At 65.7% G+C, this 57,671-nt stretch carries 53 protein-coding genes and 3 pseudogenes (1 of these 56 only partly in view); 16 read left to right on the forward strand and 40 right to left on the reverse strand.

From position 1 onward, the window contains the following. A protein-coding gene (locus tag caldi_RS06980; protein WP_264844389.1) for a methyl-accepting chemotaxis protein crosses the window boundary here: on the reverse strand, nt 1-110 show its beginning. 1,774 nt of this gene lie to the left of the window's left edge; 110 of the gene's 1,884 nt are visible here — the first part of the coding sequence; its start codon is at nt 108-110; its stop codon lies beyond the left edge, outside the window. A gap of 1,176 nt (nt 111-1,286) precedes the next feature. Continuing rightward, nucleotides 1,287-2,111, reverse strand: coding sequence for a LexA family protein (locus caldi_RS06985; protein ID WP_264844390.1), 825 nt, complete (start codon nt 2,109-2,111; stop codon nt 1,287-1,289). Between the two features lie 148 nt (nt 2,112-2,259). Between caldi_RS06985 and caldi_RS17750 the strand changes: the two genes are divergently transcribed. The 4 genes from caldi_RS17750 (at nt 2,260) to caldi_RS07000 (ending at nt 5,617) form a co-directional block, all read left to right on the forward strand. Next, nucleotides 2,260-2,538 carry a helix-turn-helix domain-containing protein gene (locus caldi_RS17750; RefSeq protein ID WP_406568103.1) on the forward strand — a complete coding sequence of 93 codons (279 nt, stop codon included), beginning with the start codon at nt 2,260-2,262 and terminating at the stop codon, nt 2,536-2,538. A gap of 143 nt (nt 2,539-2,681) precedes the next feature. Then, nucleotides 2,682-3,344, forward strand: a complete 663-nt coding sequence (locus tag caldi_RS06990; protein WP_264844391.1) for a hypothetical protein — start codon at nt 2,682-2,684, stop codon at nt 3,342-3,344. Between the two features lie 706 nt (nt 3,345-4,050). Further along, nucleotides 4,051-4,665 carry a DUF6431 domain-containing protein gene (locus caldi_RS06995; RefSeq protein ID WP_264842460.1) on the forward strand — a complete coding sequence of 205 codons (615 nt, stop codon included), beginning with the start codon at nt 4,051-4,053 and terminating at the stop codon, nt 4,663-4,665. Between the two features lie 97 nt (nt 4,666-4,762). Next, nucleotides 4,763-5,617, forward strand: coding sequence for a DDE-type integrase/transposase/recombinase (locus tag caldi_RS07000; protein ID WP_264844392.1), 855 nt, complete (start codon nt 4,763-4,765; stop codon nt 5,615-5,617). A gap of 77 nt (nt 5,618-5,694) precedes the next feature. On the opposite strand, the gene caldi_RS07005 is transcribed toward caldi_RS07000, so the two are convergent. The 5 genes and pseudogenes from caldi_RS07005 to caldi_RS07025 all read right to left on the reverse strand — a co-directional run bounded on the left by caldi_RS07005 (nt 5,695) and on the right by caldi_RS07025 (nt 8,929). Further along, complete coding sequence (locus caldi_RS07005) at nt 5,695-6,018, reverse strand: hypothetical protein (RefSeq protein ID WP_264841554.1); 324 nt, start codon at nt 6,016-6,018, stop codon at nt 5,695-5,697. Then, complete coding sequence (locus caldi_RS07010; protein WP_264841555.1) at nt 6,015-6,821, reverse strand: ExeA family protein; 807 nt, start codon at nt 6,819-6,821, stop codon at nt 6,015-6,017. Before caldi_RS07010 ends, caldi_RS07005 begins: the two co-directional genes overlap by 4 nt. Nucleotides 6,822-6,844: 23 nt before the next feature. Beyond that, nucleotides 6,845-7,312 carry a Mu transposase C-terminal domain-containing protein gene (locus caldi_RS07015; RefSeq protein WP_264843881.1) on the reverse strand — a complete coding sequence of 156 codons (468 nt, stop codon included), beginning with the start codon at nt 7,310-7,312 and terminating at the stop codon, nt 6,845-6,847. Between the two features lie 182 nt (nt 7,313-7,494). Then, nucleotides 7,495-8,217 (reverse strand): annotated as a pseudogene (locus tag caldi_RS07020) (helix-turn-helix domain-containing protein); the annotation flags it as partial. Nucleotides 8,218-8,314: 97 nt separating this feature from the next. Further along, the gene (locus tag caldi_RS07025; RefSeq protein WP_264842460.1) at nt 8,315-8,929 is read right to left on the reverse strand and encodes a DUF6431 domain-containing protein; all 615 of its coding nucleotides are present in this window, start codon (nt 8,927-8,929) and stop codon (nt 8,315-8,317) included. 331 nt (nt 8,930-9,260) lie between these two features. Here caldi_RS07025 and caldi_RS07030 point away from each other — a divergent pair, with 331 nt between their 5' ends. From caldi_RS07030 to caldi_RS07040, 3 genes are read left to right on the forward strand one after another with little or no spacing between them, the layout of a single operon-like run. Then, nucleotides 9,261-9,728, forward strand: coding sequence for a Mu transposase C-terminal domain-containing protein (locus tag caldi_RS07030; RefSeq protein WP_264843881.1), 468 nt, complete (start codon nt 9,261-9,263; stop codon nt 9,726-9,728). Nucleotides 9,729-9,751: 23 nt separating this feature from the next. Then, the gene (locus caldi_RS07035; RefSeq protein WP_264841555.1) at nt 9,752-10,558 is read left to right on the forward strand and encodes an ExeA family protein; all 807 of its coding nucleotides are present in this window, start codon (nt 9,752-9,754) and stop codon (nt 10,556-10,558) included. Next, nucleotides 10,555-10,878: a hypothetical protein gene (locus caldi_RS07040; RefSeq protein WP_264841554.1), complete on the forward strand. Its 324-nt coding sequence runs from the start codon at nt 10,555-10,557 to the stop codon at nt 10,876-10,878. Before caldi_RS07035 ends, caldi_RS07040 begins: the two co-directional genes overlap by 4 nt. Nucleotides 10,879-10,962: 84 nt before the next feature. Here the strand turns inward: caldi_RS07040 and caldi_RS07045 are convergent, their stop codons facing one another. From caldi_RS07045 to caldi_RS07060, 4 genes are all read right to left on the reverse strand, one after another. After that, nucleotides 10,963-11,970, reverse strand: a complete 1,008-nt coding sequence (locus caldi_RS07045) for a thiolase family protein (protein WP_264844393.1) — start codon at nt 11,968-11,970, stop codon at nt 10,963-10,965. 22 nt (nt 11,971-11,992) lie between these two features. Next, nucleotides 11,993-12,571: a biotin transporter BioY gene (locus tag caldi_RS07050; protein ID WP_264844394.1), complete on the reverse strand. Its 579-nt coding sequence runs from the start codon at nt 12,569-12,571 to the stop codon at nt 11,993-11,995. Between the two features lie 191 nt (nt 12,572-12,762). Further along, nucleotides 12,763-13,314 (reverse strand): Uma2 family endonuclease, encoded by a 552-nt coding sequence (locus tag caldi_RS07055; RefSeq protein WP_264844395.1) that lies wholly within the window; start codon nt 13,312-13,314, stop codon nt 12,763-12,765. A gap of 522 nt (nt 13,315-13,836) precedes the next feature. Further along, nucleotides 13,837-15,087, reverse strand: a complete 1,251-nt coding sequence (locus caldi_RS07060; protein ID WP_264844396.1) for a ComEC/Rec2 family competence protein — start codon at nt 15,085-15,087, stop codon at nt 13,837-13,839. A 1,998-nt stretch (nt 15,088-17,085) separates the two neighbouring features. On the opposite strand from caldi_RS07060, the gene caldi_RS07065 reads away from it, so the two are divergent. Continuing rightward, on the forward strand, nt 17,086-18,156 hold the full coding sequence (locus tag caldi_RS07065) for a mannose-1-phosphate guanylyltransferase (RefSeq protein WP_264844397.1): 1,071 nt from the start codon (nt 17,086-17,088) through the stop codon (nt 18,154-18,156). A gap of 93 nt (nt 18,157-18,249) precedes the next feature. Here the strand turns inward: caldi_RS07065 and caldi_RS17755 are convergent, their stop codons facing one another. The 15 genes from caldi_RS17755 to caldi_RS07110 all read right to left on the reverse strand — a co-directional run bounded on the left by caldi_RS17755 (nt 18,250) and on the right by caldi_RS07110 (nt 36,450). Then, a complete protein-coding gene (locus caldi_RS17755; protein ID WP_406568104.1) occupies nt 18,250-19,299 on the reverse strand; it encodes a class I SAM-dependent methyltransferase in 1,050 nt (349 codons plus the stop codon). Further along, on the reverse strand, nt 19,296-20,822 hold the full coding sequence (locus tag caldi_RS07070) for a flippase (protein ID WP_264844398.1): 1,527 nt from the start codon (nt 20,820-20,822) through the stop codon (nt 19,296-19,298). Before caldi_RS07070 ends, caldi_RS17755 begins: the two co-directional genes overlap by 4 nt. A gap of 51 nt (nt 20,823-20,873) precedes the next feature. Then, nucleotides 20,874-21,944, reverse strand: a complete 1,071-nt coding sequence (rfbB, locus tag caldi_RS07075) for a dTDP-glucose 4,6-dehydratase (RefSeq protein ID WP_264844399.1) — start codon at nt 21,942-21,944, stop codon at nt 20,874-20,876. A 13-nt stretch (nt 21,945-21,957) separates the two neighbouring features. Further along, nucleotides 21,958-22,464: a dTDP-4-dehydrorhamnose 3,5-epimerase family protein gene (locus tag caldi_RS07080; RefSeq protein ID WP_264842354.1), complete on the reverse strand. Its 507-nt coding sequence runs from the start codon at nt 22,462-22,464 to the stop codon at nt 21,958-21,960. Between the two features lie 37 nt (nt 22,465-22,501). Continuing rightward, on the reverse strand, nt 22,502-23,563 hold the full coding sequence (locus caldi_RS07085; RefSeq protein WP_264844400.1) for a glucose-1-phosphate thymidylyltransferase: 1,062 nt from the start codon (nt 23,561-23,563) through the stop codon (nt 22,502-22,504). A 96-nt stretch (nt 23,564-23,659) separates the two neighbouring features. After that, entirely contained in the window at nt 23,660-24,790 is a 1,131-nt protein-coding gene (locus caldi_RS17760) for a glycosyltransferase family 4 protein (protein ID WP_406568105.1), read from the reverse strand. 95 nt (nt 24,791-24,885) lie between these two features. Next, nucleotides 24,886-25,695, reverse strand: coding sequence for a glycosyltransferase (locus caldi_RS17765; RefSeq protein ID WP_406568106.1), 810 nt, complete (start codon nt 25,693-25,695; stop codon nt 24,886-24,888). Next, the gene (locus caldi_RS17770; protein WP_406568107.1) at nt 25,692-26,978 is read right to left on the reverse strand and encodes an O-antigen ligase family protein; all 1,287 of its coding nucleotides are present in this window, start codon (nt 26,976-26,978) and stop codon (nt 25,692-25,694) included. The genes caldi_RS17765 and caldi_RS17770 overlap by 4 nt, the downstream gene beginning before the upstream one ends. Then, complete coding sequence (locus caldi_RS17775; protein WP_406568108.1) at nt 26,953-27,861, reverse strand: glycosyltransferase family 2 protein; 909 nt, start codon at nt 27,859-27,861, stop codon at nt 26,953-26,955. Before caldi_RS17775 ends, caldi_RS17770 begins: the two co-directional genes overlap by 26 nt. Before the next feature lie 11 nt (nt 27,862-27,872). Then, a complete protein-coding gene (locus caldi_RS17780; protein WP_406568109.1) occupies nt 27,873-28,484 on the reverse strand; it encodes a glycosyltransferase family 4 protein in 612 nt (203 codons plus the stop codon). Between the two features lie 495 nt (nt 28,485-28,979). After that, nucleotides 28,980-30,134, reverse strand: coding sequence for a DegT/DnrJ/EryC1/StrS family aminotransferase (locus caldi_RS07090; protein ID WP_264844401.1), 1,155 nt, complete (start codon nt 30,132-30,134; stop codon nt 28,980-28,982). 35 nt (nt 30,135-30,169) lie between these two features. Beyond that, nucleotides 30,170-31,186 carry a glycosyltransferase family 4 protein gene (locus caldi_RS07095; RefSeq protein WP_264844402.1) on the reverse strand — a complete coding sequence of 339 codons (1,017 nt, stop codon included), beginning with the start codon at nt 31,184-31,186 and terminating at the stop codon, nt 30,170-30,172. Nucleotides 31,187-31,399: 213 nt separating this feature from the next. Then, entirely contained in the window at nt 31,400-32,443 is a 1,044-nt protein-coding gene (locus caldi_RS07100) for a glycosyltransferase family 2 protein (RefSeq protein ID WP_264844403.1), read from the reverse strand. A 108-nt stretch (nt 32,444-32,551) separates the two neighbouring features. Then, on the reverse strand, nt 32,552-33,925 hold the full coding sequence (locus caldi_RS07105) for a nucleotide sugar dehydrogenase (protein ID WP_264844404.1): 1,374 nt from the start codon (nt 33,923-33,925) through the stop codon (nt 32,552-32,554). Nucleotides 33,926-34,599: 674 nt separating this feature from the next. Continuing rightward, nucleotides 34,600-36,450, reverse strand: coding sequence for a nucleoside-diphosphate sugar epimerase/dehydratase (locus caldi_RS07110; RefSeq protein ID WP_264844405.1), 1,851 nt, complete (start codon nt 36,448-36,450; stop codon nt 34,600-34,602). A 499-nt stretch (nt 36,451-36,949) separates the two neighbouring features. Here caldi_RS07110 and caldi_RS07115 point away from each other — a divergent pair, with 499 nt between their 5' ends. Next, entirely contained in the window at nt 36,950-37,420 is a 471-nt protein-coding gene (locus caldi_RS07115; protein WP_264844406.1) for a stalk domain-containing protein, read from the forward strand. A gap of 413 nt (nt 37,421-37,833) precedes the next feature. On the opposite strand, the pseudogene caldi_RS07120 reads toward caldi_RS07115, so the two are convergent. Continuing rightward, nucleotides 37,834-38,142: pseudogene (locus caldi_RS07120) on the reverse strand (VOC family protein); the annotation flags it as partial. A gap of 429 nt (nt 38,143-38,571) precedes the next feature. On the opposite strand from caldi_RS07120, the gene caldi_RS07125 reads away from it, so the two are divergent. Together caldi_RS07125 and caldi_RS07130 are read left to right on the forward strand one after the other, a co-directional pair. Next, nucleotides 38,572-38,730: a hypothetical protein gene (locus tag caldi_RS07125; RefSeq protein ID WP_264844407.1), complete on the forward strand. Its 159-nt coding sequence runs from the start codon at nt 38,572-38,574 to the stop codon at nt 38,728-38,730. A gap of 195 nt (nt 38,731-38,925) precedes the next feature. Continuing rightward, complete coding sequence (locus caldi_RS07130; RefSeq protein WP_264844408.1) at nt 38,926-40,335, forward strand: methyl-accepting chemotaxis protein; 1,410 nt, start codon at nt 38,926-38,928, stop codon at nt 40,333-40,335. A gap of 158 nt (nt 40,336-40,493) precedes the next feature. Here the strand turns inward: caldi_RS07130 and caldi_RS07135 are convergent, their stop codons facing one another. Genes caldi_RS07135 through caldi_RS07145 form a run of 3 tightly spaced genes read right to left on the reverse strand, consistent with a single transcriptional unit; the run spans nt 40,494 to nt 41,539 of the window. Then, complete coding sequence (locus tag caldi_RS07135; protein WP_264844409.1) at nt 40,494-40,877, reverse strand: PIN domain-containing protein; 384 nt, start codon at nt 40,875-40,877, stop codon at nt 40,494-40,496. Between the two features lie 33 nt (nt 40,878-40,910). Continuing rightward, on the reverse strand, nt 40,911-41,309 hold the full coding sequence (locus caldi_RS07140) for a type II toxin-antitoxin system VapC family toxin (protein ID WP_264844410.1): 399 nt from the start codon (nt 41,307-41,309) through the stop codon (nt 40,911-40,913). Continuing rightward, a complete protein-coding gene (locus caldi_RS07145) occupies nt 41,300-41,539 on the reverse strand; it encodes a hypothetical protein (RefSeq protein ID WP_264844411.1) in 240 nt (79 codons plus the stop codon). The genes caldi_RS07140 and caldi_RS07145 overlap by 10 nt, the downstream gene beginning before the upstream one ends. Nucleotides 41,540-41,810: 271 nt before the next feature. Here caldi_RS07145 and caldi_RS07150 point away from each other — a divergent pair, with 271 nt between their 5' ends. Then, on the forward strand, nt 41,811-42,707 hold the full coding sequence (locus caldi_RS07150) for a copper amine oxidase N-terminal domain-containing protein (RefSeq protein WP_264844412.1): 897 nt from the start codon (nt 41,811-41,813) through the stop codon (nt 42,705-42,707). Nucleotides 42,708-42,870: 163 nt separating this feature from the next. Here caldi_RS07150 and caldi_RS07155 read toward each other — a convergent pair whose 3' ends face one another. The 6 genes and pseudogenes from caldi_RS07155 to caldi_RS07180 form a co-directional block, all read right to left on the reverse strand. Then, nucleotides 42,871-43,254 (reverse strand): type II toxin-antitoxin system VapC family toxin, encoded by a 384-nt coding sequence (locus tag caldi_RS07155; RefSeq protein ID WP_264844413.1) that lies wholly within the window; start codon nt 43,252-43,254, stop codon nt 42,871-42,873. Next, a complete protein-coding gene (locus tag caldi_RS07160) occupies nt 43,251-43,514 on the reverse strand; it encodes a ribbon-helix-helix domain-containing protein (protein ID WP_264844414.1) in 264 nt (87 codons plus the stop codon). Before caldi_RS07160 ends, caldi_RS07155 begins: the two co-directional genes overlap by 4 nt. 12 nt (nt 43,515-43,526) lie before the next feature. Next, nucleotides 43,527-44,006: a VOC family protein gene (locus caldi_RS07165; RefSeq protein WP_264844415.1), complete on the reverse strand. Its 480-nt coding sequence runs from the start codon at nt 44,004-44,006 to the stop codon at nt 43,527-43,529. Nucleotides 44,007-44,250: 244 nt separating this feature from the next. Continuing rightward, nucleotides 44,251-44,430 (reverse strand): annotated as a pseudogene (locus tag caldi_RS07170) (type II toxin-antitoxin system HicA family toxin); the annotation flags it as partial. Further along, a complete protein-coding gene (locus caldi_RS07175) occupies nt 44,427-44,642 on the reverse strand; it encodes a type II toxin-antitoxin system HicB family antitoxin (RefSeq protein WP_264844416.1) in 216 nt (71 codons plus the stop codon). The pseudogene caldi_RS07170 and the gene caldi_RS07175, both read right to left, overlap by 4 nt. Nucleotides 44,643-44,850: 208 nt before the next feature. Beyond that, nucleotides 44,851-45,237, reverse strand: coding sequence for a VOC family protein (locus tag caldi_RS07180; RefSeq protein ID WP_264844417.1), 387 nt, complete (start codon nt 45,235-45,237; stop codon nt 44,851-44,853). Nucleotides 45,238-45,866: 629 nt separating this feature from the next. Between caldi_RS07180 and caldi_RS07185 the strand changes: the two genes are divergently transcribed. Next, a complete protein-coding gene (locus caldi_RS07185) occupies nt 45,867-46,307 on the forward strand; it encodes a hypothetical protein (protein WP_264844418.1) in 441 nt (146 codons plus the stop codon). Between the two features lie 364 nt (nt 46,308-46,671). On the opposite strand, the gene caldi_RS07190 is transcribed toward caldi_RS07185, so the two are convergent. The 3 genes from caldi_RS07190 to caldi_RS07200 all read right to left on the reverse strand — a co-directional run bounded on the left by caldi_RS07190 (nt 46,672) and on the right by caldi_RS07200 (nt 48,983). Continuing rightward, on the reverse strand, nt 46,672-47,142 hold the full coding sequence (locus caldi_RS07190) for a type II toxin-antitoxin system VapC family toxin (RefSeq protein ID WP_264844419.1): 471 nt from the start codon (nt 47,140-47,142) through the stop codon (nt 46,672-46,674). Next, complete coding sequence (locus caldi_RS07195) at nt 47,127-47,342, reverse strand: ribbon-helix-helix domain-containing protein (protein WP_264844420.1); 216 nt, start codon at nt 47,340-47,342, stop codon at nt 47,127-47,129. Before caldi_RS07195 ends, caldi_RS07190 begins: the two co-directional genes overlap by 16 nt. Before the next feature lie 405 nt (nt 47,343-47,747). After that, nucleotides 47,748-48,983: an ATP-binding protein gene (locus caldi_RS07200; RefSeq protein WP_264844421.1), complete on the reverse strand. Its 1,236-nt coding sequence runs from the start codon at nt 48,981-48,983 to the stop codon at nt 47,748-47,750. 265 nt (nt 48,984-49,248) lie between these two features. Here caldi_RS07200 and caldi_RS07205 point away from each other — a divergent pair, with 265 nt between their 5' ends. Beyond that, nucleotides 49,249-51,168, forward strand: coding sequence for a tetratricopeptide repeat protein (locus caldi_RS07205; protein WP_264844422.1), 1,920 nt, complete (start codon nt 49,249-49,251; stop codon nt 51,166-51,168). A 113-nt stretch (nt 51,169-51,281) separates the two neighbouring features. Here caldi_RS07205 and caldi_RS07210 read toward each other — a convergent pair whose 3' ends face one another. Next, nucleotides 51,282-51,839 (reverse strand): Uma2 family endonuclease, encoded by a 558-nt coding sequence (locus caldi_RS07210; RefSeq protein WP_264844423.1) that lies wholly within the window; start codon nt 51,837-51,839, stop codon nt 51,282-51,284. A 161-nt stretch (nt 51,840-52,000) separates the two neighbouring features. On the opposite strand from caldi_RS07210, the gene caldi_RS07215 reads away from it, so the two are divergent. After that, nucleotides 52,001-55,027 carry a DEAD/DEAH box helicase gene (locus tag caldi_RS07215; protein ID WP_264844424.1) on the forward strand — a complete coding sequence of 1,009 codons (3,027 nt, stop codon included), beginning with the start codon at nt 52,001-52,003 and terminating at the stop codon, nt 55,025-55,027. A gap of 11 nt (nt 55,028-55,038) precedes the next feature. Next, nucleotides 55,039-57,261: a hypothetical protein gene (locus caldi_RS07220; RefSeq protein WP_264844425.1), complete on the forward strand. Its 2,223-nt coding sequence runs from the start codon at nt 55,039-55,041 to the stop codon at nt 57,259-57,261. Nucleotides 57,262-57,671: the final 410 nt, after the last annotated feature.

Below are 57,671 nucleotides of genomic sequence, written 5' to 3' on the forward strand. Positions count from 1 at the left end.
AACCGCTGGGCGGCCGCCGCGCGACGGCGCTGGTCGCGCTCCCTGCGCTGGTCCTGGCCCACCCCCTGCTTGGTTCCTACGCCGTTTACGGTGCGCACTTGGACTGCCATGCACCATACCTCCCTGGTACACGGTCGATTGATGAACGATCCGCCATTTCAACACGCTCAACTGCCGACACATGTACACGTGAACACATGTACATGCGGATTCATGGGGGTAGCGGCCGAGTCCTGACACGACTTCCGGCATCCCCCGGGTGATCTCGAATCCGGAATCCCATGAGGCGGGTAAGGCACGCGGGTACGAAGGCCCGAGCCGTACGACGCCGGGCTCGCACCTTCCCATCGGCACTGCGAACGGACCGAGATGAATTAAGTATCTTCAACTGGTTTCCGGCAGGCTTGCTCCATGACCTCGAGGTCACCAAGGCCTCGAAATCAAGGGCGGACGATGTGGAGCAAGTGTTCACGAAGAGCGGCAACCCTGCCCACACGTGTCTGCACGAAATGTAGAGGGTCACTTCCGAGCGGTCCGTGCGGTGCACCGCGCCATGGATCACGCCGGACATCGGCGACGCTCCCGTTGACCTGCCCCCGGCAACGAGTAGCCGGGCAGGATGAGAGGATGTCGCCCCCATTCACGTTCCCTCAAAAGTAGAGCGTGCTTTCTATCTATAAAACCGTAGCGACGGATCGGGAGCGAGCCGCCAGCGCCTAAATGCTGGTCGGAACCTGAGACCGCCGGTGAAACGGCAGATGGACCAAGTACATCGCAGAACGGTCAGAAAACGGGACAGCCGCACGTTCCGATCAAGGCGCTCCCCCTGGTTCTAATAGACAACACCAATGCTATACCGGTCAATCCATTGATATTATCAATAGGTAAAATCAATGGCATGGCCGGTTAGCCATTGGCTGTCTCTATTGTCCGCGGGCGCTTGATTAGATGTCACGAAGGTATTAACGCTACCCGCGTGACAAGCCCCCAAGCCCAAAGGGCAAGCCCTGGACCCGGGGGCGATGGTAAACCAATACGTATCCCGGTAGAACGTAAAGCCCAGCGGTTCCTAGTTACTACTCCGTCCACCACGGAGATCGAATTAAACTGGCGCGAAACTCCGGGACGCCGGAACATCCTTACACGTCCCGCTCATCGACAACCTGGTGCTCGGAACCGGAGGATAGTAGGTCAGCCTCCTCAGCGCGTGCTTGTAACTTACTCTTCGTCAATCCGATGCTCCGAAGGCTCCTCGGCGGCCAACAACCCTTCCGAGGGTCTCCTTTCTATGGCCTGTCCGTCCGCGCAGCAGTCGGCGTCCCGCCTCCGCGCTGCGCCTTCAGCGCGTCCAGAAGTGCCCGCAACGCCTTCGCATCCACTCCTTCCTCTGCTGCCAGTTGCTCCAACAGTGCACCGCGCCTCACCGCCGCTCCCGCTGCACCGGCCCCCGCCAACCCCCGACGAGTGAACAAGCCCACAAATACGCCTTGGATCCGACACTCGTCCGGTTCCACCTCGATTACCGAGTATTGAGGGTTGGCGGGCTCTAAGTAATAGCGGCCACTCCTGACCTGCAGGATCTTCAGCGTCGCCTCGTCGCCAATCAGGGCCACCACGATGTCCCCGGGCCGAACCTGCGCCCGATCCGCCCTCCGCATGAGCACCAAATCCCCGGGATAGATACCGGCTCCGACCATGCTGTCACCCGTGACCCGGAGGACGAAATCCGCCTGGTCGGCCATTTCTTTGGGCACAGGGAGCCACTCTTCGATGTTTTGCTCAGCGTAAATGGGTTGTCCCGCCCGAACCGCCCCCACGACGGGCAGCATCCTGATGCCCACAGCCAAGAGGCCGCGTAAGTCCCGCTCCCGCCGGTCAGCCCTTGCTTCCTCACGCAGCGGCTTTGGCTCATCAACTGCCCCGATCAGGTAATCCGCGCTGCAGTCAAAGAACTCTGCGATTCGTTTCAGCATTTCCGGATCTGGGCGGCTGCTGTTTCGCTCGTACGAACTGACAGTCGCTGGCTTTACCCCCAAAGCCCGCGCGACTGCCTCCTGGGTCAATTTGCGTTGCTCTCTTAAAGACCGAAGACGTTCTCCCAGCGACCCCATCCCACCACCCCAGCCCCATTATCAACTATCCATCGACTCGTTGACAGCATCTTCGAAGAGACTCACTTGACTTCGCCGAGACTTTGAGTTACTCTCCTAAAAGGATGTCGAAACGATCCGATGGATCTTTTCGCTGAGGTGACCCCGTGTGAAGCCCGCCACCCCGCTCAAGTACCGCCGTCTGACCGATCCCCGACAGCTTTCGGTCGATGAAGTCGCTAACTATCTCCGGATTCATCCGAAGTATTACACCGAAATCGAGAACGGTACGAGGCTACCCTCCCTACGGCTCCTGATTCAGATCGCACGCTTCTGGGACATGTCGCTTGACGATATTGTTTCCGGTTTCACCGCGAGCCTTCCCGCCCCCGACCTGTCTGGCGCAACAGCCCCGCCGTGTGCACCGGCTCCTGCTGCGAGCCCCTGAAGTCCCGCCACCCGGGAGAGGTGCTCGGCGTAAATGCACCCCAACCGAATCGGGATCCTCTCCAGCCCCGATCACTAATACCCTGTCAGGCCTAGCGCCGCCCCCAGCCTCAGCGCAGGGGCTACGTAACAGGAGGGACACTTGTGTCCATTCGCGTCCTCGATCCGCACGGACGCCCGCTGACCCCGGTACCACCGAAGAAAGCTGTTGGTAAGGTCGATCTTGGAGACGCCGTATGGCTGCACGTGGACGGAGTGGATCCCGACCCGCACCACGGAACAATCGTCCTAACCCACCCTGTGGATCGCCCGCCAGCACCTCGCCCCCTCGTGCAGCTCTTCAACGCGGACGGCCAGCTCCTCGGATGGGTAAGCCGCGAGGTGGCCCTTCACTACGTTCGCCGGGAAGCACTGCGCGTTGTCGGTCACCCTCCGCCCGGAGAACTCCACGCCGTGATACTACCCAGACCGGCGACCCCGGAAGCCCTCAAGGAGATCCGCCGGATCATCGCGCGCCGAGCGGCCGAGCGAACCCTCGACCGCCATACCATTCGAAACGAGATTCTCCGCATCCTTCGCGAGGGAGGCGCCTGGGCCGAAGTGGAGCAGGCCGTCGAGGCACTGGCGACAGAGCGTCTCGTCTCCTCAACCAGCGCGAGTGCAGCCGTAGAAGACCTCCGCAGATTCGCCCGCCAACTGGCCGCCCTCGACCTGGCAACCGCGTCGGACCTCGCTGTGGCCCGTACTCTTGCGCTCCAGGGCCGTAGCGATAGAGTTCAGGGCCCCGCCCGGCTTGATAGCTACTGACCAGCCCGCGCCGGCGGAGGCAAGAGCGCCGAAGGCGCCGCCGCAGGCGGCCGAAGCGTAGCGGAGGCCCTTGCCGGAGCCGGCGCAGGCTGTACCATCTACCCCGCCGGGCGGGGGCCGGGGGACCCGGGGGCGGCGCCCGCGGAAGTCCCCGCAGGAGCCGGAGGCGACTGCGAGGGCCCATAACGGCAGGATAAAGGGAAGAGGGCCCGCACGCCCGGCAAAGCTGGGCGGCATCGTCATTTGCGCAGGGGTCTCCACCGCCAGTCGAGGGGCCGACGGAGGGGCCGCGCTTTGCTCATCCCATAGCTTGGAGGGTGTGCTATCAAATGCCACCACCGCGTGAGCCCATGCACAGACTCCGCATCAGGATGCCTCGCGAGATGCACTCCGTTCTGCGTGAGGCTGCGGCTCGCCGGCACCTCCCGGTTGCCGAATTCGTCCGTCGAGCGATCCAGCACGAGCTGGCCCGGTCCGGAGCAGCCGACGTGCTTGACCAGTTCGCCCAAGCTGTTTTCGCCCACGCTATTTGTCGCCGCGTTGACCGGAGTGGTTGGCGCTGGAAGGGGACGAGGAGATGGGTGTGGAAGAGCCTGGGGAGGTCGAGCCTCCCCCTTTTCGCGCGGGGGGTGGAAATAAAGACACCTGCCCCGGGTCGAGTTTCGCAGCCAAGCCCCGGGGCAGGCTTCAGAGGAGTTACCTCTGCGTGTCCATCATACTGCCCCTTGCGGTCTCAGTCAAAGCGTACTTACGCCGGTACGGCCGTGACGGACCCGCACTGGCGCTTCGTTGTGCAGGCTGCGGCCGGCAGATGCGGGAGCATGGCGCCCACCATCGGTCAGTGGTTACCCGCCGGCGCATCTACCGCATCCCCATCTACCGCTGGTTCTGTCCCCGGTGCAAGCACACGTGCTCAGTCCTGCCGGACTTTCTGTGTCCGTACGCCCGCTTTGTCACGCTGCTGCGGGAAGTGGTCGTGCGCCGGCGCCTTCAGCAAGGGAGGTCGTGGAGGGATCTCGCCTGGGAAATCAGTTCACCGGCGGTCAGTGTGGTGTCGGAGCGAACGTTGCGCCGGTGGGTGCGTACGGTTCGCGGTATCGCGGGGACTTGGGGACAGTTCCTGACCGCCTGGCTGCTGGAACAGCGACCCGCCGTCGACGTCTTCACGCTGGTCCCCCGCCACGAGGGTCCCGACGCCGCCCTCCACTTTTTGCTCGCGCTGGGTGACTGGCTCCGGCGGCAGATGCCTGTGGACCCTGTCCGCCACCGTGGGCTGTTTGCGTTCCTGAACAGTTTTTGCGAGGCGCCGGCACCCCTGTGAGGTACGGCTATACCCCCCACCACAAACTTTGTCCCTCCCGGCTGGCTCGGCGTGCCGGCCATAATGGCGGCAACGACGCCAGCAGGGGAGGGATTCCATGGACGAGCAGCAGCGGGAAGAGATCGCCACCTTCCGCTGGAGCCTCATCGCCCCCGTACTGACCCAGAACCTGAGCCCGTCCGAGCGCCAGCGCCTGTTGCGGGAGATCGCCGGGCACCCGCACGAGATCCCTTCCAGTGACAAGACCCGAGTCGGGCTCAGGACGCTGCAGCGCTGGGTCCAGGCCTACCGGCAGCACGGGTTCGAGGGGCTCAAACCGCACACCCGGGCGGATGCGGACCAGGGACGGGCCGTTCCCCCGGAGGTCCTGGAAGCGGCGATCGCCTTGCGGCGGGCGGTGCCCGACCGCAGTGTGCAACAGATCATCGCCTTGCTCGAGCTGGACGGAAAGGTCGCACCCGGGCGTCTCAAACGCACCACCCTGGGCCGCTACCTGGCCCGGGCAGGCTGCACCCGCCAGGAGTTGCGCAGCAAAGCCGCCCGGAGTTTGCTCCGCCGGTTTGAGGCCCAACACCGCAACGACCTGTGGCAAGGAGACGTCCTGCACGCCCTGTCGCTGCCGGTGCCGGGACAACCCGGGAAGCGGCGCCAAGTCTACCTCATGGCTTTCCTCGACGACCATAGCCGAGTCGTTTACGGCCAGATGTATTTCGAGGAGAAGCTCCCCCGCCTGGAGGACTGCCTCAAACGCACCATCCTCCGCTACGGCCTGCCCCGCCAGATCTACGTGGACAACGGGGCGATCTACTCCACCCGCCACCTGGCCCGGATCTGCGCCAAGCTCGGGATCCGCCTCAGCCACTCCCGCCCCTACCGACCCCAGGTGTTGCTGCCCGCGCTATTTGTCGCTCCGGTGACCAGCGACGATGTCATGGCCGTTCATGAGATGTGACCGGTCCGCTGGCGCTGAAGGGGCGCAGCCCGTGGTAAGGATGCGCCCCAGAGTCCGAAATGCAGGGCCGGCAGCCACTAGAATCCACCAGGGCCGTACGGGTGGTTGACCCCGGGGCTGTGAACGAACTCCCGGTAGAGGCGCCACCACCAATGCTCGTAGTCCTCGATATACCGGAAGACGGGAAGGTCGAGCCGGCACGTGGGCCGGCTCTTCAGGTCCCGTAACCGGTGGAGCAGACGGTAGCCCAGGATGAACGCCGTGACCGCCTGGCCGCGCCGGACCCCATCTCCGGTCGTGGCCTGCCGGATGGCGGCCTCCAGCAGGTCGAGCAGGTCGGTGATCTCGTACCCGTAAAGCCGGAGTGAAACCCCGGCGTGTTGCAGGCGAAAGTCTGTCACCACGGGCTACCTCCTCTGGGGGCCTGGGTATCCTGCAGCTCCAGCAGCACCCGCTCGACGTGGGCCTCCTCCACTAGGCGCTGGTCATGGGCGCAAGCGTCCAGGAGGCAGCTCGTGCAGATCGTGTTGATGACCCGCGGGATGCCCCGGGACTCCGTGACGATCTTGCGCAGGGCCTGCTCGGAGAAGAGGGGCCGGTCGGCGCCGGCCAGGTGGAGATGGTGCTGGATGTAGGCCAGAGTCTCGGCCTCCCCGAGGCCGGTGAGGTGGAAGCGCACCTGAACCCGCTGGGCGATGGCCTCGAAGGTGCGAAGCCGGAGCAGCCCCCGGAGTTCGCTCTGGCCGGCGAGGATGAACGTCAGCGGCGAGATGGAGTCCATGTGGAAGTTCAGGAGGAAGCGGACCTCCTGGAGCATGGCGCCGCTGAGGAGGTGGGCCTCGTCGATGACGATCACTGGCTGACGGCCGTTGGTGGTGTAACCGTCCAGGATGGTGCGCTCGAAAAGCCGTTTCACCTCCCGCCCGTGGAACAGAGAAGGCGGGGCCACCCCAAGCTGGGTGAGCACGTCTCGGTAGAACGCGCTGGGGGTGAGACGGGAGTCGGCGATGTACACGAACAGGTGGCGGGTCCGGTCGAGCTGATCGTACAGGGCCCGGATGGCGGTGGACTTCCCGGCGCCGACCTCACCCGTGACGACCGCGAACGCGCGGTGGCGGATGGCGTACTGGAGGCGAGCAAGCAGTTCCTGGTGCTGGGGAGCGGGGAACAGCCGGTCGGTGGGAATCTCCCTGGCGAAGGGCACCGCTTTGAGGCCGAAGTACTCGGTCAGCGTGACGGCTCACCGTCCTTGTGGCCGACCAGGCGAGCGTAAGAGGTCTGACCCAGGCGGCGCTGCTTCTCGGCCTCGTGGTGCTTGCGGGCCAGGGTGAGGAAGTTCATCCCGTCGCTGGACGGGGGTTGGGCCGGGGCAGGGACGGCGTGGTGGTGAGTGCGGCGGAGCTGGAGGGGGGCAGCGTCCGGGAAACGCTTTCCCTCGTGCCAGACCTGGATCTGGCTGAGGTCGTAGGGGTCGTAGCGCAGGAGCACCCGGTGGCCGCTGAGGGCGGCGTCGACCTCGTAGCGGTTCCCATGCAGGGAGAAGCATCCGGTCTTGTCGACGACCCGCTGCTCCTCCCAGAGGAACACCTCCCGCAGGGCCGTAGGGTCGATGCGGCGCAAGGGCTCGGTGTCCGCCTCGAACCGCTGGCGGGGGGTCTGGTGGGTGCTGCCGTGGGGGCGACTGAGGTAGGCCACCTCGAGCCAGGCCCAGAAGAACTCGTTGAGTTCGTCCAGGGTGCGGAGCTGGCCGGCTTCGACCAGCGCGTGCGCTTCGGGCGGACGTACTGGAAAAACTTTTCAACCTTTCCCCGCCCCTGGGGTCGGTAGGGGCGGGAGTGGCTGAGGCGGATCCCGAGCTTGGCGCAGATCCGGGCCAGGTGGCGGGTGGAGTAGATCGCCCCGTTGTCCACGTAGATCTGGCGGGGCAGGCCGTAGCGGAGGATGGTGCGTTTGAGGCAGTCCTCCAGGCGGGGGAGCTTCTCCTCGAAATACATCTGGCCGTAAACGACTCGGCTATGGTCGTCGAGGAAAGCCATGAGGTAGACTTGGCGCCGCTTCCCGGGTTGTCCCGGCACCGGCAGCGACAGGGCGTGCAGGACGTCTCCTTGCCACAGGTCGTTGCGGTGTTGGGCCTCAAACCGGCGGAGCAAACTCCGGGCGGCTTTGCTGCGCAACTCCTGGCGGGTGCAGCCTGCCCGGGCCAGGTAGCGGCCCAGGGTGGTGCGTTTGAGACGCCCGGGTGCGACCTTTCCGTCCAGCTCGAGCAAGGCGATGATCTGTTGCACACTGCGGTCGGGCACCGCCCGCCGCAAGGCGATCGCCGCTTCCAGGACCTCCGGGGGAACGGCCCGTCCCTGGTCCGCATCCGCCCGGGTGTGCGGTTTGAGCCCCTCGAACCCGTGCTGCCGGTAGGCCTGGACCCAGCGCTGCAGCGTCCTGAGCCCGACTCGGGTCTTGTCACTGGAAGGGATCTCGTGCGGGTGCCCGGCGATCTCCCGCAACAGGCGCTGGCGCTCGGACGGGCTCAGGTTCTGGGTCAGTACGGGGGCGATGAGGCTCCAGCGGAAGGTGGCGATCTCTTCCCGCTGCTGCTCGTCCATGGAATCCCTCCCCTGCTGGCGTCGTTGCCGCCATTATGGCCGGCACGCCGAGCCAGCCGGGAGGGACAAAGTTTGTGGTGGGGGGTATAGCCGTACCTCACAGGGGTGCCGGCGCCTCGCAAAAACTGTTCAGGAACGCAAACAGCCCACGGTGGCGGACAGGGTCCACAGGCATCTGCCGCCGGAGCCAGTCACCCAGCGCGAGCAAAAAGTGGAGGGCGGCGTCGGGACCCTCGTGGCGGGGGACCAGCGTGAAGACGTCGACGGCGGGTCGCTGTTCCAGCAGCCAGGCGGTCAGGAACTGTCCCCAAGTCCCCGCGATACCGCGAACCGTACGCACCCACCGGCGCAACGTTCGCTCCGACACCACACTGACCGCCGGTGAACTGATTTCCCAGGCGAGATCCCTCCACGACCTCCCTTGCTGAAGGCGCCGGCGCACGACCACTTCCCGCAGCAGCGTGACAAAGCGGGCGTACGGACACAGAAAGTCCGGCAGGACTGAGCACGTGTGCTTGCACCGGGGACAGAACCAGCGGTAGATGGGGATGCGGTAGATGCGCCGGCGGGTAACCACTGACCGATGGTGGGCGCCATGCTCCCGCATCTGCCGGCCGCAGCCTGCACAACGAAGCGCCAGTGCGGGTCCGTCACGGCCGTACCGGCGTAAGTACGCTTTGACTGAGACCGCAAGGGGCAGTATGATGGACACGCAGAGGTAACTCCTCTGAAGCCTGCCCCGGGGCTTGGCTGCGAAACTCGACCCGGGGCAGGTGTCTTTATTTCCACCCCCCGCGCGAAAAGGGGGAGGCTCGACCTCCCCAGGCTCTTCCACACCCATCTCCTCGTCCCCTTCCAGCGCCAACCACTCCGGTCAACGCGGCGACAAATAGCGTGGGCGAAAACACCAGGGGCGGGGAAAGGTTGAAAAGTTTTTCCAGTACGTCCGCCGCAGCTTTGTACCCGAAGCGCACGCGCTGGTCGAAGCCGGCCAGCTCCGCACCCTGGACGAACTCAACGAGTTCTTCTGGGCCTGGCTCGAGGTGGCCTACCTCAGTCGCCCCCACGGCAGCACCCACCAGACCCCCCGCCAGCGGTTCGAGGCGGACACCGAGCCCTTGCGCCGCATCGACCCTACGGCCCTGCGGGAGGTGTTCCTCTGGGAGGAGCAGCGGGTCGTCGACAAGACCGGATGCTTCTCCCTGCATGGGAACCGCTACGAGGTCGACGCCGCCCTCAGCGGCCACCGGGTGCTCCTGCGCTACGACCCCTACGACCTCAGCCAGATCCAGGTCTGGCACGAGGGAAAGCGTTTCCCGGACGCTGCCCCCCTCCAGCTCCGCCGCACTCACCACCACGCCGTCCCTGCCCCGGCCCAACCCCCGTCCAGCGACGGGATGAACTTCCTCACCCTGGCCCGCAAGCACCACGAGGCCGAGAAGCAGCGCCGCCTGGGTCAGACCTCTTACGCTCGCCTGGTCGGCCACAAGGACGGTGAGCCGTCACGCTGACCGAGTACTTCGGCCTCAAAGCGGTGCCCTTCGCCAGGGAGATTCCCACCGACCGGCTGTTCCCCGCTCCCCAGCACCAGGAACTGCTTGCTCGCCTCCAGTACGCCATCCGCCACCGCGCGTTCGCGGTCGTCACGGGTGAGGTCGGCGCCGGGAAGTCCACCGCCATCCGGGCCCTGTACGATCAGCTCGACCGGACCCGCCACCTGTTCGTGTACATCGCCGACTCCCGTCTCACCCCCAGCGCGTTCTACCGAGACGTGCTCACCCAGCTTGGGGTGGCCCCGCCTTCTCTGTTCCACGGGCGGGAGGTGAAACGGCTTTTCGAGCGCACCATCCTGGACGGTTACACCACCAACGGCCGTCAGCCAGTGATCGTCATCGACGAGGCCCACCTCCTCAGCGGCGCCATGCTCCAGGAGGTCCGCTTCCTCCTGAACTTCCACATGGACTCCATCTCGCCGCTGACGTTCATCCTCGCCGGCCAGAGCGAACTCCGGGGGCTGCTCCGGCTTCGCACCTTCGAGGCCATCGCCCAGCGGGTTCAGGTGCGCTTCCACCTCACCGGCCTCGGGGAGGCCGAGACTCTGGCCTACATCCAGCACCATCTCCACCTGGCCGGCGCCGACCGGCCCCTCTTCTCCGAGCAGGCCCTGCGCAAGATCGTCACGGAGTCCCGGGGCATCCCGCGGGTCATCAACACGATCTGCACGAGCTGCCTCCTGGACGCTTGCGCCCATGACCAGCGCCTAGTGGAGGAGGCCCACGTCGAGCGGGTGCTGCTGGAGCTGCAGGATACCCAGGCCCCCAGAGGAGGTAGCCCGTGGTGACAGACTTTCGCCTGCAACACGCCGGGGTTTCACTCCGGCTTTACGGGTACGAGATCACCGACCTGCTCGACCTGCTGGAGGCCGCCATCCGGCAGGCCACGACCGGAGATGGGGTCCGGCGCGGCCAGGCGGTCACGGCGTTCATCCTGGGCTACCGTCTGCTCCACCGGTTACGGGACCTGAAGAGCCGGCCCACGTGCCGGCTCGACCTTCCCGTCTTCCGGTATATCGAGGACTACGAGCATTGGTGGTGGCGCCTCTACCGGGAGTTCGTTCACAGCCCCGGGGTCAACCACCCGTACGGCCCTGGTGGATTCTAGTGGCTGCCGGCCCTGCATTTCGGACTCTGGGGCGCATCCTTACCACGGGCTGCGCCCCTTCAGCGCCAGCGGACCGGTCACATCTCATGAACGGCCATGACATCGTCGCTGGTCACCGGAGCGACAAATAGCGCGGGCAGCAACAGCGGCGAAGGGCTCGTTGATCTCGTAGAGGTCGATCTCGCCGAGGTCCACCCCGGTGCAGGCGACCAGCTCCCGCAGCGCAGCCATCGGCCCCGTGCCCGGAAGGTCGGGAGGCACCCCGACGGCGACGACCTCGACCAGCCGGCCGAGGGCACGGGGAACGCCGCGCCAAGCCGGTTCCGGTCGCTCCAGGACCTCCGGACCGGCCAGGACCAGCGCGGCCGCCCCGTCGCTGTGGCGGCAGGCGTTGCCGGCCGTGACGGTGCCGTCGGGCCGGAAGGCGGGTGGGAGCCGCCGGAGCGCAGCCGGCGGCAGCGGGCGGCGCAGGGTCTCATCCCGGGCGACCACCCGAGGGGGCTCGTCCGGGCCCGGCACCGGGACCGGGACGATTTCCTCATCGAACAGCCCGGCGGCGGCCGCCGCCAGGAAGCGCTGCTGGCTTCGCCGGGCCCAGGCGTCCTGCGCCTCCCGCGGGATCCCGTACGCTCGGGCCACCGCCTCCGCCGCCTCACCCATGTCGGGATCGCCCAGCGACGGGGGCGTAAAGCGGGGACGCGCCAGGCGGGAGCCGTCCGGCGCAAGGCGCACCGGCTCCTGGCTGGTGCTCTCCACGCCGCCGGCCACGTAGCACCGGCCGGCCCCGCTCCGGATGAGGGCCGCGGCCAGCCGGACCGCCTCCAGTCCGCCGGCGCACTGCCGGTCGACCGTGAAGCCGGGCACCCAGACCGGCAGCCCGGCCTCCAGCAGCGCGAGCCGGGCGATGTTGCCGCCCGGCCCGACCGCATTCCCGAAGATCACCTCGTCGACCGCCTCCGGGCCGATCCCGGCCTGATCGATCGCCGCCCGGATCGCCGGCGCCGCCAGGTCCTCCGGCGGCAGAGACCGGAACCGGCCGTTTCGCTTGCCGACCGGGGTGCGCTTCGCACCCAGGATGAAGACGTCGCGCACGGCCCGAACCCGCCCGCCTCGCCTATGCGGCGCGATCCTCCGCCCGGCCAGGCGCGTAGCGGCGCCGGACCTGCACCGCCACCGCCGAGGCCACCAGGGCCTTCAGCAGGTCGCCGGGAACGAAGATCAGCGCCCCGCCCACCAGCGCCTCCTTGAACGTCCGGCCCGTGACCAGGGCCAGCACCGGGGCCCCGATCAGGTAGACGAGGAGAATCCCGCCCACCACGTTGGCCACGAGGTAGCCCCAGAATCGCCCCGGCGGCACCCGTTCGACCAGCCAGCCGATCGTGTAGGCCGCCAGCGGCCAGCTCAGGATGTATCCCCCGCTCGGCCCGAACAGGTACCCCGCGCCGCCGCGGCCACCGGCCAGGACGGGTACGCCGGCCACCAGCAGAACCAGGAAGACCAGGAGCGCCAGGCCGCCCGTGCGGCGCCCCAGCAGGGAACCGGCCAGCATCACCCCCAGCGTCTGCAGGGTGATGGGTACCGGGCTGATGGGGAGGGTGAGCGGCGGAACCATGCCCAGGGCCGCGACCACAGCGGCAAAAAGGCCGGCCAGGACCACCTGCCGTACCGTACGGCTGCTCTGTGCGCTGCTCACGTCCGGTCCCGCTTCCTTTCCTGCGACGGTTTGCCAGGGTCCAACGTATCCCAGGGCCGGCGAAATGTCAACCCAATATCCGACTAAGGTTGACAATCCGGCCCCACGTCGGGCGCTCAGGGGAACCGCGCGGCCTCGGATGGGGCCGTCACTGCGGCGCAGACGATGCGACGGCGCCGGAGCGCCGCGCGCTACTCCTCCCCGAAGAGATCCCGGAGCCGGCAGGTGAACCCTGGCAGAACGGGCTCCTCCACCACCGCCTCGCCCTCCCTCCAGGTTCGCGGCGGCTGTCCCGGCGCGTGGCGCATGAGCGTCCGGGCCTCCGGCTCCACGACCGACACGGCCCGCACGCCGTCCTCGAGGTACTGCCGGATTTTCCGGCTCAGGTCCGGCTCCGAGGGGTCATGGACCTCCACGGCAAGGTCCGGCGGAATGCTGGTGAAGCCGCTTGTGTCTCCAACGCGAGCCGTCCGTTCGGTCGAGTAAAAGGCCACGTCGGGAGCACGCAGTACGTCCGGCTCACGGCGGACGAAAAAGCCGGACTCGCCAGACAATACCTCGCCCAGCCGCTGCGGGTAGACGAACTGGCTGAGGACAAAAGCTACCCGGTTTGTAACCTTCCCGTGCCGCCACCCCGCCGGCGCCATGATGACCAGCTCCCCCTCGTCGATCTCGTAGCGCCACCCCTCGGGGAGCCGGTTCAGTTCCTCGGCGGTCCAGGGCTTCCTCGTGCCGACGCTCACCGGCGCGCCCCGAGTACTCTCTTCAGCTCAGTGCAATATGGCGACGTCGAATGGTGCACCCCACACCAGGACGCCCCCCTTCTCGACGAGGCCCTCGCCCCTGGTGGCGAAGCGGGCCGTAGCGAGATGGTCTCGGCTGGCAGGTCGCAGGCCGGGATGCGGTCGACGATCGCGTTAGTGTGGTTCGCGCCCACCCCGAGGTACAGGCACACAGAAAGCCGCGAGACGGCGCAGGTCGGGGTGGCGCACGTCGAGCACCGGCCGGTAGCGGAGGCGAGCCAAACGAGCATCGGCACCTGCACGGCGAGCTGGAGGGGCACGCCGGCCACCGCCGCGGGAAACCGCTGATCACTCCGAGGAAGCGGAAGGACGAACGCCGAATCGGCCGGTCTATTCCGGATATAGCGATTGACAGGGCGGGCCTAATCCCAGCTATCACAAGAGAAGTGTACGACGACACCATCGCGGTCGCTCTTGTCTTGCAGCGAACGGTAAGGTTAACCCTCTACCAACCAAGTAGACCTAGCCCTCATCTCGTACTCGCACAATATGCACGAACTCCGCTACGGGCGCGCCGTTCTTTCCAGTCACTTTCACATACAAATTATGACGTCCATGAAACGCGGTACGATTCTGATAAACCGTATCAAAACCCAGTTTGCCCAGATACCAGTCATGAATCCTGTGATCTCTACCAACACCATTATTCTGTACTTCCCATCGAACCTTCAGCGGCCTAAGGAAGTCCGGCACTCGCGACACCTCGAGGTTGAACGTGATGTCAACACCTCTTCTGTACGTTCCATCTGCATCAGGCCCAGGTTCGGGCCTTACTTTAGCTCTTGCGAGTATGAATCGACCGCTAAGGGCTTCCATGTGATATCTCGGCATGATCTCGTACGTACCGTCTTCGTATAGCCATGTGACAATGTGGCCGAGTTCATCTGTTCTCATAACCTGACCTTTGCTTCGCGCGTAATGATGGGTCCATTTACGGTAAAGTTCCATAGCCTTAGCGTGAGGGTGCCCGTAGTTGTTAAGACCCACCGAAACTATCGAAATGTCCGGTTCCATCATGCGCAAGTGATCTATATATGATTCGCTATCCTCGCTGTCAGCAAAGAAGGAAATTGAGCCGTGGTGACTGACGTGTAGAAAGGTTGTCGGAATCAATTCGGAATAAGATGGCACAATTGCTTCGCTCCATGCTCGCCAACTACTGTCACCCGTAAACATGATCGAATTCCCGCCGAATTCCAGTTTCAACACCAAACACTGTTCGTGAATTTGGTCTTCGGAAGGTCGTTCCTGTTCAGCATAGGCTCTCGACGGAGATAGGCAGTACCACTGAACTCTATCATCGAGACCTCCAGTAAAGCCCCTCCTATTAGCTCGCAAGACTTTTACTGTTCCCCCCTGTCTCTTGATACGCCGGATGAGATCTAGCATATCATAGTAATCCGTATATTCATCCTGTTTATCTCGTGGAATATAGAGTCGGTGTCCAGACTCCCAGATACTCTTAATCTTAGCCTTCTGTCCGAGCTTGCCTATTCCGCCAATATGATCCTCATGCGGGTGAGTGATGACCAAACAGTCCAGATAAGGCGTGCAGTTCTCATCTTTCGGGAGGCGCTCCAGTACATGATCCAAGACCGATTCAGACGGACCATTAAAGTGGCAATCTATCAAAACCATCTTTCCATTCGGTAGTTTAATCAGGGTACTGTCTCCTTGACCGACATCTAGGAATTCGACTTCCACATGTGCCATGCCGTTGTCTCCTCACCTAAGGTGTTGTCTTTTGGGCGAAACACATCTCGGAGATATAGGACAAGAACGAGTGATAGACTACACCGTCCGCTAACCGGCGAAAGAATCGCCCACGATCGGTCAACAAAACGAATGCCATCGCCGCCAGGGCCGAGAGGAGCCAATTCAGCCACGGCGTGGTCGGAGAGCGAGGTAAAACGCCTAGGCTCCAACCCGCATGCATCATGCTCGCGCGTATTGCAAACTCAGCACTAACGATTAGACTGAGAACTCCTAAAGCCCTATGGAGATCTGCTAACGCTGTGAAAAGCTTGTAGTTTTCCATTCTGTTCCAAACAGGAGAGTAGCATAGATCCTTCCTGTGCTTTCCGAGCGTTTCCTTGGAAAAAGCGACTCCGTACAACTCTTGCAGGAATGAGTCTATTACCTGCCTTAATTCTTCAGAGGCACTGTCCATGAAGCCTTTCGGTGGCCATAAGCGATCGACTTGGTTATAGACAATTCTACATACCATTTGGATAGTATGACCGGAGATAAAGCTGAAAGTTACAACAGCCCAGGGATTTAGCGAGTAAACCTGTAGAGAGGGCTGCCATAGGAGGGAGAGCGTTGCAGGAAGAACGAAGCCTGGCACCAACACGGCGACGGCATCATATAGGGCTACAGAGAGACGGAGAGCGTCCATCAGTCCAACCCCCGTGTGTGGGGTCAATAGAGCGGCTCAAGCGACGTCAAAGAAGGCCTTGTTAACTGCGGTGAGCCCATGCAGACTCTTCGCTTTCGCTAGCGGGCGTCACTCAGTCGTTTGCCACGTAACAGCTTGACGCAATCGTGTTCGTGGAGACTGGAATGATTCCCTGCTGGCCGTAAGGCAGTCGTAGCGCCGGTAGGGCTCCGGGAGATCTGGTTCCCACCCCCGTTGCGCAATGGAGGCAATCGCCTGGTTCCTATCAGCCACGTCCCCGTTCTCAAAGCCGACGGGCTACTCCACCGATGAACCTTCGTGCCGTCTTTCGTAGATCGAACGTTGGTCACCACGTGATTCGCGCCAATTACGGCTTTTCGCCCTACCAGCAGGAACTGCGGCCTCGGTCGCAAGCTTCCGGGCAGTTCATCCCCCGGGGGATCACTGCAATGCCGCCTCGCTCCCGACCCCAGCCGCGGCGGTTCGCCATCCCGGTCGGCCAGCAGGTCCTGCGGGTGGTTACCAAGCAACTTGGCTCCCTCTGGGTCATGCGGTCGTTCCTCGACCGGTGCTGCCTTGCCGAGATCATCGGTCGCCAGTGCCGGCGGGGTGCAGGGCCACCTTTTTCCACGACCAGGTCATCGCCACCCTGGTCACCAACCGCTTCACCGCCCCCGGCCCCTGTACCGGGTCCAGCACTGGCCACCACCTGGGCCGTGGAGAGCTCTTTGGCATCCAGCCCACCGGGCTCAGGCCACCCGCCGTTGCTGGCCATCACGGCCGAGGTCGGCGCGGGGAAGCCCACCGCCATCCGGGCTCTGGACGACCCACCCAACCGGACCCGCCACCTGTTCGCCTACATCCGCGACTCCCGTCTCACCCCTAGCGCCCCCTACCGCGGCGTCCGGACGCAACTGGGGGTGGCCCCGCCCTCGCTGTTCCATGGTGGGGAGGCGAAACCGCTTTTCGAGCGCACCCTGCTGGAGGGTTCCACGCTCGGCGGCTGGCAGCACGCGATCGTCAGGGACAGGGCCCACGTCCTCACCGACGCGCCGCTCCGGGAGGCCGCTTCCTCCTCCGCCTTCCCACGGACTCCGACCGCTGGGGCTCCTCCTCGCCGACCCGAGCCAGCTCCGGGAGCTGCGCCGGCGTCGCGCGTTCGGGGCCATCGGCGGGCGTGGCCGGCAGGTCGGTGCTAACACCGTTCGCCAAGTGGGCGGCGTACCGGTCCTTTCTTCGCTGCGGCGCCGGCAGGTCTTGGTCGTGGTGGCAGGGAATTCCCTCATCGACCTGTGCCCGAGGGGTGAGCCGCCATGTCTACACCCATCGTCCCCGTGATCCTCGCCGGCGGTCGGGGAGAGCGCTTCTGGCCGCTCTCACGCCAGAACCGGCCCAAGCAGTTCCTCGCCCTCGACGGCACCGGGCGGAGCCTCCTCCGGGCGACCGCCGAGCGCCTGCTCCCCCTGGCCGGCGACTGGGCGAACCTGCTGGTGGTGACGGCTGCCCCGTTGGTCTCGGGCGTCCGGAAGCATCTGCCCGAGCTCCCGGAGGACAACCTGCTGGTCGAGCCGGAGGGCCGCGACACGGGCCCCGCCGTGGCCCTGGCGGCGCTCTCCGCCCAGGCCCGGCGCGGGCCGGACTGCGTCCTCGGCGTATTCCCGGCCAACCACTGGATCGGCGAGGAGGCGGCCTTCCAACAGGCCGTCGTGCGCGCGGCCGCCGTGGCGCGCGCCCGGGACGTCCTCGTCACGTTCGGGGTGCAACCGACCTACCCAGCCACCGGCTATGGCTACATCGAGCGCGGCGAGGAACTGGGCGACCCGGACGGCGTGTCGATCCACCGGGTCGCCCAGTTCGTGGAGAAGCCCGACGCGGAGACCGCCGCCCGCTACCTCGCCTCCGGGCGCTTCCTCTGGAACTCCGGCATGTTCGTCTGGCGGGCCGGCGTGGTGCTCGCCGAGCTGCGCCGCCACGCCCCGCAGGTGGTAAAGCCCCTCGAGGAGGCGTTTCCCGACGCCGTCACGGCGGCCTACGGGGCGCTCCCGCGCATCAGCGTCGACTACGCGCTGCTGGAGAAGACCGACCGTGTTGTGGTCCTGCCGGCGAGCTTCGGGTGGGACGACCTGGGCGACTGGACGGCGCTGGAACGGCTGCTGCGGGGGCAGGGCGCCAACGTGGTCGTCGGCCGCCACGTGGGGTTCGACACTCGCGGCTCCATTCTCTACACCACGGGCGATGACCTCATCGTCACCATCGGGTTGGAGGACATGATCATCGTCCGTGACAGTAACGTCACCCTCATCGTGCGCAAGGATCGGATTCAGGAACTGAAACGTGTCCTGGCGCAACTGAACGCGGACCCACGGCTGGCGTGGTATACGTGAGCAGCTGCGCGATGTACCTTGCTCCGCTGGACGGCCGCCCCCTCGGCGCGGTTGAGTGTCGTGGCCCCCGGACCAACTGTGCACGTACGGCAATCATTCCGCCGCGTCTCGCTTGGTAGCGATCATGACGATCTCTTCACCGCAAGGACGTGAAGTACAGAGCGCATACTCTACTGCCCAGAAAAGCCAACCCTCCAGTCGAAGTCGCATGGGCACGTTCCGCGGAATACCACCGCGAAGGACCCCGTGTCGACGGAGAATCCGGCTCGCTTGCCATGTGTCCCGCGCGGCCCGAGAGACAGTCCATAGACGGACAACCTGCAAGCCTGCCCGTTGCGCAGCCTCCCCGAGATTCTGAGGCGATAGGAGGAACAGGTGTCGCGGCGGATCCCAGTGCAGCCAACCTTCGCCGAAAAATCGGGCTCCCAAGCCGGCGGGGTTAGGTGTAACGACCACTAGCAGGCCTCCCGGTTTAAGAACACGTCGACACGAGCGAAGTATGCCCACCGGATCAAGGACGTGCTCGATCACGTGGTTCAAAGTTACCGCGTCGAAAGTGCCCTCACGAAGATCGACTTCCTCCAGGGTTCCCTGAGATACCGTTAACCCAAAATGTTCTCGCGCCACCCGCACGGCTTCTCCGTCTGGTTCCACCCCAAGGACGTTCCATCCACGTGCGCGCATGTTAGCAAGGAATTGGCCGCTACCACAGCCCACATCGAGCAGCTCACCGCGGTACGCACCATTTAGCCACATCACGGAGCCACCCACCATTTCCCGGAGCGGCCCAACGCGAGCAAGGAATAATCCCAACATCTTCATCAACCCGTTACCCTCATAACCGAAGGCCGAGGCAAGAACGCTAGACTTTATGAAATTCCGTAGTCGCGCGCTCAAACCTGCCGGCTTGGATGGAGAACGATGGGTAAAGTAGGTCGTGTATAGCTTCCCGACATCGGATGGCAGAGGACGAGGGTTTAGCCAAATCAAACCACACGTGGGGCACTGCAGCAGACTCCAGGTGCCGGGTGCAGAAAAGAGGCGGTCCCTCAGGGCACTCTGTCGTAGTTGCCCCCTACTTCCACAGAGGTGGCAGGTGGGCGCTTCTTCGCTACGTACTCCCTCATTGTCGATTGGATTCATGAGCTACGGATCACCGCCTTGAGAAGTTGCAGAATCCGTTCTCGTTCGGAATCGGGAATGAAGAGCCGAATGCCAATTCCAGCAAACACAAGAAAGATGATAATTGTGCTTATGAGATGGGTCCACATCGGTAATGAATAAAGACTAAGGCCGTATCCGATAGCCGCTAAGATGAGCACCAAGGCCGTGGCTTGAGGAATCTTCTCGGTGAAAAACATCCTCGTGGACATCTGAAGTAGGCGGGCAGCCACTACAAAGAGTAGCAGGGCATCAAGAGTTACTCGCACAAGCCACGCTACCGCGGCCCCCGCGACACCCCATCTCGTGATTAGGGTCCATGCTAGAACGACGTAAATCGGAACTTCCAACAGGTGTAGCTTTGCGGTCAAGTCAGGGCGCCCGACGGCCTGGACGAGCGTGAAGGGCACCTGCGCGGCCGAATTTATCAGTACGGCAACAGCGAAGACCTGAAGTGTCGCGGAACTTTCCGTCGCGTACTCTGGACCGAGCCAGGCTCCCAACACGTTCCGCGCGTTGCTTACCAAGAGGATAGCGATCGATCCGACACCCAGCAACAAATACCTAACCGATTGGAAAAATACCCTCGTAATTCGCGTCCTTTCTTCTTGGCCTCGTGCGTCGAGGTTGCTGAAGGCTGGGAAAAGGGTAGCCACGAGGCTCCCGGGAATGATCCACAAGCGAGTGACCATTTCGTACGGAGCCGAGTAATAAGAGACAGCCGCTAAGCCTAAGAGCGAACCGATGAAGAATCGATCCGAGTAAACGAGGATCGGTCCCACGACACCCGAGACCGTTACCCAACCCCCAAACCGCAACAAGGTTCCTAAGAGAGATGCATCTGTCGTCGGTCCTCCTGTGGTCGAAGAAAAGGTACGATTAGCCAGCCACCATAGAGTTGTGAGGCCAAGGATTCGAATAATGACAAGGAGGAGAATGGTACCCGGCAGCCCCCACCGAAGTAGCACCGCCACGACTGGCATTAGGTAGTTGGCCAGACCAGAAGGGATGGCCACCGCGTTTACGAGGTCGAACCGTTGGGCGGCTTCAAGCGAACCACGATACGATCCGGATACAAGGACGACCGGTATCGCTACCGCCAGGATATAGAATGTTGCCTTCGCCTCACCCCACAGTGCATAGGGAATCTTGAGGGTTCTCTCCACCAGGTAGGGGGTAAAGCCAGCGAGAACCAGTCCGCCAACAATCCCTAGTCCGTACTGGGCCCTCACAACAGCACGGAGAATTGATGGTATGTTTTGGTTGTTCCCCCGCGATAATTCAGCAGCTATGAACTTCGTGGTTGCACGACCAAGTCCAAGATCGAAAACGGCAAAATAATTCAGGATGACCCAAGACAGAGCGATGACCCCAAAGCGGTCTGATCCCAGTGTTTTCGTGAGGAAAGGGATTGTGAAGAAAGCAACGAGAAGTGGGATCCCTTGGCCGAAAAGGTTGAGTATCGTGTTTCTGGCTAGATGCGAGCCACGCATGTGAGTTCTCATCGGCGCCTTAATAACATCCCCACGACCGTAACAAAGTCCTAATGAGCTCCTTTAGGCTGGCGAACTTGCAAGTAGCGGTTCCCACCAGTCCCGGTGGGTCAGGTACCAGTCGATCGTCCGCCGGAGCCCCTCCTCGAACGAGTGCCGGGGCTCCCACCCCAGCTCCCGCCGGATCTTCGTCGCGTCCATCGCGTACCGCCGGTCGTGCCCCGGACGGTCCGGGACGAACCGGATCAGCGACTCCGGCTTGCCCAGCTCCGCCAGGATCCGGCGGGTGATCTCCAGGTTCGTCCGCTCGTTCCCCCCGCCGATGTTGTAGACCGCCCCCGGCCGGCCGTGCAGCAGCACGAGCTCCAGCGCCGCACAGTGGTCCTCCACGTACAGCCAGTCCCGCACGTTCAGGCCGTCCCCGTACACCGGCAGGTACTCGTCCGCCAGCGCCCGGGTGATGAAGAACGGGATCAGCTTCTCCGGGTACTGGTACGGCCCGTAGTTGTTCGAGCAGCGGGTGATGATCGCCGGCAGCCCGTACGTGTGGTGGTAGGCCCGCACCAGCAGGTCCGCCCCCGCCTTGCTGGCCGAGTACGGGCTGTTCGGCGCCAGCGGCGTCTCCTCCGTGAAGAGGCCCGTCGGGCCCAGCGACCCGTACACCTCGTCCGTCGAGACCTGGACGAAAAGGAGCCCCGGCCGGCCGCCCTCCGGGCCGGCACCCCGGGCCGCCGCCGATCCCGCTGGCCCCACCGCCGGGCCGACCGCCTCCCGCCGGGCGATCTCCTGCCGCACCGCCTCCAGCAGCACCTGCGTCCCCAGCACGTTGGTGCGCACGAACACCTCCGGCCCGGCGATGCTCCGGTCCACGTGCGACTCGGCGGCGAAGTGCACCACCGCGTCGGGCGCCTCCTCCGCCAGGAGCGCCCGCACCAGGCCCATGTCGCCGATGTCCCCGTGCACGAACCGGTACCCCGGATGGCCCTCCACGTCCCGCAGGTTCGCCGGGTTGCCGGCGTAGGTCAGGAGGTCGAGGTTCACCACCCGCCAGTCCGGGTGACGGTCCAGCACGTACCGGATGAAGTTGCTGCCGATGAACCCCGCCCCGCCCGTCACCAGGATGCGCCGCGCCATCTGCCCCTCCGCCTCACCCGTCCCGCCGCGCCCAGTCGTACGGGATGTCGTTCTCGTGCGGGTCCACCCGGTACTCGTCGGGGTCGGCGTGGTTGTACGGCTCCGTGGTGACGTTGATGCAGATGGCCTCCGTCTCGCCGATGCACTTGAAGCCGTGGTACACCAGGGGCGGGATCTGGAGCAGCACCGGGTTGTGCTCGCCCAGGAAGAACTCGTTCACCACGCCCCGCGTGGGCGAGCCCTCGCGGTCGTCGTAGAGCACGACCTTCATCATGCCCTTGACCACCACGAAGTGGTCCCACTGCTTGCGGTGATAGTGCCAGGCCTTGACCACGCCGGGGTAGGCCGTGGTCATGTAGACCTGGCCGAACCGGATGAAGATCTCGTCGTCCGCCCGCAGCATCTCCATGAGCCGTCCCCGCTCGTCGGGGATCACCCGGAGCGGCTTCACCTTCACGCCGTCGATCCGCTCCCGGCTCACGGCGCGGAACTTCCGGGGCTCCACGGGTTTCGGCTCCAACGCTGCACCCTCCACCGCGACGCGTTCCCGACCCATCCTACACGATCCGGGCCCGGCTCTGGTCCCCCAGGACCAGGCTGATCGCCCGCGGCCGGTCCGGCGCCCGCTCCAGCACCACGCCCCGGCCCAGGAGGCTGCCGTCGATCCGCACCCCCACGCGGTCGATCACGCAGCCCTCCAGGATCACGCTGTTCTCCACCTCGCTGCCCCGCACCCTGCACCGGTCCCCGATCGACGTGAACGGGCCGATGTACGCGTCCTCGATCTCGCACCCCTCGCCGATCACCACGGGTCCCCGCACCACGCTCCGCACCACCCGGGTTCCCGCGCCGATCCGCACGCGCCCCGACAGCTCCGAAGCGTCGACCTCCCCTTCCACCCGGGGCTCGATGGTGTCGAGGAGCAGCCGGTTCGCCTCCAGCACGTCCTCCGGCTTGCCCGTGTCCTTCCACCAGCCCTCGACCAGGTGCGGCTCCACCGCACAGCCCCAGTCCACCAGCTGCTGGATGGCGTCCGTGATCTCCAGCTCCCCCCGCCAAGAGGGTTTGATGACCCGGACGGCCTCGAAGATGCGGTGGTTGAAGAGGTACACCCCCACCAGGGCGAGGTCGCTCGGCGGCACCTCCGGCTTCTCCACCAGCCGCACCACCCGGCCGTCCCGGAGCTCAGCCACCCCGAACCGCTGCGGGTCCGGCACCCGGCTGAGGAGGATCAGGGCGTCGGGCCGGGTCTCCCGGAACCGGCGGACGAAGTCCGTCACGCCGCCCTTCAGGACGTTGTCGCCCAGGAACATGACGAAGGGCTCGCCGGCCATGAAGTCCTCGGCGATGTGCACGGCATGCGCCAGCCCCCGGGGCACGTCCTGGCGGAGGTAGGTGACCCGGATGCCCCAGCGGGACCCGTCGCCGACCGCCGCCATGACCTCCGGGGCCGTGTCCCCGACGACGATCCCGAAGTCGGTGATGCCGGCGTCTCGCAGCGCTTCGATGGCGTAGAAGAGGATGGGCTTGTTGGCGACGGGGATGAGCTGCTTCGCGGAGGTGTAGGTGAGAGGTCGTAAGCGACTTCCGGTACCACCACTCAAGATCAACGCCTTCATCAAGAGGCCTCCTATGGAGTTCACCGCCAGCAGGTGGCCACCTGGGCTCGCCCCTCAAGCCGGGCCGAGTCCCGGACCACTTAACATAAGAACGGCTTAACCCGCCCCTGACTGATCCCTTGCCCACTCGTATGCACGCTCCGTCGCTTCTGCTATGGCGTTCCATGAGTAGCGCAGAGCTAAGCGGGGGCCAGCGGTTGCCATTACATGGCGCATGTCATCATTCGTAAGCACCGTGTCTATGGCCGCCGCAAGCGCACCGGCATTCGCCGGGGGAACCAATAGAGCAGCAGACTCACCTGCGAGCAGATCCCGCAACCCCCCAATATCGCTTGCAACTATGGGCGCTCCAGCAGCTAACGCTTCGATGGCCGCTACGCTGGTCGCCTCAATTAGAGATGGTATGGTAACAACATCCGCCGCTGCATAGACCAAGGGCATTGACTCCCGTGAGCGAGAGCCCATAAAGATTATATGCTCCGAAACGCCTAGTGAACTTGCTAGTTGCTGAAGCCGCTGGAGTTCCGACCCGGTACCCACAATGCAGAACAGGGGTTTCGGAGACGTTTGAATGAGGGGAATAGCTCTGATGAGAAATTCGATGCCGTTCTTGGGTTCAAGCCTTCTCGGTGCAAGCACGACCCGATGCGCCCTGTCCAGCCCCAAAGCACGCTTGGCGGCATCCTTGCTTACCTTGCGCGTGAAAGCTTCTACGTCGGTCCCATTTGGAATGTACACACTAGGAACATCGGGAAAGACGTGGCGTGATAGGGCGGCTAGCTCCCGGCTAGGGGCAATGCACAAATTTGGTCTTCCGACTACTCTTCTTAGGAGCTCTTTTGTGAGGCCATTCTTGATGAGTCGATAGAACATGGAACTATGGTTGGTGAAAACGCGTGTAGATTTAAAATAAGCAGAGAGTACCCTCGCAACGAGGCTATCGCTCCATAAACCGTGCCAGTGTACGATATCGAACTTCCGCCCGTGCAGGATCTTCAGACCCTCCGACAACCCACCTACCAAGAACGAGGCATGCCTCAACTTACCCGGTAATACCGGCGCCAGTGAGATCACTTCAAAATCTGATGCAGCGAGCCCCGGAGGCTGCGCTGTACGTCGGCCACCCAAGACAGTCACTACGTGTCCTCGCCTGCTAAGCGCCCCCGCAAGGCCATAAACATGGGCACTTATTCCCCCGACATTCGGCAGAAAGTCTTCGGAAACCATCAGGATCCTCAGACGGCTCACCTCGCAGGCGTTGCTGAATCATGACCCTATCTCGCCGTCGCACGAAAATACACGTCGAGCGCTCATCCGGCCCTTTACCCTCCGCAGTTGCCTCGGAGTGGATCCCGATGAGCTCCCAAAGGCTGATACTCCTTATGTTGTTTTCGTAGCATTACCACGGCCCTAACCGGAACGTACCACGCGAGATGAAGACATCCCGTGGTTAACGCCGCGTGCAAGCCGACCATGGGACTTGACCCGGCCCTAACCCACGCCCGCCAGTGAAGCCCCGCGCTCGACCCGTGCGTCATCTTGTGGTACCACGCCCGGATATCAGGCGCGTGCTCATGCTGCACTGCCACAGCGGGTGTCCAAGCGATATCCCAACCGCGTTGGCGGAGCCGATGGAGAACATCAGCATCTTCGCCCACGTTGAGCTCATCCCGGAAGCCTCCAACCTCATCTAGTGCGGCTACACGGAACATGGCGCCTCCAGTGCCTACAGCGCGACGGTAGTTCCAATATTGGCACTCAAGCCTGCTGAACAAACACGCCTGCCTAGCAAATTGGCGGCCGGCGATAGCTGCCACGCCCGGCCTCTGGTCCAGAAATTGGGCCAGGTACCTGAAGTAGTCGGTAGTGGCCAACATATCCGCGTCGAGAAAGCCAACGAATGGCTGATTCACATGGCGGTAGCCGATATTACGTAGTCGTCCACGTTGGCCATCTGCCACGATGACGTGTTTGGTATACGCCCGGGCGACTGCGGCGGTATCGTCCCGCGTCCGAGAATCTACCACAACCACGACAGGATCTGCCCCAGAGCCCTCCAAACTTTGAAGGCACCGCCCTAGCCGCGTTTCTTCATCGCGAGCTATGACGACTATGCCAAAGGCTGCTTTCATCGTCGTGCTAGCCTCCGCAAGTCATAAATCGCGAGTAGGAGCAAAGCCAGGGTCAAAGGACCGAACGAACTCTGAGCAACGGTATCCAAGATTACTGTTGAAGCTAAAGTAGGGCCCAGCGCCGCTGTTGTTGGCGAGACCCCCTCTCCATTTGCGGACCGCGCCAATCTACGTACTACCTGTATCACTCCCAGTACATACATAGCGTACGCGAGAAGCCCCGCTAAGCCCGTCTCTGCCAAAATGCCCACAACCGTATTATGAGCCGATAGCCGCCAATCAAGATATTGAGGAGGAACTGGCACACCGGCCTCCCCCGCTATGATATCCGCATACCGCGCGAACCCGCCTGATCCGATCCCCAAAAATGGGTATGCACGGAAAGCATGAAGACCCATCGACCATAAGGCAAGGCGCACTCCTATGGTGCCGGTTCCCTGGGTAAGCTGTTGTAGTTTGTACTGAAGATATGGAGACGTTTTAGCTAATATCACGATTCCGACGCCAAGCGACACTGCCCCTAACACCGCCCGCCGTACATAGCGGCCTCTGGCTTGCCCATTGAGGGTCAAGGCACCTAGGCCGATCGCGATTATAAGCTGCATCCACGCTGTCCGAATCATGGTCGCAGCAACTCCCAGAATACCCGCACCTCCGAGCAGCCACGCGAACCTCACCCTGCTCCGCTGAGCAGCCATCATGAGCCCGGTCACAGCGAACCAAACTTGCAGCTCATATACCCCACGTGCACTTGCAATTCCCACCCCAGGCTGTACTCCGTGGGATGCTATAAGCTGTAAAGCCCCAGTGGCTGTCTCGGCGAGTCCTGAGATGACCAGGGCTCCGCGAAGGCCTTCTCCAAAAGGTGTAGGCAAGACTAGTGCTGTCACCACAAGCGCGAGAGCCTCACCATATCTTCCAACGGACCACAACAGTGTCCATTCACTCCAAGGTGAAAACGCCACACTCATTAGGCGTACACCTACTATCAGATACAACGCTACCAACAGGAGGGTTGGAACAGGAACATGCATCCTCAACGACACCGAACCAAGGCGAAGCACTTGCACGAACGCGAAACCCAGAACCACTAACACAGCCACGTCGTAAGCTCGCAATAGGCCCAAACCCAGAGGTAAGGCCTTGTCCACCAACGGCCAGTAAACACTCAGTACCCCAAAAAGCGCCCCAGTCATCCACGCGGAACGCACCGGGTGGGAACCCCCCCTGGGGGCAGATACCACCGTCGGTCGGGTACTACAGGTTCCATGGTCGATGGCCATGGAGATACAGCTCCAGTGCGTATCGGTATGCGTCTCGTTTGACCCGTAGGGTTGGGCTCACTATCGCACCCAATAGTTTCAGCATGAGGACTCCGAGCGTCAGCAGGCGGTGGATGGTGAAAGCCCCATAACTCGAATGTTTTTTGAAGTAATGCACCTTTCCATGATACCGTAACGCCGTCCGCTTCCACGATAAATGCGACGACGAACCGCCCGATTCATGTTCCACCCGGCAGCGTGGGTCGAACAGGAACCTGCCGCTTGCCATCCGCCGAAGCAAATCGGTCTCTTCATAATAAAGGAAGAATGCGGGGTCAAAGCCTCCGACCTTCTCAAACGAGGACGTACGAATGAACAGACACGACCCTTGCGCGTACCCACTAAACTCCATAGGACCCGTATCAATCGAGACGTATTCCGGTCTCCTTCGGAATGAAAGCTCATGTGCGAGGTCTGACCAGATGGTTGGGAATGGCCTTATGGATCGTATTGCCTGTCCGCGTTCCACAATCATAGGTGCCACACAGACCACCTGCGGGTCGGACGCAAAATCACCTCTGATCGCTTCAACCGGGGAAATAAGTCTAACATCCGGGTTAAGAAACAAGAGGAGGGGTGAACGAGCCAAGGCAGCCCCATGATTGCAAGCCGCCCCGTATCCAATGTTTTTCGGCAACTTCACTAAATCAACGCATGGTAGCCCAGCGACCACGGTCTCCGAGCCATCAGTCGATGCATTATCGATGACGATAATCCGATCTCCAGAAGACATATTCAGATAACGCCGCAAGCTCATTACGCACTGTTCAAGACGAGATCCGCTGTTGAAGTTTACGATGATCGCAGTGATCTCCAACCTACGCCTTAGGCCCCTCTCAATCATACAAGGTACCCTCAGTGCCCGGTGATGTGAGCCAGCATCTTCCTCGCGACTTTATCCCATCCGTAACGCTCACGCACTAGTTGTTGCCCTCGCTGCCCCATGTCCCGTAAAAGTGTCGGATTGGATAGAAGGGATACAAGCAACTCCGCGAGAACCTCCGGGCGTCGCTCCTGCAATAAGAAACCGTTATATCCATCTACAATTATCTCGCGCATGGCAAACATATCGTAACCTACTACGGGCAGCCCGGTTACTTGAGCTTCAAGGAACGCGATGCCAAAAGCCTCAAATTCGCTAGGCTGCACGTATAACGCGCTCTGCAGAAAGAGGTTACGTACCGTAGTCCGGTCGACTCGACCAAGACATGTGATTCCATCTTCCTTAATTCTCAAATTAGACCCTGCGATTACAAGCGAGACCGAAGGATCGACCTTTCGCACCTGCCGAATAGCTGCGACTACAAGGGGTCCACCCTTTCGCACAAAGTCCCGGCCGACAAAACAGACTCTCTTGGAAGCGTAGCGCGATAGGTCATTCTCCCCATCTGCAGTTTCTGGTACCGGTATATTCCACCCAGCACCAATCTCAATCACTCTCTCCGGATTCACCTGATACGAGTGCACAACACTATCCCGAACGTAACGGGAAAAGGTGAATACCAGTTCTGTGAAAACTCTATACGAGAGGCGAGTATCTGGCGCCGTAGAGCCAGCGGCCAGTTGAGCAACACAGCGGAGGCGGCTCGTCTGATGAGTGCAGGGAGCCGAGTATCCAGTGCCGCTACGCTTGCCCCCTGTAACTCGAAAGCGCGTACCAAACTATGGGGACTTCCAGACCAAAAATCCGGATCATAGACATTCCCTTCTGCAAGCACCATTATCGAAGCTGAACGGTTAACCGGGATGTCTACGGGCGGCGAGTCATTCGCAACCAAGAGCGGCCCCCCTGAAAGCGGTTTAGGCGGGATACCGGAGACAGGGTGTGGTGGTCAATCGTCACAACACGCCGATGACCCGTTGCCCTCCGCATCGTGTCAAAACGCCCACCAGAACGGTACTATGCACAATTCGCAGGGAGGGGGCTTGGCCGGCGCTTCCGTACCACGTTTCCAACATTGCTCATCGAATACAAGAGCCCTTGCTCGCGCCTGACCTCGTGGACCCCACCCGTTCAACGGCCCGCCGAAGGCCGTCGACGACCATTTCCACCTCTTCTAGGGTGAGGTTGTTGTGAAAAGGCAGGGCGATGGTGCGCCGGGCTGCTGACTCGGTCACCGGCAGCTCACCGCCGCGATAGCCGAAGCGCTCGCGCATGTACGGCTGCAGGTGCACCGGCGAAAAATACGCGCGGGTAGGGATCCCCTGCTCTTCCATGACCCTCATCACGGGTTCTCGGTCGAGCCCCTCCTCGAGCGTCACCACGTACACGAACCAGCTCATCCGCACGTGGGGCTTCACTACTGGTGCTCGTACGCCGGGCACATTCTTCAGCCGCTCGGTGTACCAGTGCGCAACTCGATCGCGCTTGGCGAGGAACTGCTCGATGCGCCGCAACTGAGACAGGCCCAGGGCCGCGCTCATCTCATCCATCCGGTAATTGAAGCCAAGCCGCTCGTGCTCGAGCCACGGCCCCATCTCGCTGCGTCCCTGATTACGCAGGCTTCGACACACCGCGGCAAGGGCAGCGTCGTTGGTAACGATGACCCCCCCTTCTCCGGTCGTAATTTGCTTATTAGGGTAAAAGGCGAATGCCGCGGCCCTTCCGTAGGATCCTATCTTTCGTCCCTTATACTCGGCACCCAAAGCCTCACACGCATCGTCAAGGATCGGCAGCCCGTAGTGCTCTGCAATACGTTCCAACGAATCCCAGTCTGCCGGATGGCCGAATACGTCCACCACGAGGATCGCCTTTGTCCGCTCAGAGAGCTTAGCTTTGATGTCGTCTGTATCAACGCAGTAGGTTTCCGGCTCGATGTCTGCGAAAACGGGAACAGCTCCTTCATACATCACAACGTTGGCGGTCGCCGCGAACGTAAACGAGGGAACCACGACCTCGTCACCTGGGCCGATGCCAAGTGCTCGGATTAGGAGGTGAAGCGCCGCCGTTCCCGAACTGACGACAATAGCTTCCCTCACACCTACGTACTGAGCGATGGCTCTTTCGAATTCCACTGACCGCGGTCCAAGTGCCAACCTGCCAGACCGAAGTACCTGCAACACCGCTTCCTCATCCGTCGAGTCGATATCCGGGACCGACATGGGTAGCTTCATCATCCAAGACCTCCGCTCTTCCTGCCCGAAACAAAACGTTAGAGGGTTCCGACACGCCGCATCAGCAACGCCAGGCCTATAGTCGCCACACTCGCAGTCGAAACGGACACAAGGCCCTCCGTGGTCATCACACTCAGGCCCAATACACCGGACGTCGCAGTAAGCCCCCACATCACCAGGAGGACCACCCACGTATTGGCACCAAGTCGAGCCAGTAGCCGATCGTAGAGGTGATCTCGGTCACCAGCCATCACGCTTTGCCCACGTCGAAGCCGTCGCCAGACGGCGGCGAATCCGTCACTCAGCGGCACGACAAGGATCAGAATTAGAGCAACCGCCCTAGATATGGAAGGTGTTGCCACTACGGCAACGGCCACTCCACTCGCACCAAGCACGTAGCCCAAAAAGAGGCTACCCGTGTCACCCATGAAGGTCCGGGCCCGAGGCAGGTTCAGGGGAAGGAATCCGGTGGTCGACGCAGCCACGACAAACAAGAGTTTCGCCATAGGTAGATCCCCGATCCTGAGGGCCATAATCCCTAGGCATACCGCACACAACACACCTACGCCGCCTGCTAACCCGTCCATCCCATCGAGAAGGTTGAACGCGTTAGTCACGAAAGCAGCGAATCCGGATACTCCGAGTGCAAGAACCGTCAAGGGAACGACTGCCCAATCGTAGATGGGTCCTTGCTGGCGAATAACAAAGGCAGCAAGCAACACGGCAGGGATTAACTGGCCCTCAAGCTTAATTAACGGCTTGAGGCTCCACAGGTCATCCAAGACTCCCACACCGGCAGCGAGCACCCCTCCGACAATTACAACCCACACCTGCGGGCTAAGAGTCGAACCTGTGAGTCCAAGCACTGTGACACCAAAAAGCGTGCCGCCGATGATACCGATCCCACCGAATCGTGGGGTCGGGCTCAAATGTATCTTAATCTCGCCGGGCATATCCACTATATTGAATCGTCGAGCCAGCCCCATCGAGACCCAGGTTAATCCCGCAGCAACAACGATTACCATTCCGAAGCTCAGCGCCAGGGAACCCGTCACCCCACGGTCCTCCCGCTACGCCATACTAAGCGCAACAGATTTCGGGACACAACGTAAACCGCCAACCGCCGACTTGATTCTGCACGTCTCAGGGCTCTTTAGCTGGAAATCCGTCTACTAGTCAGTACCAAAACAGGGATTTTATAGGAAAATCTCTGGGTCCATCTGGAAAAGTGTGATCTTGTGTCCCCGACGGTTGCGCAAACATAGAAATCATCTATTTCCATGAACATTAATCTCTGGACTCTTCGCTTTTCTGGCCGCAACACACCAAGTGGACTTCGCAACGCCCCATAGGCTTCCGAAACCATAAGGAAGGTGTAGAGCTGCAAAGGCCACAGGCATGAGGACTAGCTTCCACGGATCTCCCGAAGACCAAGCAAGTTGCGCGGAAACTAGGATGGTTGCAGCCAAATACGCGCTCGTAACAGCCAGAAGTGGCCACCAAACTCCACCAAATACACCTATAGCCAACGTGCTGACGAGACTACCCACAAGTCCCAAAGGTACAACGTGACGCCAAGAGATCGGGAAGACGTTGGAATAAGTGAGCGACAGAACCACCCAAACGCCATTCAGCCAGTTCTGTCTCATGAATGACCACAAGTCAGATCGGATATAGTAGTACGCAATAGCGTCAGGCACAGCCAAAGTTCGACCGCCGACCTTCTTTAATCGCATATTGAACTCATAGTCTTGGTTTCTGACCAGTGCTTCATTGAATACGCCTACCCTCTGGAACACTTCCCGGCGGTAACAACCTCCGAATACCGTGTCGACCCACACAGGTTCGGACATACCGGTTCTATAGCGGGCGTTACCGGCCCCAAACGGGTGATTGAAGGTCGCCGAAATGGCCTCTCCCATTTTGGTTGACTTGCGAGGACGGCTGATGACAATCCCCCCCACATTATCCGCCGCATAATGTTGAGACGCCTCCACGCAACGTGAAATATAGCTCTTGTCGTAGATGGCGTGCGCGTCCATGCGAAGGATCAAGTCCCCCTGAGCAGCCGCGATCCCGATGTTCAGCGCCGCAGGAGTAACCTTTCTCGGATTGTCAAGCAAAACAACCTTCGGTGACGTCCCGGTATAGCGAGACACAATGGTCCTCGTGTCATCAGAACTCATACCGTCAACTACCAGCACCTCAAGGCGGTCCTTAGGGTAGTCGTTAGCGAGTATAGATTCAAGACAATTACCTATAAAGCTGCCCTCATTGCGGCATGGAATGATTACACTGACAAACGGAAGCATCACGGTGAACCTCCTGCGCCGCAGAGACACACAGCTATCTATAACGGAACATACGGCCTTACAGAACACCATAATCCACTGGCGGACTCATGACAGATCCTCAACAGACTACGCGCCAGTCACATTGGAAATGGCTCGCCAGGAACGTCCATCCCCTAGACGGATTACTTCCGCACGGCCTGCCATCCCATGTGTTGCATTCCGCACGTCGAACACCAAGGTACCGTTGTCTAGAACTAGCTGGTAGTCGACGTGGGTGTGGTCTGTTGCGATGATAATACAGTCTGCAGATCGCACCGATTCGACGGAGAGCGGAGTACTGGTGAGCCTCTGTGTTCCCACAACAAGCGTATCGACGAACGGATCATGGTACTCGACCCATACGCCACGCTGGAGGAGAAGTTCGATGAGTTTTGTCGCTGGTGAGTATCGAAGATCAGCTACATCACGCTTAAACGTTACCCCCAGGACCAGTATCCTGGGAACACGGCCTTGAAACCGGCCATTCAAAAGTAGGAGAACTCTCTCTGCGATATAGTACGGCATATCCTCATTGATCCTAGCTGCAATTTCGATGAAATCCATATGAAAATCATATTCCTTGGCTTTCCACGCCAAGTAGTAAGGGTCGACCGGAATACAGTGGCCTCCTACCATCCCAGGGGAAAACGGCATGAAGCCGTATGGTTTGGTAGCGGCAGCACGGATGACCTCCCAAACATCGATTCCCATGCGATCACACAATAATGCTAACTGGTTGACCAACGCAATATTGACATTCCGAAATACGTTCTCCAGTAGTTTCGCCATCTCTGCTACGGTCGTTGATGACACCGGAACGACCTGGTCTGTTACTGCGGACAAAGCTAGTGCAGCTAACTCTCGGCTTTCCGAATCATCGGCACCTACAAGGACTGGAACTTCCCTGAAAGAAGGGGACTTTCGACCAGGATCTACACGTTCTGGAGCAAACGCCAAAAACACATCTTCGCCGACCCGGAGTCCACTCGCTTCGAGGGCTGGTCTCACAATTTCCCTGGTAGTGCCTGGGTAGCTAGTGCTTCTTAGAACAACCAGTTGTCCTGAGCGTAACCGCGAGCTCAGTTCATGAGCTGCCTGAGAGATGTAGGCGGTGTCTGGTTGTTTTGATCGAGTGCAAGGAGTAGGAACACAGATAAACACAACATCCATTTCACCGACCGTAGCAAAATCGTCCATGGCTCGGAGCAAACCTTGTTGAACAAGTGAGCTAACTAGTTCGCTTGGCACGTCCTGAATGTAGCTTTTTCCAGTCTTTATGGCACTAACCTTATCTACGTCGACGTCGATGCCTAGAACTTGGTAGCCTCCACGCGCGTATTCCACTGCTAACGGCAATCCTACATACCCCAAACCGATCACGCCAATCGTTGCCTGACGCGTCCTGATAGCATCTGCAACCCGGGTAACCTTCAAGTTTTGCCGTGAATTCAAACCAATCACTCCCAGACACTCGATGAATCTTCGCCGTACTCCAAACACGGATCAGTCTACACCGACTGCTTTACCGTTGGCAGTGCAGCGCATCGATGTACACCTGAATGGTCACCACGACCACAGTCTTCCATGAATACCTAGAGGCCTCTTTCGAGCCAGCCTCACTCATACATGTGCGTAAGTCCTCGCTTGCCAACGCATGCATGGCATGGCTTCGTGGGGAATGCCACTCTTAGAACAGATGGTTGGAAGCGGGTGAATAGACTGCAGCGCTTTACGTTTTGCAGTATCAAAGGTGCCACGCATGCGACCTCCGGATGTCAGCAACAGTGATCCGATTCCCTGCAGAGGTATCCAAACGACGCCGCCAGGACCGCTATTAAGCGCAGGGTCATAATGTCACCGAGTATACGCTGGCCTACCTTGTCCCACCCACACCGCTCGTGGACGAAGCGTTGCACCGAATGCACGAGATCCCAGAGATACGCAGGGTCGTCGGCAGCCTGTTCGCGTAACCAAATAGCGATTGTACCCCCTTTACGAGCACATCCGTGCATGCTAGACGCGTCCTAGCCGACTCCCAGCAACCTCCATCCAACCTTTCGCAAGAACACCAACTGGACGCCTTGTTGGCTCCTATCCAAGCGGGTGCTCTTGGCGTACAGGGGTGTCATCCGCCATCAGACCATTGCGCTCGCAGGTGCCTGCGTGACGTTTGAACGCGCCGGTCGATACGTTGGAATCAATTCGCGCAGCCATCGGAGGATCTGTTCCTCGTCCCCTGTCTCTGCCGCAGCTTCCAGTGCACAAAGCTTCTTCCTGAAGTCACCGTGTATCGCTGTGACCGCCTCACGCGCGACATAGATGCGTGTATGCTGGGTTGCCGTTGTTCCTTCCTCGGATGTGAGAAGTTCCTCGAAGAGCTTCTCTCCTGGTCGCAGGCCGATGAAGACGATGGGGATGTCCCTGTCCGGTTCCCGCCCGGAGAGGCGGATGAGGTTCCTGGCGAGGTCGGCGATCTTAACTGGCTCACCCATGTCCAATACGAAAACTTCCCCACCCAGGCCCATAGCACCCGCCTGAATAACCAGTGAGACCGCCTCTGGAATCGTCATGAAGTAGCGCTGGACGTCTGGGTGCGTCACCGTCACTGGGCCGCCGCGGGCGATCTGCTCGCGAAACAGCGGGACAACACTTCCCCGGCTCCCCAAAACATTACCAAACCGCACAGCCATGAACCGGGTACCTCGGCCGTTCAGCTGCTGGATGATCATCTCCGCGACGCGCTTGGTCGCGCCCATCACGCTCGTGGGGTTTACGGCCTTGTCGGTTGAGATCAGGACAAACCGCTTGACACCATATTGCTCAGCCAGTTCGGCACAGATTCGGGTGCCAGTGACGTTGTTCTTGACTGCTTCGGCGGGATGCGCCTCCATGAGTGGCACGTGCTTGTGCGCAGCAGCATGGAACACCACGGTCGGACGGTATGTGGCGTAGATCTGATTCATCCTGGACCCGTCACGGATGTTTGCGATGATGGGCGTGACCTGGAGATCTGGGTACTGGAAACTCAACTCGGTCTGGATCTCGAAAATCGAATTCTCTTCGTTCCCGAGGAGTAAGAGTTCGGTGGGTTGGAAACGAGCCACCTGGCGGCATAACTCCGAACCTATTGATCCGCCGGCTCCCGTGACGAGTACCCGCTCGCCACTTAAGTAGGAGGCGATTTGGTCCAGGTCCAGCCGGATTTCCCGCCTGCCCAGGAGGTCCTCGAGCTGGATGTCACGGATCTGCTGGATGGTGACCCGGCCGTCGATGAGTTCGTAGACACCAGGCAGGGTGCGCAACCGGACCTTGCCCGAGCATCGCTCATGAATATCCCGGATCACGCTCGCCGGGGCGGACGGCATCGCGATGATGATATCGTCGATTCGGTGCCGTTCAATCAAATCCGTGAGAACTCCCCGCGTTCCAAGCACGGGCAAGCCGGCAACGCGCATGCCCTGCTTGTGGGGATCGTCGTCGACGAAGCCAACGGGAACGTACCGCAGCTCCTCGTGCCGTACCAACTCGCGCGCGACCATCGTCCCGGCTTCGCCAGCCCCAACGATGAGGACCCGGCGTCCTGTGTCCGCCGTGACAGCCGTTTGCCTGGCCGCGTGGGTCTCACGCCAGAGCCGGGCGAGTAATCGGACACCGGCCACGAGCGCGACGTCGAAGACCCAACTCAGAATGACGACGCTCCGGGGAAAGCCCGGAACCACGCGGGTGAACACCATGAGGGCAAACGGCAGCGCGTTCAGGCTTACCGCCCGGGCAACACCGAGAAACTCGCGCACGCTTGCATAACGCCAGAGGCTGTGGTAAAGGCCGAGGGCATAGAAACCGGCCACCGCCAAAACCGTCCGCGCAACCGCCACCAGTGGGAAGTACGCGTAAACGTACCGGTCCGGGAGGCGTCCGTCGAAGCGGATCAAAAGGGCCAGGACCACGGACACGTTGACCAACGCCGCGTCCACCAGGGCGAGCAAGACCCGCCTGGTTATCGATCTACCGTTCACCCTTGCCGCCTCTCCCCCCTGCCGGTCTCCGGACGGAAGGAACCAAGTTCGCCGCCACTGGTTGGCCTCCAACATAATTGGACGCGAAAGCCTCGATCCCTGCGACGAAACCTTCTAAGCTTGAAAGATTTAGCAGGTCGGGGTGACGGTGCGGAAGGACACGATCAAGGCCCACTGGCAGGCCGTGGCCGACCGAGGTCACCCACCACAACGGTGCCAACCGGCCACATCCCTGTGAACCGGCATGCACACCTCGTGCCTTACGCCAGAGCGGGACCCCGCCATACTGAGTCGACAGGACCGTTACCTCGTGGTCTCGACCGGCTCCCTAAGTGACGGTGGCGTGGCAGCCGGGCGGGCGTGCGCCGGAGCCGGGGCTCCCTGGAGCGCGCGGGCCGCCATGTACGAGGAAACGGGTAGGCCCTGCCTGCCTTGGAAATTCTCACCCTCTGCCGCCGCCTCATCAACCATGGCCGGGGGGCGCCGACGTCCCCCGCCGCCCTCCGCTGACCTGCGGCCCTGGCGCATTCCGCGGCGTCCCTCCCTTGCGCCAGCGCCTCCTCGCCCGACAGCGGAGGCAGCCGGCTGGCAGGTGGGCGTACAGCCGTGGTGCCCGAATCCCCGGGCCCACTCGTTGCCGCCGGCGGAACCCGCCCAGTGTAACACCGATCCGGGCACAAGCACGCGCAGGCCGTCGAACGTGCGCCCCGCGGTTGAAGAGGGCCGCACGCGGGTGCCGGTGCGCAAGCTGGTGGAGGCGCTCGGCGGCAACGTTGGCTGGGACCCGGCCACCGGGGAGGCGACGGTGGTGCGGGGGCCGGTGCGCGTGCAGCTGCGGGTCGGCAGCCGGCTGGCCCAGGTGAACGGGCGCGGGTGCCGCTGGAGGTGTCGGCCCGCATCGCCCCGGGCGGGTAGAGGGTGGTGCCGCTGCGGTTCGTGAGCGAGCAGTTCGGCCTGGAGGTCACGTGGCTGGAGGCGACCCGGACCATCGTCGTGACGGAGGGCCCGCTGGAGTACGGCCCTGCCCGGCGCGGAGGCCGGCGGCGGGCGCCTGCGGAGGCGCGGGAGAGGACGCGATGCACCGCGAAGACCCGGCGACCTGCCGGAGGGGGCAGCCACCGGGTCGCCGTGTGGACAGCCCCACGGGCCGCCGAGGGCCGCGCCGCGGGCGCCCTGGAGCCGCCGTGGGCTGAGGCCGCCCGGGGTCGGGCTTGCCGCGGGCGGGGCCGCCCGGGGGCTGGAGGGCCGGGCAAGGAGCCGGCCACGTCACGGCGCCGGCCGGCCCTGCGGAGGCGTCACCGGTCGGGCAGGCGGAACGCCGGGACCCGGGGGACCGCCAACCGCGGGGGAGCCTCACGCCTCGCTCGCCAGCCCGAACCCGAACTCGTTTCCGTCGGGGTCCCGGAAGCTAGCCCACCACTTCCCCCACGGAGCCTGCTGGGGTGGGGTGGGGAACTCGACACCCCAGGCGCGCAGTTCCTCGTACGTGCGCTGCATGTCATCGCAGAGGAAAACCACGTTGGCGAAGGTGCCGATCCGGTCCTCGTGCCCCTGCGGGGTGAACAGGAGGAGCTTCGTGGTGTCCCCTGGCAGCCGGACCTCGATCCAGCGCGGGGCGTCGGGTCCGGGACCCATCGGCACGTCGGTGATCAGGTCGCAGCCGAGCGTCTGGTGTAAAACTCAAGCGCCCGCTGCTGGTCGGAGATGTAGATGCCGACCGACCGAACCCTCGTGAGCACGCACATCACCTCCACGATTTCGTGGCCCGGCGGGCCGGCCTCGCGCCGCCATGGGGCGGGCCCGGGGGAACGCCGGCCGGGACAGGAGAGCGTTCTCCGGCACCCCGGCGAACCCCTTGCCGGACGGCGGCGGGGCGGCGACGGGGGCCTGGACCCGCGCCGCCGGCGGCTCCGGGCGAGCCGGCTCCCCTTCCCTCCCAGGATGGCCGCGACGTGCGTGGTTGGACCGGGGTCTGTCCGGCCGGACCAACCGGTCCGGCGGATCGGCCAGGGTCGCCGGGGGACGGTCGGCCGGTAAAGATCCGAGGTCGCGTCCGACGACCCGGCGCTGGAGGGGGAGCACCGGGAGGCCGTGCGGCTGCGGGACGCCGGGCAGGCGGAGGTCGCGGTCAGGCAGCTGCGGGCGCGAATGGGCATGGGGCACCTCGATTTGCCGGCGCGGACGGCCCTCGCCGATCGCCTGCGGCACCCGGGTCGCCCGCTCGAACTCGGAAGCGAGGGCCGGGACTAGCCCGGGGGCGGCGGCCTGCGGCACGCGGCCCGAGCGGGCGTCGTGCGCCGGGACGGCGGCCCGAGACCGTCGCCGGACCGAACGCCCCGCCGCGGGGTCGGGCCCTGCCATGGGAAGGAAACGCCGGAACCGGTGTCGTAAGCCACTCCCAGAGTAGACGGTCAGCCGCCGACAGCCGGGAAGGAGATCACCGCGATGGCTGAACCGGTCCCGCTCTCCGGGCGTGCCGCCGCGCCGCCGTCCGACCTCGCCGGGGTCCTGGCCCTGCTTGGAGCCGGGGACATCGCCGGGGCGGTGGAAGGCGCCGCCCGTCTCCCTCCGCACGAGGCGGAGGCCGTGCGCGCCCTGGCGCGGGCGCTCAACGAGCGCTTCGTCGTCGCGGCGCGCGCCGTCTCCGGCACCGTGCTGACCGGGGCAACCCAGCTGCTGGCCAGCGAGGACCTGGCGCAGGAGACCCGCCGCCAGGCGGAGGACATCGCCCGGCTCTCCGGGGCCGCCGAAGGGCTGACGGCGTCCTTTGCCGAGGTCGCCCGGGCGGTCGACGCCGCGTCGGCCGGTGCCCGCGACTCCCTCCGGCAGGTGGCGATCGGGCGGGACAGGGTGCAGGGCGCACTGCGCGCCCTGCGCGAGCTGTCGGACACGTTCGCGGAGGTGCAGGAGCGGGTCCGGGCCCTGGAGGCCGAGGTGGGGCAGGTGGAGTGCGTGCTCGACGTGATCCGCCGGGTGGCCGATCAGACGCACCTCCTCGCCTTCAACGCGACCATCGAGGCGGCGCGGGCCGGCGAGGCGGGGCGGGGCTTCGCCGTGGTGGCCGCCGAGGTGCGCCGGCTCTCGGAGAGCGCCCGCCGGGCCCTCCGCCAGGCCAGCGGCACGGTGGAGCGCATCCGGCAGGGAACCGGGGAACTGGTGGCCGTGGCCGCCGGGGTCGCCCGGCGCGCCGCCGAGGAGGCCACCCGCGCCGACGAGGCCGAGGAGGCGCTCCGGCAGATCGCCGCGATCACCGAGAAGGCGGCGGACGAGCTGGGCCGCGTGGCGCGGGTCACGGGCGAGCAGGCCCGCGCCGTGGACGACATGGCGGTTGCGCTCCAGGGGGTGTCGGCCTCCACGGCGCGGATCGAGGGGCTGGCGGGAACCGTCGCCGGCGCGGTGGCGGTGCTTCAGCGGCAGATGGCCGGCGCCCGGAAGCTCCTCACGCGCATGTCGCTGACCCTGACGGACGACGACGTCCTCGAACTCGCCAAGGCCGACCACCTCCTGTGGACCCACCGGCTGCACAATCTCCTGGCCGGGCGCGACCGCCTGAGGCCCGAGCAGATCCTGGACCCCGGGGCATGCCGCCTGGGCCGGTGGCTGGAGACCTGCGGCCCGGCGTTCCGGAGCCGGGACGCGTTTGCGCGGCTCCGGGTGGTGCACGTGCGGATCCACGAAGTGCCACGGGCGCTCATCACCGCATGGAACGCCGGCCGGAAGGCGGAGGCCCGCCGGCTGTTCGATGAGGTACGGACGCTCTCCGAGGAGCTGCTGGCGCTGCTCGGCGAACTTCAGGAGGCGGCGGCCACGCCGGGGAGCCCGCCACCGGGGACGGGGATCGCACCGGCACGGTGAGGGTGCCGCGCCGCACGCCGGTCCGTGCCGGCTCGCTTTCGCCCGCTTCGGATCTCGCCGGGGTCCTGGCCCTGCTCGGAGCCGGGGGACATCGCCGGGGCGGTGGAAGGTTCCGCCCGCGCGGCGATGGATGCCGGGCTGGGGTCAGGACCCCTTTATCACCACCCGGACGTGTCGAAAAGGCGGGCGCCGGTGCGCTCAAAGTCCCGGCGGTTGTACGTGACCAGCGGGACCTTGTGGGTGATGGCCGTGGCGGCGATCAGGCAGTCGATGAACCCAGGACCGCGCCCGCGTCGCAGCGTGGCCGCCACCTTGGCCTCCTGCGCACCCACTGGCAGCGCGATCAGCGTGTCCAGGAGCGCCGCCGTGCGGGTGAGTTCGTGCTCACGAGCCCCGGCCAGTACCTCCGCAAGGCTCAAGACCGAGCAGCCCAGCGGCCCGTCCGACAGCAAGGTCTGGAGAAGGGCCGTGGTCTGCGGCCGGCCGCGCAGATGCCAGAGGATCACGTCCCTGTTCAGCAGGTACGCGGGTGCGGGCCTCATCGCGTTCGGCGCTCTGCCCGCTCCGGCCTGGTGCTAGAGCGCTCCAGGAGCAAGCACGCGCAGGCCGTCGACCCGGCTGAAGTGCTGGGTGTTCAACGTCAGGAGGGGCCGGGCGTGCCGGAGGCAGATCCCCGCGATCAAAACGTCCGCCAGCCCGATCGGTACCCCTTTCCGCCGGAGTTGCCGCTCCAGCTCCCCGGCGCGAAGCGCTGCCTCGGCGTCGAGAGGGAGCACCTCCAGGGCCCCGGCCAGCGAGCCCAAGCGCCCCGAGAGTTGCTCGAAACCGCCCACCCCGATGGCCAGTTCGAACACGGTGACCGCCGTGAGGCACACCCGTCTTTCCGTGAGAAGGTTGGCGAACGCCTGCGCCTCCGGATCGTGACCCCGGAGGAAGCCGATGACAATGGAGGTATCTGCGACGATCACCGCCATCGTGACCAGGCCTCACGGATGCGTCGCTCGGCCTCACCCGCCTCTTCGGCCGACAGGACGCCGCGAAGCGCGAGGATTTCCTGCACCATGGTCTGACGCCGCTCTTCGTCCTCGAGGTACCGGTCAAGGGCCTCGTTGATCAGCTGGGAGAAGCCCCGGAGCCCGCGGCGGGCGGCCAGAGCCGCCAGGCGGGCCCGCTTGTCGTTTGGCAGGTCGATGGTCGTCCGCACCCGCGCTCCCTCCTTTGCTCCTACATTGTAGTGCACATGCATTCGCATATCACAACGACGACCCCCCTCGCGCGAGTCGCCCTGTGGTCCCGCTACTTCGACTGGAACTGGGCCGCCGGCTGCTCCGGGCGGGAAGCCGGGCGCCGGCCCGCTGCAGGTGGCGGGACACCCCCGGAAACCGGGGCGACAGTTCGTATGGTGTAGTGGGGACCGTCGCGGAGGTCCGCAGCACGAAGGGAAACATGGTTCGGTCCAGAGGAGGGAGCACGCGATGCGGCTGTACCGACTCGTCACGGCCGGGCTGGTCGCCGGGCTCCTCGTGGCCGTGCCGCTCGCCGGCGCTGCGAAGGAGCAGCCACCGGCGGACACGGCGCCCGCCACCGGGGCGCCGGCGGCGGAGACGGGGCAGAGCGCCGGACAGGAGGTGGCCCCGGGCCAGCGGGTCCGGGCCGAGGTGCACGCCCGGGTGGCGAACCGGCTCCGGGCGATGGTGGAAGAGGGGATCGTCCGCAACGAGAACGCGCAGGCGAACCTGGAGCGGGTGATCCAGCGGCTCACGGCGGAGGCGGTGGCCGCCGGCGACGCGGCCTCCGAGGCGGAGGCGCTCGCGCAGGTGGAGGAAGCCCTGCAGGCCGGCGGGGACGGGCTGACCCCGGCGGAGCTGGATATCCTGGCCGAGGTGCAGGCCCGCCTCGGCAAGCGCGCGGAGGCGATGGAGACGCTGCGGACCCGGCTCACGCGCAACGCCCGCACCCGGGCGGCGCATGAGAAGCTCGTGGCCCTGGAGGCCGCGGCGGGGACGCGGCAGGACCTGGACACCTTCGTGGCCGGCAAGAAGGTCGACTGGGACGTGCGGCCGGCGGTGGAAGAGGGCCGCACGCTGGTGCCGGTCCGCAAGCTGGTGGAGGCGCTCGGCGGCGACGTCGGCTGGGACCCGGCCACCGGGGAGGCGACCCTGGTGCGCGGGGCGGTGCGCGTGCAGCTGCGGGTCGGCAGCCGGGTCGCTCGGGTGAACGGGCGCGAGGTGCCGCTGGAGGTGCCGGCCCGCATCGCCCCCGGCGGGCGGCTGGTGGTGCCGCTGCGGTTCGTGAGCGAGCAGTTCGGCCTGCACGTGACGTGGCTGGAGGCGACCCGGACCATCGTCGTGACGGAGGAGCCTCTGGAGTAGGTTCGCGCCCGGCGTGGGTGCCGGCGGCTACGGCCCGTGGAGGCATGGGCGAGAGCGGTGGACGCGAAGACCCGGCGACCTGCCGGCAGGGGCAGGCGCCGGGTCTTCGTCTTGCCAGGCCCCACGCACCGCTGGGGATGGCGCCCCCGGCTGCCGTCCTCGATCACCACCCGGACGTGTCGAAAAGGCGGGCACCGGTGCGCTCAAAGTCCCGACGGTTGTACGTGACCAGCGGGATCTTGTGGGTGATCGCCGTGGCAGCAATCAGGCAGTCGATGAACCCAGGGCCCCGCCCGCGCCGCAGCGTGGCCGCCACCTTCGCCTCCTGCGCACCCACTGGCAGCGCGATCAGGCTATCGAGAAGCGCCTCTGTACGGGCGAGTTCGTGTTGCCGAGCCCCGGCCAGTACCTCGGCAAGGCTCAAGGCCGAGCAGCCCAGCGGCCCGTCCGACAGCAGTGTCTGGAGAAGGGCCGTGGTCTGCGGCCGCCCACGCAGATGCCAGATGATCACGTCCGTGTCCAGCAGGTACGCGGGTGCGGGCCTCATGGCGTTTGGCGCTCTGCCCGCCGGCGTGCCTCACGAATGGCCGCGGCGGTGCCTTCCAGAGTATCCGGCAATTCGGGGTGATCCTCACTGCGCCACGTGCCCGCCGTGCTCTCCAACGCCCGGCGCTGCCGGCGCCGCGCGAGTTCCTGCGCCGCCGCCTCGACGATGAACCGGGTGCGCCCGCCGGTGCCCACCAATTCGTCGATCGACTTGATAAGGTCCTCCGGGAAGCGCAAGGGAACCATGCGAGTCCTGGACATGCCGGCCGCCCCCTATATATACACCTCGTATATATAGTACCCGATCACCGCCGACGGTGCAAGCAGAGAAGAGGCGGTGCTCAACCCCACGGCACCCCACGGCGGCTGCGACGACAGGATCGCCGGGCCCTCCTCCTCCCTCCCGGCTTCAGCCAGCCAGAACCGCCTTCCGCCGTTCAGGACGCAGATGCTCGCTGGGGATGGCCCGGCCGGCTGCCGGGCAGGGCCGCGGCCCCACGCCTCGCTCGCCAGCGCCAGGCCGTACTCGTTGCCGTCGGGGTCCCGGAAGGTGGCCCACCACTTCCCCCACGGCGCCCGCTGGGGCGGGGTGGGGAATTCCACACCCCGGGCGGTCAGCTCGGCGTACGTGCGCTCCATGTCGTCGCGCAGGAAGATCACGTTGGAGAAGGTGCCGATCCGGTTCTCCTGCCCCTGCGGGGTGACGAGGAGGAGCTTGGGTGTCGCAACGACCCAGGTGCGAGCGGGCGCCACCGTCGATCCGATGGAAGTGCCAGGTGTCCGAAATCACGGGCGGCCAGCCGCCCCGAGACGTGGTCCCAGCGGCCTTTGTCATACAGGTCGCACGTTCGGCTCTGCGTGTGTTATCTTGAACCCAGGACATGGGGAATGGGGGAGACGCGGAGCATGGCGGAAGTGAAGCTGGACCTCCCGCCCGAGGTCCGCCCTGAGGAGGCCCGGCTCCTGCTGGGGAGCGATTCCTGATTTCTACGTCTCGGAGAATCTTCAAGAGCAGCCCTTTACCGATTTCCTGGCCTGGGTGAACCGGAACCGTTACTGCGCGACCATCTGGATGCCGGAAGCGAGAATGACTTCCTCGCTGACGTACCCTCTGGAAACCGAGTTGCAACAGCACGCGAATCAGGTCCGAGGCCGTCACAGGAGGAAGTCTGGTCATGGAATAACAACCTTTTGCACACCGACAAACTCGGGTAGGACGGCCGCCGTCTCCGGTTCATCCTCCAGGCACAGCTCGATAACCTCACGGATGTTCGACATCAGCTCGTCCAGGGTTCGACCCTGAGCGTAACAACCCCGTAGCTGGGGAACCTCCCCTACATAAAAACCGTCTTCATCCCGCTCGACCACAACATAAAACTCCCGCGCCATGGCTTATTCACCTCTTTCGAAGCTACCCGGCGTGAATGGCCCCTCAAACCCCATTTTACCCCACGGCACCCCACGGCGGCTGCGACGACAGGATCGTCGGGCCCTCCCCCTCCCTCCCTGCTTCAGCCAGCCAGAACCGCCTTCCGCCGTTCAGGACGCAGATGCCCGCTGGGGATGGCCCGGCCGGCTGCCGGGCAGGGCCGCGGCCTCACGCCTCGCTCGCCAGCGCCAGGCCGTACTCGTTGCCGTCGGGGTCCCGAAAGGTGGCCCACCACTTCCCCCACGGCGCCCGCTGGGGCGGGGTGGGGAATTCCACGCCCCGGCCGGTCAGCTCGGCGTACGTGCGCTCCATGTCGTCGCTGAAGAAGATCACGTTGGAGAAGGTGCCGATCCGGTTCTCCTGCCCCCGCGGGGTGACAAGGACGAGCTTGGTCGTGTCCCCGGGTAGCCGGACCTCGATCCAGCGCGGGGCGTCCGGGCCGGGGCCCATCGGCATGTCGGTCACGAGCTCGCAGCCGAGGACCTGAGTATAGAATTCCAGCGCCCGCTGCTGGTCGGAGACGTAGATGCCGACCGAACGGACTCGGGTGAGCATGCGTTTCGCCTCCCGGGCTCGGGTAGAACGTGGCACGCCGGGACTGGGGAGTCGCCCGGTCCCGGACGGCACCCCGAAGGCGTTCGGCACGGGCGGGACAGACCCCTGCCGGAAACGCCCGGCAGCCGGACAGCGGCGCTGCGCCGCCCGCGGGACTCCCCGCCACGGGGTGCCCGAAAGCCCGGTGCTCGCCGCGGTGTGGAGCGGGTGCGCGGGGGCGGGCCGCATGGCATGTGGGGCTCGGCCCGCTGGCGTGCCTCCCGAATGGCCGCGGCGGTGCCTTCCACAGCGTCCGGCCATTCGGGGTGATCCTCGCTGTGCCACGTGCCCGCGGTGCTGCCCAGTGCCTGGCGCTGCCGGTGACGCCCGTGTTCCTGCGCCCCCGCCCCAACGATGAACCGGCTACGGCCGCTGGTGCGCCCCGGGCAGTGATTGTCGCATGCCGGCGGCCGCCTGAACAGCGCCTGGCGGCTGCTGAGACAGAAGATGCAGGGAAGCCGGCTAACCTCACCAGGGCCGGCCCCCAGGACCCCTTGACACACGGCTGCCTTCTCTGGTAACGATTGGAGTGTACCGGTACGGTGAGAGACTTGGTCGTGACAAGGAAAAGAACCGCAGGGGGGCGGCTCGTGGAAGAGACCGTGAAGCTTCTGAGGTCGATCCTCATCCGGCTCGGCCAGGCTCTCGCACAGGCCGACGACCACGGCACCGGCACCACGGGCAGGGAGGGTCGCACGGGTCCCGCCGCGGAGCGGCCGGGTGAGCCCGGCGCGCAGGCAGACCAGCCCGCTGACCCTGTCGCTGCGCCCAGGGAACGGTTGGAGTGGCTGGCACGGCGGCTGTACGAGTTCGAACAGTGGGGGAAGGAGGCGGAACAGCGACTGGCCCGGCTCGAAGAACGTGTCGATCAGCTCGAGAGGCGCCTGGAGGTCCTGGCAGCTTCCACCCCCGTGTTCCCGGCAGAGGTTCATGAGTGCCCTGGCAGACTCGACAGGCGCTTCGTCCGTGTGGTGAGGACATGGATGGAGGACCACGCGGCCATGGTCCGCCTGAAGTGGAGAGAGAACTGACGCCGAGTCCGGCGCGGCGGCCGCGCCGTCCCAGTCCGCGTCGGGCGGTCTGTGATCGGCGGCACGACGCCCCCCTGTCCCGTGCGTCCGCGTCGTGTCCGTCGCCGTGGAGGATGGCGGCCAGGGTGCCCGGATCGTCCGGTGGCCAGGTCACGACGCCTGCGCCGACGGCCTCCCGCACCCGGGGATCGTGCTTGCGGTACGCACGCCGGAACTCATCCGGCGCAAGGGCGACGGGCTCGAGGCCGCCCCATTCCCGGCTGGCCACGGGCGTTGCCGCGGCACCGGGTCACGCCTGCTCGGCCGTGTACCGCGGGACCCACCGGGGTCGGGGCCGACGTGGCCGGCGCCCGTGCGGGACGGGTCACGTCCACGTCAGGCCCAGTCGGGACGCGAGCGACTCCGGGGTCTCGACCCGGAGTCCGCTGAGCCCGGTGAACGCGCTGACATCATGGGTGCACACGGTGCGAACGCCGTGCGCGTACATCTGGGCCGCGAGGAAGTAGTCGTAGATCGCTTGCGCCGCCGGCTTGTGCTGCTTTACAAGGGTTTCCAGGTAATCCAGGACGTCCGTTGTCACGGGGAGTACCGTCAAGTGGGAGCGGTAGATGTCCACCTGGGCCCACGCCGTCTCGGGGTCCAGGGGGTGGTGCACGCGTCTGCGATCCGTCAACACCGCGTACGTCTCCAGCAACACCTGCGGTACCACGGCCAGAGGCACGCGGCGATCCAGCGCGGCCTCGAGCAGGGCTCGGCTCACTCTGTGCTGAGGGACGTCCTCGTTCAGGGCGTAGACAAGGACATTCGTATCCACCAGGATCAGCCCCGGTTCCAATCCTGGTACCACTCCCTCCGGGTCCCCAGGTCCCTGTTCCCGAGCCGGAACTTCCCCAGAACGGGCCGTGGCGGGATCAGGTAGCGTTCCAGCGCCTCGAGTACGAGGTCGTTCTTGGAACGCCCGGTGAGCTCGCTGATCCGGTCAAGTCGCTCCAGGAGCGGCTCCTTGCCTTTTGGCACGTAGATGTTGAGTTGCATGGGCATCCCTCCCCGGATCAGTATCCCCTAGTGAATATGTCTAGTCAATACGCGTGGGCGTCCGGTCAAGGAGCACCAACCCGGCGACGCTTCGAGGCGGACGGGTATCACCGCCACAACGCCCGCGCCCGGGCGGCATAGGCGAAGCTCGTGGCCCTGGAGGCGCCGGCGGACCCGGCAGGACCTGGACACCTTCGTAGCCGGCAAGAAGGTGGACTGGGACGTGCGGCCGGCGGTGGCAGAGGGCCGCACGCTGGTGCCGGTCCGGGACAAACCCCTGCCGGAAACGCCCGGCAGCCGGACAGCGACGCTCCGCCGCCCCCGGGACTCGCCGCCACGGGCTGCCCGAAGGCCCGTTGCTCCCGGCGGTGTGGAGCGGGTGCGCGGGGAGGGCCGCCTGGTCCTTCAGGACAGTAGGAGGCCGAGGGGCAGCGCCCAGAGCCGGTCGCCGAGTTTCACCGCGGCGGTTCCGTTATGCGCCAGGACGGCCGCACGGCAGTTCGGGGTCGCATGCAGGAAGGCCCGCAGGCCGGACAGATCTCGTTCCGTCCAGCGGGTGGCGGCCTTCAGTTCGATGGCCATGACCTCCCGGCCCGCCTCCACGATGAAGTCGACCTCGTGCCGACCCTGCACGTGCCAGAACGAGAGGCGGGCCTCCGGCCACCGCGACTCCAGGATGGCGGTGATCTCCGCCGCGGCGTGGGTTTCGAACAGCGCCCCCCACAGGGGGTCCCGCTCCAGCGCCCCGGCCGTGCCGATGCCGGCCAGGTGGCAGGCCAGGCCGGAATCGGTGATGTAGATCTTGGAAGACTTGATGAGCCGGCTCGCCCGGTTCTTCAGGTACGGTGGGAGGCGACGGACGACGAACGACGCCTCCAGGACGCCGAGGTAGCGCCCCGCCGTCGTCGGAGCGATACGGGCGTCACGGGCGAGTTCGCTGACGTTCAGGATCTGTCCGGTCCGCAGGGCAGCGAGCTGGACGAACTGGCGGAAGGTGATGAGGTCTGCCACCTGGGTGAGCTGGCGAACGTCTCGTTCGAGGTACGTCTGCTCGTATCCCCGGAACCACAGAGCCGGGTCGGTTCCGGGGTCGAGGCAAACGGGAGGCATTCCCCCCCGGAAGACGTCCGAGGCCGTCACGGGCGCCACCTCGGCTTCTTCCCGTGGCAGCTCCAGCGTCCGGAAGAACCGGCGGAGATACGGTTCGGCTTCCACCCTACCCGAGATCTCCCTCCGGGTGAAGGGGGAAAGCGTCAGGTAGACGGCTCTCCCTGCCAGGCTCTCCGTGATGTCCCGGAGAAGTGCGAAGTTGGCCGAACCGGAGAGAAGGAACCGCCCCGGGGTCCGGTCCTCGTCCACCATCCGCTTGATCACGGGCAGGAGCTCGGGGCACTTCTGCACCTCGTCGACGGTGACCGGGCCGGTACCCGCCAGGAAGGCCTCGGGGGCGCGCCGGGCGGCCTCGAGCTGGGCGAAGTCGTCGAGGGACACGTACCGGCGGCCGGCCAATTGCGGCTGGCGCCGCAGCAGCGTGCTCTTGCCCACCTGGCGCATGCCCGTGACCACCACCACGGGCATGGCGCGCAGCGCAGCGAGGAGTGCCGGCGTCAGGTCACGCTCACGATACGCTGGTGCTGTCATAGTGAATCAGATCGTATTGTCATTTTGACGCTGTGTCAAGGGGGATGATGACACCCAAGCCCGGCCCGTCACCGACGCAGGCCGTCCGCGCGGTGGGCCGGTCGGGTTGATCCGCAGTCCCGCCGGCCGGAGATCCCCTGCGTGGGCACCCGCCGGGCGGAATGCCCGCCGGGCGGAAGGAAAGGGACGAGCCGGGCACGAACGGACACGTCAGCAACCCCGACAACGAGGTGAAGGAACCGCCGTGGCAGACGCGGATCGCAGAATGGCCCGAGCCGCCGGACTGCTGGAGAAGGGGCAGGAACTCCTGGGCCGCGGGGACCTGGCCGGGGCCGAAGCGCGCTTCCGCCGGGCCGCGCGGCTCTACCCGCTGCCGCCGGCCTACAACAACTGGGCGCTGTGCCGGTATGACAGCGGAGACCCCGCAGGGACCTTGCGCGTGCTGGAGCCCCTCTTGTCCGACCCCGCCCCCCTCCCCTTCACCCGCGCCCTGGCCAGCATGGCGGCCTGGGACCTCGGACGCCGGGATGAGGCCCGCACGCGCCTCCGGGAGTCAATCGCTGACCTGGACCGCGGCCTGGCGCGGCCGGACCAGCGGCCGCTCGCTATCCCCACGTCCACGTGGCTGGAGTACACGGTGATGGTGCTGCGGGCCGCCGGAACCCTGGGCGAGCATCGGCTGGTGCTGGAGCTGCACGCCCGCTGGCCGGGGCGGGACATGCCCGACCGGGGCTACTACGCCGGGGTGGCGCTGTGGAACCTCGGCCGCCACGCGCAGGCGGCGCGCCAGTGGCGCCGGGTCGACCGCCTCGACTGGCTGGAGCGCATGGAGGCCTACGCCCAGGTCGCCGAGATGGTCGACGCGGGGGCGCTGCCGCCGTTCCCGCTCGACTACCGGCCCCCGGTGGGACCCGATACCCAGGTCCCGAAAACGCCCGAAGAGGTGGAACGGTTCTCTGCCCGAGGTTCTGTGCGTCTTCACCTGCTTGCTGTCGCACTGATGGAGGGTTATCCCGACGCCCGGGCCGTCGTCAGCGGCCTGGTGCGCTGGGGCGGCGACTGGGGCCTGGAGCTCGGGCGCCGTCTGCTCCGGGCGAGCACGCTGCCGCTGCCGCTCAAGATCGCCGCGGCCCGCGCCCTGATGGATCGGGGGGCCGTCCCGCCGGACCGGCCCCTGGAGGTGATCCACGAGGGTCGCCCGGTGACGGTGCGGCTGCAGGCGTTCGAGGTGGTGCCCGACGACCCGGCGCTCGAGAAGGAGTACCGGGAGGCGATCCGGCTGCGGGACGCTGGGGAGACGGAGGCGGCCATCCGCCGGCTGCGGGCCCTGATGGACACTGGCCGCCTCTACCCCCCGGCCCTGCTGGCGCTCGCAGGGCTCCACCGGAAGCGGGGCGATCTCGACGAGGCGCAGTCCCTGCTGGAGATCCTCGAACAGGCCTACCCGGACGAGCCCGCCGTCCTCCTGCGCCTGGCGGACCTGTGGCTCGACCGGGGCTACCCGGAGACGGCGCGGGCGTACGTCCGGCGGGTCGACGCCAAGCGGCTTTCCGAGCCCCTCCGCACCTTGCACCGGTACGTGCTGGACCGGCTCAGGGAGGCGGGGTCGGCCCTACCCGTGGTCCCGGACGTGCACGTGCTGGGGGACGTGTGGCGGGAGGAGATCGAGGACCGGCCCATCCCCCTCGACCTGACCCTGGCCCGCGCGCTCCGCTCGGTGCCGGTGCAGTGGCTCAACTGCACGGCTGCCGAACTGGGGGTCGAGGCCGTCCGGCGGCGCCGGGAGCGAGAGCAGCGGGTGGAGGCCGCCCTTCGCTCGCCCGAACGGCTGCAGGCGCTGGTGGAGGGGATCGAGCCGCAGGCCCGCGAGGCCCTGCAGTTCCTGCTCGATGCGGGCGGCTGGGCCAAGGTGCAGGTCCTCACCCGCCGCTTCGGCCCCATGGACGGGGACGGCTTCTGGTGGGACGAGCGCCCGCCCGTGTCGGTCCTGGGGCGGTTGCGCGCGCGGGGGCTCGTCTACGTGGGGCGCGCCCGACTGCCGGACGGGCGCCGGCATCGGGTGGCCGTCGTGCCGGTCGAGCTGAGGGACCTTCTCGCCGGGCCGGCCGGGGCGCAGGCGGCCGCGGCACGGGAGCGGGCGAGCGGCGAAGGCCGCCCGGAAGGGCCGGAAGGGGAGTCCTCTTGACAAGCGGTCCCTCGATCTGGTAATTGTTGGAGTGTAGCGCCACGACCGGGGAGCGCGGGGTCAGCGGCCAGGGCGCCCGGATCGTCCGTGCGACCGCAGCTTCTGCCACCGTATCACGGCTCTCCGAAGAGCTCGGCAAGCCGGCAGGCGAAGCCGGGCAGCACGGGCTCCTCGACTACCGCCTCCGGCGCCGACCAGATCCTCGGTTCTTCGCCCGGCGCATGCCGCGTCAGGGTCCGGGCCTCGGGGTCCACGACCCATACGGCCCGCACACCGGCCTCCAGGTACTGGCGTACCTTCCGGCTCAGGTCTGGCTCCGAGGGGTCATGGACCTCGACCGCGAGGTCGGGCGGTACGGCGGTGAAGCCACGCTCGTCGCCGACGCGGGCCTTCCGCTCGGCGGAGTAGAACGCCACGTCGGGGGCGCGCAGGACGTCCGGCGAGCGGCGGAGGAGGAAACCGGGCTCACCGGCGAGGACCTCGCCCGACCGGGAGGCCACGACAAAGTTTCCGAGCAACCGGGCGATCGCGGCCGTTACCTTCCCGTGCCTCCACCCCGCCGGCGCCATGATGACCAGCTCCCCCTCGTCGATTTCGTAACGCCACCCTTCCGGGAGCCGGTCCAGTTCCTCCGCGGTCCAGGGCTTCCTCGTGCCGGTGCGCATGCTCATCGGCCAGGCCCCCTTTTCTCCTCACTGCCAGTCTAACACGGCCGGGAAGCCGTCGCACGGTTTCGCCCGGGCCGGCCGTCCGTTCCCGGCTGCCGGGGGTCGCCACCGCCCGGGACTTGCGGTACCATGGGACGAGACGTTCTACGCGAGGGAACATCGCGTTGCTGACGGTTCACGGAAGCTACGTCCCGCACGGGCCGGGGGGATTCGTCTTCCTCTGGGCGATGGACCCGGAGGGGGAAGCAGACGCCGCTTGGCGGTCACTGGCCGCCCATCCGGCGGTGGCGCCTGTCCCCGTCCTCTACCCCGTCCTGCGCGGCCTCCCCTTCGCCAACACCCTCACCTGCGTGGTGTGGATGCCGCGCCGCGGCACCCTGGCGCCGGCACGGGTGACCGGCGTGGCCCTGTCACTGCCGGGCGCGGCGCAGTGGCTGCTGGACCTGGACCGGGCATTCCAGGGGACGGCGCTGCGGCCGGGCCGGAGCCTGCAGGTGTGGAGCACCGCGGCCAAGCTGCTCCTGGAGCTGCTGGCCCGGGGCCGGTTCCTGCCGGTGCTGCGAGCCGAGGCGGGGTGCCTGACGGCCGCCTGGCGCCTGGCCCCGCCGGAGCCGGCCGAAGCGGCCCGCCGGGCCGCGCTGGCGGCGGCGCTGCCCGACGTCTGCCGGGCCATCGTCCCGCCGGACCGCCAGTACCGCGCCTACCGCATCCCCACTCCGGAGGAACTCGTGGACGGATTCTTCACTGCCGGGGCGGACGCGCTCGCGCGTGACCTCCTGGCCGGAGCGCCCGCACCGGCGCCGGCCGCCCTCAACCCGGCGGCGGCCCAGCACTGGCTCCTGGCGCTGGTGGGGCCTCCGGGGCGGGACCTTCCCCCCGGGCTCCCGGACGCCGGGGACCTCCTGCGCGCGGTGGACGAATGGACAGCCCCTGCCACCGGCCTCTACGGCCCCGGCCAGCTCCGGACCGGCCTGCGCCTCCTCCCCCCGGACCGGACGCGGCACGGGGGGTGGGAGGTCGAGCTGGTGCTGGAGACGCCGGACGATCCGCCCGCCATCCTGCCAGCGGCCGCCGCCTGGGACGGGCTGGGTGCGGAGGTCGAGATCGGCGGCCGGCGCTACGCCCACCCGGAGCACCGGCTCCTGACCGACCTCCCCGCCATGGCCCGGCTCTACCCGCCCCTCACGCGGCTCCTCGGGCAGACGGCCCCGTCGGCGCTGCCGGTCTCGGAAGACGAGGTGCTGGCGCTCCTGGAGGAAGGGGCGGCGCTCCTGCAGGAGGCGGGCTTCCCGGTGCTCCTCCCCGCCAACCTGGTGCGGCAGGGCGAACTGCGGGCCCGGCTCCGCCTGCGGCCGGTCGGGGAAGGGCCGGGGCGGTTCGGCCTCAGCGAACTCGTCCAGGTCGACTGGGAGCTGGCCCTCGGCGGCGCGCCGGTCGACCTCCGGGAGCTCGAGCGCCTGGCCCGGGAGAAGCGCGCGCTGATCCGGCACGCCGGGCAGTGGGTGCGGGTCGACCCGCAGGTGCTCGCCGCCGCGCTCCGCCACCTTCGCGGGTCCGGCGGCCGGCTGCCGCTCGGCGAGGTCCTCCGCCTGGCTGGCGGCGGGGCGGCGGCCGGGGGTGCCCCGTCCGGCGCCGGGACGGCGGTCGAGGTGGAGTCGGTCGAGGCCGAAGGCTGGGTCGCCAACCTCCTGGAGCGGCTGCGGGAGCCGGCCCGGATCGAGCCGGTGGCGCCGCCCGGAGGGCTTGCGGGGACCCTGCGCCCGTACCAGCGGCGGGGTCTGGACTGGCTGGCGTTCCTGCGGCGGTACGGCGCCGGTGCCTGCCTGGCCGACGACATGGGGCTGGGCAAGACGGTCCAGGTGATCGCCCTCCTCCTGCACGAGCGCGAGGAGGGCCTGACGGACCGGCCCACGCTCCTGATCTGCCCGGTGTCGCTGGTGGGCAACTGGCGCCGGGAACTGGCCCGGTTCGCCCCCTCCCTGCGTGTCCTCGTCCACCACGGGTCCGGACGGGCGGCGGAGGACGGCTTCGTCGCGGCTGCCCTCGCCCACGACGTGGTCATCACGACCTACTCGCTCCTGCCCCGGGACGAGGCGGCGCTCGCCGCCGTGCCCTGGGCCGGCATCGTGGCGGACGAGGCCCAGAACGTGAAGAACCCCGACACCCGGCACGCCGAGGTCCTGCGCCGCCTGGCCCGGGGGGCGCCCGGGCTGCCGCCGCCCGGATACCGCATCGCCCTCACGGGGACGCCGGTGGAGAACCGGCTGGGCGACCTCTGGTCGATCTTCGCCTTCCTCAACCCGGGCCTCCTGGGAAGCCGGGAGGACTTCCAGCGCGCCTTCGCCGTGCCCATCGAGCGCTACCGGGACCCCGAGGCCGCGGCGCGCCTGCGCCGCCTGGTGCAGCCGTTCCTCCTCCGCCGGGTGAAGACGGACCCGGCGGTCGAGCTGGACCTGCCGGAGAAGATCGAGACCACGGTGTACACGACCCTCACCCGGGAGCAGGCCGCGCTCTACGAGGCCGTGGTCCAGGAGACGCTGGAGCGGGCGGAGCGCGCCGAGGGCATCGAGCGGCACGGGGCGGTGCTTGCCGGGCTCACCCGCCTGAAGCAGGTCTGCAACCACCCGGCGGCCGTCACCGGCGACGGCGGCCGGCTGGAAGGCCGCAGCGGCAAGCTCGACCGGCTCACGGAGATGCTGGACGAGGTGGTGGCCGGCGGCGACCAGGCGCTGGTCTTCACCCAGTTCCCGTCCTTTGCGGAGCGGCTCCGGCCGTACCTGGAGGAGCGGCTGGGCTGCCCGGTGCTCGCGCTGGACGGGTCCACGCCGCAGCGGGAGCGGGATCGCCGCATCGCCGCGTTCCAGGCGGGGGAGGCGCCCGTCTTCCTCCTCTCCCTCAAGGCGGGCGGGGTCGGGCTGAACCTCACCGCCGCCAGCCACGTGTTCCACTTCGACCGCTGGTGGAACCCCGCCGTGGAGGACCAGGCCGCCGACCGGGCGCACCGGATCGGGCAGGCGCGGCGGGTGCTGGTGCACCGCCTGGTCACGGCCGGCACCCTGGAGGAGCGCATCGACCGGCTGCTCGAGGAGAAGCGGGCGCTCTCGGCCGAGGTCGTCGCGAGCGGGGAGGCGTGGCTCGGCCAGCTCTCCACCGAGGAGCTGCGCCGGCTGATCGTGCTGGAGAAGGAGTGAGGGGCAGGGCGATGGCGGCGGGTCGGGAACCGGAGTGGACCCCCGGCTGGTGGGGCCGGCGCTGGCTGGAGTACCTGGCGGATGCCTACGCGCTCGGGATGTCCCCCGGCGAGGCACGCCGCGCCCGGCGCAAGCGGGCGGCGGTCACGGTGCGGCAGGGTCTGGTGGTGGCCCGGGTCGAGCGGGGAAGCTCCGGCGACGTGGAGACCGTCGAGCTGCGGGTGAAACGCCTCTCGCAGCGCGCGTGGGACCGGGTGGTGGCCATCGTCGCGGCGGACCCGGAGCTGGCCCGGGCGCTCTTGGCCGGGAACGTGGGCGCGGAGCTGGAAGAGCGGCTGCGGGCCCACGGAATCGACCTCTTCCCCCCGCCGGCCGGGTGGCGGGACTTCCGCTGCACCTGCTGGCACAGCCGGCCCTGCAGCCACATGCGTGCCCTCGGGGCGCACATGGCCGACCTCCTCGACCAGAACCCCTTCCTCTGGCTGGAGGTGCTGGGCCAGCCCCGGGCAGAGCTCTTCGCCCGGGTCCGGGGCTGCCTCGCGGACGCCGCCGGGGCTGCGGCGGCGGTGTCCCCCCGGGCCGCAGGCCCCGGCCGGCGCGGCCGTGCGGGCTCAGGTCCGGGCGGGGCGGCCTCCCTCTCGATCGAGCGGTTCTGGGAGACGCCGGTCGACCCGGCGTCGATCCCGGTCCGCCCGGGGCGGTCGGGCGCGGCGGGCGCCCTCGTCCGGGCGCTCGGGCCGCTGCCCCTTCCGGACGAGGCGCAGGGGGTCTGGCTGCAGCCGCCCCCGCCCGAGGGACCGGACGAGCCGGCCGGGGCCGCGGGGGCCGCGCGCGGCCTCCCTTTCCGGGTTCCCCTCACCGAGGCCCTGCAGCGATACGCCGGACACGTGGGACGGCAGGCGGCGGCGCTCAGCACCGGCGAGGCGCCAGCGGTGCACCGGCCGTGGCCCCTCCCGGGACAACCCCTGCCGATCGGGGAGCGGCTGGCGCAGGAGGTGGCCGAGGCGGTATGGCAGCGCGAGGAGGTCCTGGACGTCGCCGACCTCCGCTCCGTCTGCCCCACCGCCGCCGCCCTCCCGCCGCATGGTGCCGCCGGGGCGCTGCGGGAGGCCCTGCGCCACCTGCCCCCCGACGTAACCGTGCTCGCCGGGAACTGGGTGGGCACCCGGTCCGCTGTCCTCACGGGGGCCACGTTCCGGCACGTGCTCACCTTCGACGAGTGGTGCTGCGGCGACCTCGACCTGGACGCCGACTGGGCGCGCGCCCTTCGCCTGGCGGGAGCGTCGCCCCCATTCACGGTGCGGGCACTGGGGCGGGAATGGCCCGTGGGTGCGCCGGAGCGGCAGGGAGGGCGGGAGGAAGGCCTCGTTGCCGCCCTCGGCGCCGAACCGGGCGACGAGCTGTGGTTGGCGGTGGCAGAGCCGGCGGGGGCCGTGCTGGAGGCGCGCCGCGTGCCCCTCGCCGAGCGGAACCCGGCCGAGTCGGCCCGTGCGGACGCCCGCGCGGCCGAGGCGCTCCTGGCGCATGTGCGCGCCGCGGCGGCCGGAGGCCGGTGGCAACTCGGCGAGGCCGACGCGGTCGCCGTGCTCCTGGCGCGGGGCGCCTACCGCGGCGGCACCCCGCCCGCCGACCTCTGGGTCCTCCCCGGCCTGGGGACCGGCCTCTACCACGCGCAGGGCACGTTCGCCACACCTGGAGAGCGGAGCTTCACGTACGTTTCTTACGGCTGGTACGCCTGGCCACCACCCCTGCCGGGCCCCTGGACGGCCCGGGGCCCGCGGGACTCCCGCCGGCTCCTGGACCGGTACGCGGCCCGGGCCGCCCGGTGGGGGCGTGCCCCTCACCACGTCCACGGCAGCGTCACGCTGGTGGAACGCTGGCACGGCGCCTGGCCAGCGCCGCACGACGATCCCGCCACGACGCCCGGGATCCTGTGGTTTCTCAGGTTCCTCTGGCTGGAGGCGCCACGGCTGTCCCGGAGCCTGCACCTGCCGGCCGAGGTCGCGCTGGGTGCCCTGGCGGAGTGGTTCGAGTTCCTGGGGGAGCGCCGCCCGGCGCTGCGGGATTCCTACCGCGCCCACGCCGCCGCCTGCACCCTGGTCGCCGCCTTCGACCACCGCCGGCGCACCCTGCCCTTCGACCGCCGGCCGGACGACCCGGCCGTGCGTGCCTGGCAGGTGGAGGGATACCGGTGGATCGGGCCGGCGCTGCTCGGGGGGGCGGAGGGCGGGTGATCCGCTGCCGCGCGGGACGCCCTGGGCGCCGGCCCAGAACTGGCATGCCGCCTGCGTCCGGGGTGGAGGCGACCCCACCGGCGTACGGGTGCGGCCACATGGGCGGCGGAAGCGGCCGCACGGGCCAGACTGCGGCTCATGAGGCAAAATGTGCGAGTCAAGGTGGGCGCTTGACTCGCACATTTTGCCTCTCCGCTCCCGTTGTGGGGTAGGTGGTCGACCAGAAATGAGGTTATGTAAACAGAAGAGCCGGTTTGGGACGGTCAGACCCGCACCGGCACCCCCGGATGCCGGCCTCGGGGGGAGTGGTGGGGCAATGTCTACCACATAACGCAGAGCTTTGACTCTCCTCCGTTGCCTGTCAGAGGGTAGGTCGCCCAGTAATGGTATTATCTGGGTCTCGACTCTTC

The organism is Caldinitratiruptor microaerophilus (genome assembly GCF_025999835.1).
Lineage (GTDB): Bacteria > Bacillota > Sulfobacillia > Symbiobacteriales > ZC4RG38 > Caldinitratiruptor > Caldinitratiruptor microaerophilus.

Bases quoted from the DNA above. Each gene is read 5' to 3' on its own strand.
- caldi_RS07200 (WP_264844421.1), bottom strand. From the start codon at position 48,983: ATGACAGCACCAGCGTATCGTGAGCGTGACCTGACGCCGGCACTCCTC.
- caldi_RS17765 (WP_406568106.1), bottom strand. From the start codon at position 25,695: ATGAAAGCAGCCTTTGGCATAGTCGTCATAGCTCGCGATGAAGAAACG.
- caldi_RS07195 (WP_264844420.1), bottom strand. From the start codon at position 47,342: ATGCAACTCAACATCTACGTGCCAAAAGGCAAGGAGCCGCTCCTGGAG.
- caldi_RS07100 (WP_264844403.1), bottom strand. From the start codon at position 32,443: ATGCTTCCGTTTGTCAGTGTAATCATTCCATGCCGCAATGAGGGCAGC.
- caldi_RS07070 (WP_264844398.1), bottom strand. From the start codon at position 20,822: ATGAGAACTCACATGCGTGGCTCGCATCTAGCCAGAAACACGATACTC.
- caldi_RS07140 (WP_264844410.1), bottom strand. From the start codon at position 41,309: ATGGCGGTGATCGTCGCAGATACCTCCATTGTCATCGGCTTCCTCCGG.
- caldi_RS07085 (WP_264844400.1), bottom strand. From the start codon at position 23,563: ATGAAGGCGTTGATCTTGAGTGGTGGTACCGGAAGTCGCTTACGACCT.
- caldi_RS17775 (WP_406568108.1), bottom strand. From the start codon at position 27,861: ATGATTGAGAGGGGCCTAAGGCGTAGGTTGGAGATCACTGCGATCATC.
- caldi_RS07090 (WP_264844401.1), bottom strand. From the start codon at position 30,134: ATGATGAAGCTACCCATGTCGGTCCCGGATATCGACTCGACGGATGAG.
- rfbB (WP_264844399.1), bottom strand. From the start codon at position 21,944: ATGGCGCGGCGCATCCTGGTGACGGGCGGGGCGGGGTTCATCGGCAGC.
- caldi_RS07060 (WP_264844396.1), bottom strand. From the start codon at position 15,087: ATGGCACATGTGGAAGTCGAATTCCTAGATGTCGGTCAAGGAGACAGT.
- caldi_RS07135 (WP_264844409.1), bottom strand. From the start codon at position 40,877: ATGAGGCCCGCACCCGCGTACCTGCTGAACAGGGACGTGATCCTCTGG.
- caldi_RS07220 (WP_264844425.1), top strand. From the start codon at position 55,039: ATGGCGGCGGGTCGGGAACCGGAGTGGACCCCCGGCTGGTGGGGCCGG.
- caldi_RS06985 (WP_264844390.1), bottom strand. From the start codon at position 2,111: ATGGGGTCGCTGGGAGAACGTCTTCGGTCTTTAAGAGAGCAACGCAAA.
- caldi_RS17755 (WP_406568104.1), bottom strand. From the start codon at position 19,299: ATGAATCCAATCGACAATGAGGGAGTACGTAGCGAAGAAGCGCCCACC.
- caldi_RS07115 (WP_264844406.1), top strand. From the start codon at position 36,950: ATGGCCGGGGGGCGCCGACGTCCCCCGCCGCCCTCCGCTGACCTGCGG.
- caldi_RS07155 (WP_264844413.1), bottom strand. From the start codon at position 43,254: ATGAGGCCCGCACCCGCGTACCTGCTGGACACGGACGTGATCATCTGG.
- caldi_RS17770 (WP_406568107.1), bottom strand. From the start codon at position 26,978: ATGGCCATCGACCATGGAACCTGTAGTACCCGACCGACGGTGGTATCT.
- caldi_RS07175 (WP_264844416.1), bottom strand. From the start codon at position 44,642: ATGGCGCGGGAGTTTTATGTTGTGGTCGAGCGGGATGAAGACGGTTTT.
- caldi_RS07160 (WP_264844414.1), bottom strand. From the start codon at position 43,514: ATGTCCAGGACTCGCATGGTTCCCTTGCGCTTCCCGGAGGACCTTATC.
- caldi_RS07205 (WP_264844422.1), top strand. From the start codon at position 49,249: ATGGCCCGAGCCGCCGGACTGCTGGAGAAGGGGCAGGAACTCCTGGGC.
- caldi_RS07210 (WP_264844423.1), bottom strand. From the start codon at position 51,839: ATGAGCATGCGCACCGGCACGAGGAAGCCCTGGACCGCGGAGGAACTG.
- caldi_RS07150 (WP_264844412.1), top strand. From the start codon at position 41,811: ATGCGGCTGTACCGACTCGTCACGGCCGGGCTGGTCGCCGGGCTCCTC.
- caldi_RS07065 (WP_264844397.1), top strand. From the start codon at position 17,086: ATGTCTACACCCATCGTCCCCGTGATCCTCGCCGGCGGTCGGGGAGAG.
- caldi_RS07180 (WP_264844417.1), bottom strand. From the start codon at position 45,237: ATGCTCACCCGAGTCCGTTCGGTCGGCATCTACGTCTCCGACCAGCAG.
- caldi_RS07130 (WP_264844408.1), top strand. From the start codon at position 38,926: ATGGCTGAACCGGTCCCGCTCTCCGGGCGTGCCGCCGCGCCGCCGTCC.
- caldi_RS17760 (WP_406568105.1), bottom strand. From the start codon at position 24,790: ATGGTTTCCGAAGACTTTCTGCCGAATGTCGGGGGAATAAGTGCCCAT.
- caldi_RS07000 (WP_264844392.1), top strand. From the start codon at position 4,763: ATGGACGAGCAGCAGCGGGAAGAGATCGCCACCTTCCGCTGGAGCCTC.